Source organism: Cohnella cellulosilytica, from assembly GCF_042431195.1.
GTDB lineage: Bacteria > Bacillota > Bacilli > Paenibacillales > Paenibacillaceae > Cohnella > Cohnella cellulosilytica.
Genome location: NZ_JBHMDN010000024.1, coordinates 1 through 57671, shown reverse-complemented (window position 1 = coordinate 57671; position 57671 = coordinate 1). Strand labels below are relative to the sequence as shown.

The 57671-nt window shown below is 55.9% G+C and carries 44 protein-coding genes, 1 pseudogene and 1 riboswitch (1 of these 46 running past the window's edge); of the genes and pseudogenes, 30 read left to right on the top strand and 15 right to left on the bottom strand.

Annotated features, from left to right (window positions below; all coding sequences use genetic code 11):
* The 3 genes from ACFFT4_RS18495 to ACFFT4_RS18485 form a co-directional block, all read left to right on the top strand.
* Window positions 1-13, top strand: the final stretch of a protein-coding gene (locus tag ACFFT4_RS18495; protein ID WP_378050141.1) for a helix-turn-helix domain-containing protein. 773 nt of this gene lie to the left of the window's left edge; only the last 13 of its 786 coding nucleotides appear in the window; its start codon lies beyond the left edge, outside the window; the stop codon is at window positions 11-13.
* A 128-nt stretch (window positions 14-141) separates the two neighbouring features.
* Window positions 142-693 (top strand): dihydrofolate reductase family protein, encoded by a 552-nt coding sequence (locus tag ACFFT4_RS18490; RefSeq protein WP_378050139.1) that lies wholly within the window; start codon window positions 142-144, stop codon window positions 691-693.
* Window positions 694-968: 275 nt separating this feature from the next.
* Complete coding sequence (locus tag ACFFT4_RS18485; protein WP_378050137.1) at window positions 969-4430, top strand: S-layer homology domain-containing protein; 3462 nt, start codon at window positions 969-971, stop codon at window positions 4428-4430.
* A 332-nt stretch (window positions 4431-4762) separates the two neighbouring features.
* On the opposite strand, the gene ACFFT4_RS18480 is transcribed toward ACFFT4_RS18485, so the two are convergent.
* Both ACFFT4_RS18480 and ACFFT4_RS18475 read right to left on the bottom strand, forming a co-directional pair.
* Window positions 4763-4831 carry a putative holin-like toxin gene (locus tag ACFFT4_RS18480; protein ID WP_246061932.1) on the bottom strand — a complete coding sequence of 23 codons (69 nt, stop codon included), beginning with the start codon at window positions 4829-4831 and terminating at the stop codon, window positions 4763-4765.
* 257 nt (window positions 4832-5088) lie between these two features.
* A complete protein-coding gene (locus ACFFT4_RS18475) occupies window positions 5089-5955 on the bottom strand; it encodes an SDR family NAD(P)-dependent oxidoreductase (protein WP_378050135.1) in 867 nt (288 codons plus the stop codon).
* A gap of 210 nt (window positions 5956-6165) precedes the next feature.
* On the opposite strand from ACFFT4_RS18475, the gene ACFFT4_RS18470 reads away from it, so the two are divergent.
* The 10 genes and pseudogenes from ACFFT4_RS18470 (at window position 6166) to ACFFT4_RS18425 (ending at window position 19044) form a co-directional block, all read left to right on the top strand.
* Window positions 6166-6675 carry a DinB family protein gene (locus ACFFT4_RS18470; protein WP_378050133.1) on the top strand — a complete coding sequence of 170 codons (510 nt, stop codon included), beginning with the start codon at window positions 6166-6168 and terminating at the stop codon, window positions 6673-6675.
* Between the two features lie 52 nt (window positions 6676-6727).
* A riboswitch (ZMP/ZTP riboswitch) is annotated at window positions 6728-6807 on the top strand.
* A 49-nt stretch (window positions 6808-6856) separates the two neighbouring features.
* Window positions 6857-7710 (top strand): annotated as a pseudogene (locus ACFFT4_RS18465) (bifunctional 5,10-methylenetetrahydrofolate dehydrogenase/5,10-methenyltetrahydrofolate cyclohydrolase).
* Between the two features lie 159 nt (window positions 7711-7869).
* Window positions 7870-9171, top strand: a complete 1302-nt coding sequence (locus tag ACFFT4_RS18460) for an ABC transporter substrate-binding protein (protein WP_378050131.1) — start codon at window positions 7870-7872, stop codon at window positions 9169-9171.
* 83 nt (window positions 9172-9254) lie between these two features.
* Window positions 9255-11333 (top strand): alpha-glucuronidase family glycosyl hydrolase, encoded by a 2079-nt coding sequence (locus tag ACFFT4_RS18455; RefSeq protein WP_378050129.1) that lies wholly within the window; start codon window positions 9255-9257, stop codon window positions 11331-11333.
* 126 nt (window positions 11334-11459) lie between these two features.
* Entirely contained in the window at window positions 11460-12422 is a 963-nt protein-coding gene (locus tag ACFFT4_RS18450; protein WP_378050127.1) for a carbohydrate ABC transporter permease, read from the top strand.
* Window positions 12419-13267: a carbohydrate ABC transporter permease gene (locus ACFFT4_RS18445; RefSeq protein WP_378050125.1), complete on the top strand. Its 849-nt coding sequence runs from the start codon at window positions 12419-12421 to the stop codon at window positions 13265-13267. Before ACFFT4_RS18450 ends, ACFFT4_RS18445 begins: the two co-directional genes overlap by 4 nt.
* A gap of 110 nt (window positions 13268-13377) precedes the next feature.
* Window positions 13378-15126 (top strand): cache domain-containing sensor histidine kinase, encoded by a 1749-nt coding sequence (locus ACFFT4_RS18440; protein WP_378050123.1) that lies wholly within the window; start codon window positions 13378-13380, stop codon window positions 15124-15126.
* 5 nt (window positions 15127-15131) lie between these two features.
* The gene (locus ACFFT4_RS18435) at window positions 15132-16760 is read left to right on the top strand and encodes a response regulator transcription factor (RefSeq protein WP_378050121.1); all 1629 of its coding nucleotides are present in this window, start codon (window positions 15132-15134) and stop codon (window positions 16758-16760) included.
* Between the two features lie 22 nt (window positions 16761-16782).
* Window positions 16783-17919 carry a Gfo/Idh/MocA family protein gene (locus tag ACFFT4_RS18430; RefSeq protein ID WP_378050118.1) on the top strand — a complete coding sequence of 379 codons (1137 nt, stop codon included), beginning with the start codon at window positions 16783-16785 and terminating at the stop codon, window positions 17917-17919.
* A 39-nt stretch (window positions 17920-17958) separates the two neighbouring features.
* Window positions 17959-19044 carry a Gfo/Idh/MocA family protein gene (locus ACFFT4_RS18425; protein WP_378050116.1) on the top strand — a complete coding sequence of 362 codons (1086 nt, stop codon included), beginning with the start codon at window positions 17959-17961 and terminating at the stop codon, window positions 19042-19044.
* A 169-nt stretch (window positions 19045-19213) separates the two neighbouring features.
* On the opposite strand, the gene ACFFT4_RS18420 is transcribed toward ACFFT4_RS18425, so the two are convergent.
* The gene (locus ACFFT4_RS18420) at window positions 19214-19309 is read right to left on the bottom strand and encodes a putative holin-like toxin (RefSeq protein WP_311284003.1); all 96 of its coding nucleotides are present in this window, start codon (window positions 19307-19309) and stop codon (window positions 19214-19216) included.
* A 259-nt stretch (window positions 19310-19568) separates the two neighbouring features.
* Between ACFFT4_RS18420 and ACFFT4_RS18415 the strand changes: the two genes are divergently transcribed.
* Window positions 19569-21908, top strand: a complete 2340-nt coding sequence (locus ACFFT4_RS18415; protein ID WP_378050114.1) for a helix-turn-helix domain-containing protein — start codon at window positions 19569-19571, stop codon at window positions 21906-21908.
* Window positions 21909-22046: 138 nt separating this feature from the next.
* Here the strand turns inward: ACFFT4_RS18415 and ACFFT4_RS18410 are convergent, their stop codons facing one another.
* The 4 genes from ACFFT4_RS18410 to ACFFT4_RS18395 form a co-directional block, all read right to left on the bottom strand.
* Window positions 22047-23657 (bottom strand): extracellular solute-binding protein, encoded by a 1611-nt coding sequence (locus tag ACFFT4_RS18410; RefSeq protein ID WP_378050112.1) that lies wholly within the window; start codon window positions 23655-23657, stop codon window positions 22047-22049.
* 173 nt (window positions 23658-23830) lie between these two features.
* Window positions 23831-24742, bottom strand: coding sequence for a carbohydrate ABC transporter permease (locus tag ACFFT4_RS18405; RefSeq protein WP_378050110.1), 912 nt, complete (start codon window positions 24740-24742; stop codon window positions 23831-23833).
* A 13-nt stretch (window positions 24743-24755) separates the two neighbouring features.
* Window positions 24756-25697, bottom strand: coding sequence for an ABC transporter permease (locus tag ACFFT4_RS18400; RefSeq protein ID WP_378050187.1), 942 nt, complete (start codon window positions 25695-25697; stop codon window positions 24756-24758).
* Between the two features lie 479 nt (window positions 25698-26176).
* Complete coding sequence (locus tag ACFFT4_RS18395) at window positions 26177-28258, bottom strand: serine hydrolase domain-containing protein (protein ID WP_378050108.1); 2082 nt, start codon at window positions 28256-28258, stop codon at window positions 26177-26179.
* A 159-nt stretch (window positions 28259-28417) separates the two neighbouring features.
* Between ACFFT4_RS18395 and ACFFT4_RS18390 the strand changes: the two genes are divergently transcribed.
* Genes ACFFT4_RS18390 through ACFFT4_RS18375 form a run of 4 tightly spaced genes read left to right on the top strand, consistent with a single transcriptional unit; the run spans window position 28418 to window position 32773 of the window.
* The gene (locus tag ACFFT4_RS18390; protein ID WP_378050106.1) at window positions 28418-29059 is read left to right on the top strand and encodes an RNA polymerase sigma factor; all 642 of its coding nucleotides are present in this window, start codon (window positions 28418-28420) and stop codon (window positions 29057-29059) included.
* The gene (locus tag ACFFT4_RS18385; protein ID WP_378050104.1) at window positions 28986-29894 is read left to right on the top strand and encodes a hypothetical protein; all 909 of its coding nucleotides are present in this window, start codon (window positions 28986-28988) and stop codon (window positions 29892-29894) included. The genes ACFFT4_RS18390 and ACFFT4_RS18385 overlap by 74 nt, the downstream gene beginning before the upstream one ends.
* 19 nt (window positions 29895-29913) lie before the next feature.
* On the top strand, window positions 29914-31662 hold the full coding sequence (locus tag ACFFT4_RS18380; protein WP_378050102.1) for a sensor histidine kinase: 1749 nt from the start codon (window positions 29914-29916) through the stop codon (window positions 31660-31662).
* Window positions 31637-32773: a response regulator gene (locus ACFFT4_RS18375; RefSeq protein ID WP_378050100.1), complete on the top strand. Its 1137-nt coding sequence runs from the start codon at window positions 31637-31639 to the stop codon at window positions 32771-32773. The genes ACFFT4_RS18380 and ACFFT4_RS18375 overlap by 26 nt, the downstream gene beginning before the upstream one ends.
* A 91-nt stretch (window positions 32774-32864) precedes the next feature.
* Here the strand turns inward: ACFFT4_RS18375 and ACFFT4_RS18370 are convergent, their stop codons facing one another.
* Together ACFFT4_RS18370 and ACFFT4_RS18365 are read right to left on the bottom strand one after the other, a co-directional pair.
* A complete protein-coding gene (locus tag ACFFT4_RS18370; RefSeq protein WP_378050098.1) occupies window positions 32865-33803 on the bottom strand; it encodes an NAD(P)-dependent alcohol dehydrogenase in 939 nt (312 codons plus the stop codon).
* 4 nt (window positions 33804-33807) lie between these two features.
* Window positions 33808-34452: a DUF4386 domain-containing protein gene (locus tag ACFFT4_RS18365; protein WP_378050096.1), complete on the bottom strand. Its 645-nt coding sequence runs from the start codon at window positions 34450-34452 to the stop codon at window positions 33808-33810.
* A gap of 188 nt (window positions 34453-34640) precedes the next feature.
* Between ACFFT4_RS18365 and ACFFT4_RS18360 the strand changes: the two genes are divergently transcribed.
* A complete protein-coding gene (locus ACFFT4_RS18360; protein ID WP_378050094.1) occupies window positions 34641-35270 on the top strand; it encodes a TetR/AcrR family transcriptional regulator in 630 nt (209 codons plus the stop codon).
* A gap of 4 nt (window positions 35271-35274) precedes the next feature.
* Here the strand turns inward: ACFFT4_RS18360 and ACFFT4_RS18355 are convergent, their stop codons facing one another.
* Entirely contained in the window at window positions 35275-35670 is a 396-nt protein-coding gene (locus tag ACFFT4_RS18355) for a MerR family transcriptional regulator (RefSeq protein ID WP_378050092.1), read from the bottom strand.
* A gap of 162 nt (window positions 35671-35832) precedes the next feature.
* On the opposite strand from ACFFT4_RS18355, the gene ACFFT4_RS18350 reads away from it, so the two are divergent.
* Entirely contained in the window at window positions 35833-36081 is a 249-nt protein-coding gene (locus ACFFT4_RS18350) for a hypothetical protein (protein ID WP_378050090.1), read from the top strand.
* Between the two features lie 29 nt (window positions 36082-36110).
* Complete coding sequence (gene yidC / locus ACFFT4_RS18345) at window positions 36111-36926, top strand: membrane protein insertase YidC (RefSeq protein ID WP_378050088.1); 816 nt, start codon at window positions 36111-36113, stop codon at window positions 36924-36926.
* 186 nt (window positions 36927-37112) lie between these two features.
* Here the strand turns inward: yidC and ACFFT4_RS18340 are convergent, their stop codons facing one another.
* Window positions 37113-39266: a glycoside hydrolase family 3 C-terminal domain-containing protein gene (locus ACFFT4_RS18340; protein ID WP_378050086.1), complete on the bottom strand. Its 2154-nt coding sequence runs from the start codon at window positions 39264-39266 to the stop codon at window positions 37113-37115.
* Window positions 39267-39522: 256 nt separating this feature from the next.
* On the opposite strand from ACFFT4_RS18340, the gene ACFFT4_RS18335 reads away from it, so the two are divergent.
* Together ACFFT4_RS18335 and ACFFT4_RS18330 are read left to right on the top strand one after the other, a co-directional pair.
* On the top strand, window positions 39523-40410 hold the full coding sequence (locus ACFFT4_RS18335) for an AraC family transcriptional regulator (RefSeq protein ID WP_378050084.1): 888 nt from the start codon (window positions 39523-39525) through the stop codon (window positions 40408-40410).
* Between the two features lie 24 nt (window positions 40411-40434).
* A complete protein-coding gene (locus ACFFT4_RS18330; protein WP_378050082.1) occupies window positions 40435-43905 on the top strand; it encodes a glycoside hydrolase family 2 TIM barrel-domain containing protein in 3471 nt (1156 codons plus the stop codon).
* Between the two features lie 458 nt (window positions 43906-44363).
* Here ACFFT4_RS18330 and ACFFT4_RS18325 read toward each other — a convergent pair whose 3' ends face one another.
* Together ACFFT4_RS18325 and ACFFT4_RS18320 are read right to left on the bottom strand one after the other, a co-directional pair.
* The gene (locus tag ACFFT4_RS18325) at window positions 44364-45416 is read right to left on the bottom strand and encodes an NAD(P)/FAD-dependent oxidoreductase (RefSeq protein ID WP_378050080.1); all 1053 of its coding nucleotides are present in this window, start codon (window positions 45414-45416) and stop codon (window positions 44364-44366) included.
* A complete protein-coding gene (locus tag ACFFT4_RS18320; protein WP_378050078.1) occupies window positions 45416-46390 on the bottom strand; it encodes an ABC transporter substrate-binding protein in 975 nt (324 codons plus the stop codon). The genes ACFFT4_RS18325 and ACFFT4_RS18320 overlap by 1 nt, the downstream gene beginning before the upstream one ends.
* 348 nt (window positions 46391-46738) lie before the next feature.
* Between ACFFT4_RS18320 and ACFFT4_RS18315 the strand changes: the two genes are divergently transcribed.
* Both ACFFT4_RS18315 and ACFFT4_RS18310 read left to right on the top strand, forming a co-directional pair.
* On the top strand, window positions 46739-47500 hold the full coding sequence (locus ACFFT4_RS18315) for a MerR family transcriptional regulator (protein ID WP_378050076.1): 762 nt from the start codon (window positions 46739-46741) through the stop codon (window positions 47498-47500).
* Complete coding sequence (locus ACFFT4_RS18310; protein WP_378050074.1) at window positions 47497-47997, top strand: hypothetical protein; 501 nt, start codon at window positions 47497-47499, stop codon at window positions 47995-47997. Before ACFFT4_RS18315 ends, ACFFT4_RS18310 begins: the two co-directional genes overlap by 4 nt.
* A 96-nt stretch (window positions 47998-48093) precedes the next feature.
* Here the strand turns inward: ACFFT4_RS18310 and ACFFT4_RS18305 are convergent, their stop codons facing one another.
* The gene (locus ACFFT4_RS18305; RefSeq protein WP_378050072.1) at window positions 48094-49875 is read right to left on the bottom strand and encodes a glycoside hydrolase family 36 protein; all 1782 of its coding nucleotides are present in this window, start codon (window positions 49873-49875) and stop codon (window positions 48094-48096) included.
* A 318-nt stretch (window positions 49876-50193) separates the two neighbouring features.
* On the opposite strand from ACFFT4_RS18305, the gene ACFFT4_RS18300 reads away from it, so the two are divergent.
* The 5 genes from ACFFT4_RS18300 to ACFFT4_RS18280 all read left to right on the top strand — a co-directional run bounded on the left by ACFFT4_RS18300 (window position 50194) and on the right by ACFFT4_RS18280 (window position 56065).
* Complete coding sequence (locus tag ACFFT4_RS18300) at window positions 50194-51258, top strand: LacI family DNA-binding transcriptional regulator (RefSeq protein WP_378050070.1); 1065 nt, start codon at window positions 50194-50196, stop codon at window positions 51256-51258.
* Window positions 51259-51318: 60 nt separating this feature from the next.
* The gene (locus ACFFT4_RS18295) at window positions 51319-52596 is read left to right on the top strand and encodes an ABC transporter substrate-binding protein (RefSeq protein ID WP_378050068.1); all 1278 of its coding nucleotides are present in this window, start codon (window positions 51319-51321) and stop codon (window positions 52594-52596) included.
* Window positions 52597-52608: 12 nt separating this feature from the next.
* The gene (locus ACFFT4_RS18290; protein WP_378050066.1) at window positions 52609-53670 is read left to right on the top strand and encodes a carbohydrate ABC transporter permease; all 1062 of its coding nucleotides are present in this window, start codon (window positions 52609-52611) and stop codon (window positions 53668-53670) included.
* Window positions 53648-54496, top strand: coding sequence for a carbohydrate ABC transporter permease (locus ACFFT4_RS18285; protein ID WP_378050064.1), 849 nt, complete (start codon window positions 53648-53650; stop codon window positions 54494-54496). The genes ACFFT4_RS18290 and ACFFT4_RS18285 overlap by 23 nt, the downstream gene beginning before the upstream one ends.
* A 186-nt stretch (window positions 54497-54682) precedes the next feature.
* Window positions 54683-56065: a glucosidase family protein gene (locus ACFFT4_RS18280; protein WP_378050062.1), complete on the top strand. Its 1383-nt coding sequence runs from the start codon at window positions 54683-54685 to the stop codon at window positions 56063-56065.
* A 190-nt stretch (window positions 56066-56255) separates the two neighbouring features.
* Here the strand turns inward: ACFFT4_RS18280 and ACFFT4_RS18275 are convergent, their stop codons facing one another.
* Entirely contained in the window at window positions 56256-57365 is a 1110-nt protein-coding gene (locus tag ACFFT4_RS18275) for a helix-turn-helix domain-containing protein (protein ID WP_378050060.1), read from the bottom strand.
* Window positions 57366-57671 lie beyond the last annotated feature (306 nt).

Sequence of the window (57671 nt, the reverse complement as noted above, 5' to 3'; positions counted from 1 at the left end):
GGGTCAACCGTAACCGCCAGAAATTTGAGCCGTTAAACTAAAGACGGATTCGGTCAGGCCCGTACTGCGTACATTAGCAATCCATGAGAAACCGGGCATGCGGTTGGATGATAATATGTAAACATAAAGGAGGCTGCAGATATGGGACAAGTAATCCTGCAAATGAATGTGACACTGGACGGCTGCTGCGACCACACGCAGGTGATTGCGGATGAGGAGCTTCACCAGTATTCGGCGGACATGATGGACCGGTCCGACGGTTTGCTTTTTGGACGTGAAATCTATCAGCTGATGGAGAGCGCTTGGCCAGCCATAGCCAGCAGCGGCGACGGACCTCAATTCTTGGTCGACTTCGCGCGCAAGCTCGATCGGAAACCGAAGTATGTCTTCTCGCGGACGCTGGATCACGTGACGTGGCAGAATTCTTTCTTGTTGAAGGGGCCTGTCTCCGAAGAGGTGCAGCAGCTTACGGCTGCAGGGAAAAATCTGCTCGTTAACGGCGGTCCCGGCCTCGGTTCCACTCTGGCACAGCTGGGCTTGGTGGATGAGTACCACTTCCTGGTACAGCCCATCGTTGCCGGACGCGGTCCCCAATTGCTGGGGGGAGTTCGTGATCGATTGAATCTGAAGCTGACCGGGACCCAACCTTTCGGCTCAGGCGTTGTGCTGCTCCGCTACACGCCCGTTCGTTGACGGGTATTGGAACTATTCCAGCTTAAGAACCGGAAAGCCGCGCCGGATGCGGGCTTGAGGGCTGTGACAGGTGATGAGCAAGCGACCTGTTGCGGCCCTTTTTGAGTTTCCCATCAACGGACCAGGTTTAGCCGCTGCCGGATTTCTTTCATTCTTCTTTCATTGAGTTCTCTTATACTCATATAACTTGTGTGAAATCCATCTGCGCATATAGAGAAACGCCATGGAAATCTCACGCGACAATTTCATAAAAAGTAAGGAGTTGGAGGGAACGCATGTCGTATTTTAAATCCGGATTCAGTGCGCTCGCAGCTTTTGTATTCCTATTTACCTCCGTTGGAATAATCGCTCCCGGCACAGCAGGGGCAACGGCGGCGACTTATTATCAGGAGCTTGACTTGACGGGCAATTCCGCGGGATGGAACGGCAACCCTGCGAAGGATATCTCGTTTTCGATCCCTGCCGTAACGGAAAGACCCGGGACAATCGCTCAACTTCTTATTTACGCATACGATATCAGAGCGGAGGACGGAGAGACTGCCCGTGTCTATTGGGGGGAGGATGAATCCGGTTTGTACTTGGGCGATTTGTCCGGCATGGCCAGTCAGTGGTCCGTCTCCGTGTTGGAGGTTCCTCTTGATGCCATTCAGAATACGAATCCTGTCTATATTACGGTAAACGATACGAGCGGCGGCAGCGCTTGGGAGGTAGAGATCGCCTGGGCACAGCTTCTATTCGATGGAGGTCCCGGCATCGATGCCAGAGTCGACGATCCCACAGTGACCTATTTGGGACCATATATTAATGTTTTCTGGTATTTGCAGGGTTTGAACGCGGGAGCCTACGTTTCGCCAGCACAAGTTATCGACGAAAATGGTTATAATCTCCGAGAAATAACGGGTAGTCATAACTTTTCTAGTCCTGACAGAGTAACATCAAGCTTTGCAGCCTTCAACCAAGGAACCGTACATACGACCCATTTTATGATTGGCGATCCCTATGAAGGAAACATGAATCGACTCGGACGAGTCCACCATATCGTTACGATAAAGACTTCTCAAGTCCCGGTGCTGGACCGGTTGGCCTTCAAGGACAACGGACAGAATATCGAGTTGAGTCCATCATTTGCTCCTTTGACAAGGGCGTATTCTTCGACCGTATCCTATTCGACCGCAGAAGTTACGCCAGTGGCGATTCCGTTCGAGGGACATGCGGTAACCGCGCGTATTAATGGAAGCGCGACAGATCCCTTTGCGCCTGTCCCAAGCAGCATCCCGTTGCAGGTAGGCCGCAATACGATCGAATATCTGGTTACAAACGTTGAGGATCCGGCAGGAAAGATCTATACCGTTACGATAGACCGTCTTCCGAAGCTTGATAGTCTAGTCGGCAGTCCGGCCATGACGCTCTCCCCTGTCTTTGACGGCGATATGCCGAATCCGGCCTCAGGGTATCATTCATCGGTGGAGAACCATGTCGACAAGATCGTGCTGACGCCCATACTGCCTGCAGGGGCCGGATTGAATCCGGAGGACGTTGCTGTAAGTATCAATGGCCAACCGTTTGAAGCGCTGGTTGCCGGTACATCGAATACGAGCGAGCTCCCACTGAACGTTGGGCGCAACGCGATTACGGTTCGCGTTACTTCGCCGGACGATCATGTATATACGGACTACCCGTTTACGATGGATCGCGCCCCTGCGCTTGCAGATCTGAGCTTCAGCGCGGGCGATGAGGCATTAACGCCGGGTTTCAGCAGCAATGAGTATGTCTATTCAACGGTTGTCGGACATGCCGAAACCCCGATTGGACTGACGCCGACCGTCAACGATGGAGAAACCGTCGAGCTTCGGGTGAACAGCAATAACGAAGCCGACTTTGCTGCAATCGTACCTAACGTGCAGACTGGCGGTCTCGCTCTGATCGCGGGTATCAATAAAGTCGAAGTGCGCGTGAAGTCCTCCGATTATGACACGGCATTGTCTGCCGTTCCTGGCGCAGAGAAGGCTAATTTGGTCAAAATATATACGTTTAACGTTGCGCGCTTCCCGTTCTTGACGGATCTGGTTGTGAGCGGTGAAAATTTGACGGAGTCGTTCGACGCGGCCAAGCTCGATTATTCGATAAACAGAACCATTCCGTATACCCAACCATTCGTTAAGGTAATGCCCACTTCCTCCGATTCTCCCGTAAAGCTGGAGGTTCGTGTGAACGGCGGCGCTTACGAGACAATTGACAGCGGCACGGAAAGCGAAGAGCTGACGATGCAAAGCGGAGCCAACAAGATCGATATCAAATCAACCTCGGTGAATCCGCTGGATCAGCAGGAGTACTCGACCGTATATTCCGTAGTCGTGAACAAGGGTGCGCCTCCGCAGGGTAGTTCATCCTCATCTCCGACTTCATCGGGCCCCTCTTATCGAGCCTTCGAGCTTGACGCGGGGATAGATAATAAAGGTCAGCGCATGCTGGTGACCGATATGATCGGCAAGGAACTTACGCTGTCGGCTTATCTGGTCAAATCCGATGGTACAAGGCTGGATAGCCCGGCGATCCCGATTGATTCGAACGGGCGGTTTACTTTATCCAACATTCCTTCCGGCACTTACAGTATGGTCATGAATGTGAACGGTCCATCGGGCGAGAAGCTGGCCGGCGGAGTAAGCCGTTTAACCGTGGGAGCGGGTGATAGCGGGAAAGCAAGCGGGAAGCCAATCGACCCGCAGAGCAAAGCAACGGACGCTTCGACAGGTGACGCGTTGCAAGGTGTTAAGATTACCTTGTACTGGGCGGATACGGCGCTGAATCGTTCCAAAGGCCGCACGCCAGGCGAGATCGTGAAGCTGCCTGCGCTTGCTCATTTTGCTCCCCATAAGAATAACGCCGTACAGACCACTCCGGTCGAGGGGACTTTCGGTTGGGTGCCGTTTATTGACGGAGACTATTACTTCATTGCCGTGAAAGACGGCTATGAGAAATACGACAGCCGTGAGGACGACCGCAATAGGCCGCTCGGAGACGACAGCTCTATCAAAGACGGTATTATCCATGTCGCACATTCGGTTTTTACATACGACTTGGCTATGAAACCGGATGGATGGGAAGAGCCGGGCGGGACGCACCGTTCATATATGAAGGGTTATCCGGATGGCAGCTTCAAACCGGAAAGAGGCATTTCGCGGGCGGAACTGGCTGCCGTACTGGTCCGTATCCTTCCGCAGAGGGCATTCGCAACGCAGAACGCGCATAATCTAAGCGATCTTGCCGAGCCGTTCTGGGCCGCTGAATCGATTAACATCGCGCTCGATCAGGGCTGGATGAAAGGTACCGCCGCCGGCGCTTTTCATCCGGACAAGCTGGTTACGCGGGCTGAGCTGGCTCAGGTTGCCTACAATATCAAGGCCGAAGAATGGAACAGTATCAGCTCGCCGGTTTCGACAGCGTTCAACGATGTGAGGGGCCATTGGGGAGCCGATGCGATTACGGCTGCTGCAAGCAACGGGATCGTCGAAGGGTATGCCGACGGCAGCTTCAAACCGAACAACGCGGTTACCCGCGCGGAAGCCGCAACTCTGCTGAACCGGTTGCTTGACCGCACTCCCGGGAAAGTCGGGGAGCAGCCGCTCTGGCCCGACGTTCCGACTTCACATTGGGCTTATAAGAATATTATGGAGGCTTCCGTTACGCATCGGTATAACCGGTCCGCCGCCGGATCTGAGTTATGGTCTGAAAAGTAATAATCTATAGAGTCGCGTCAGACAAGGGCCAGAGGTCTGCAACAAGTTGTCGGGAGGGAGGCCAGGCAGATCCGAAAATCATGGCGGCCTTAACCGTTCTTTGAAGCGTCACTCTGTCTGTCGTCCATGGGCCTTTCGCCCGCAGCGCGCCACCAATAGCCGCTGCTGCATCAAATCACTTGTTTAAGCGATACCGCGTATGTTAAAATCGCAATAGAAAGACCGAGTGCTGAGAACACTCGGCCTATACAATTGGCTTGGATGGGATGTCCCTTCAAGTGCAATGAAGAGCGCAAAAACCCACCTTCGGCCGGAAACCTTGGGGTGGGTTTTTACTTTCTCTTGTAGTTATTCGCGATGTAAGTTAAAAGAGCAATAACAAAGGTTGAAAAAGCGATCATGATGAGGATTGCATCTTTTATTTCCATGGCTTCTCCTCCTTTCCGAAGGGAAACCATGCCCACCCAAGGTTCAATTGTACAATTCCATCTTAGCTTTATTTTCTCATGCGATCAAGTGTTCTTGTTCTCGGTGAGTATCAGCTCTCGTATGACCTCCCGTTCATCACGGCTGACTTCAATTATACGTTCGTCCATGGGCTTTTTGCCCGCAGCGCGCTACCAATAGTCGCTGCTGCATCAAATCACTTGTTTATGTGTTATTGCACCTTAGAGAAGCTGCCAAGGAATTCGTTGCGGTAAATTGCATTAATCCTCTCCAGAACCTTCTGGGATTGATCGCTAAATTTCAATTCCGTAGCTTGACCCTTCAGCAAGAACATGCCGGTCTCGTTGCGGTGTTCTCCGAGAGCCCCCTCATACAAAAGGTTTGCGCCATGAGTAGGCGGAGAGTAGAACAGCTTCATGAGCCATTCAACTACCAGGGGAAGTCCGGAGTCTCTTCCTTTTCTCAGCGTATTATTGCCACCCGGGTCAACGCTGCGGATCTTGATGCCTTCCTTGGCAAGCTGCGGTGCGATAGCCCGAGTCCACAGCGAAAGCGCCAGCTTTGAAGTGGCATAAGGACCAAGCAGCTTGCGGAAGGTTTTGGGACGTTCCAGGATTTCGATATTAAATTCTTTTACAAAGTTTAGCGCTGAAGACGAGGTGTTGATCACCGTTTTTAAGCTGCCGTTTTTTAGGAGCTCCTTTAATTCCATGAGTATGATATACGGAGCGATCGTCAACAGCTCGTAATGCTTCTCGTGCCCTTGTTTCGAATAGCTTAGTTCAGAAAAGGAACCTCCGGCGTTGTTGAACAAAATATCGATCCGCTTCTCTTTGTCTTTGATCTCGTCCAAAGTCTTGCTCAAGCTGGCATAATCGGCAAGATCCGCTGTTTTATAAATGCGAAGCTTTCCGTTCATGACGGCTTTACGGATTTTCATATCGTCCGCCGGGAAGTCGGAACGGTTCAAAGCGATGACCTGCCAGTCCTCCGTCAGCAACTTCCGGGTTAACTCCAGCCCGATCCCGGCGTTTGCGCCCGTGATCAGAGCGATGTTTTCTCGTTGGTTCGTGTTCACTGTACGTCTCCTCCTAAAGTCGGGAAATGTTTCCCTGATAGCGCATATTCTATAACTTGGAGTTAGCACCAAGTCAAGACACGATAACAAGGGTTTATCCCAAGGCCGACAAATCGATCTCATTGGGCCGAAGAGGAGGCAAACCAAGTCATATCGAATTAAACTAGGTACTGCTCTTAGTTGGAGGAAATGCTCATTGGAGGTGAGGAAATGGACGTAGCAACCGAACTGGTCGACAGTATGCTGACGAAATTTAAATCCGAGAGGAAATGGACGCTTCAAGCGATTGCACAGCTGTCGGATGAAGATATAATTTGGTCTCCGAACGCCGACAGCAACAGTATCGCTAATTTAGTGGCTCACATCCGCGGCTGCGTGCACTCGCGAATCGAAACCATCTTTTATAACATTCCCGATACAAGAAACAGGGATGACGAGTTTGAGCGCGGGCTTGCGATGTCCGCAGAGGACGCCTTCAGCGTGACGAAGAAAGCATTTGATATCATCCTTGAATTTCTCGAACACCTCCGCGCAAAACCAGAACTGGTGATGTCTCAACCGTTTCTCAATCGTCCACCCCTTACCTATAGCCAGGTCAATAATGAGACAACGACTCTGAACCTCATGATAGCGATGATTAGAGAAATACATTATCACACGGGGCAAATCATCTATGCGGCAAAAATCAGAAAAGGGCAGCTTGAGTGGCAATACGACTAAAAAGAACGATTGTTGAAATTGTCGAATATTTCTGGCAAAATGCAATTAGATGTACAGTAGGCGTAACTGGCGAAACTTGGAGTACCACGGGGGAGCGCATACTTGATACGGCCGATCGCCTGGGCAGAGGTAGGGAGTAAATCTCCCTGCCTCTTTGTGTTTTTAACAAGAGGAAGGGATGATGGTCGTGAAAGGAAAACCGCTAATTTTGGATGGCAATGAGGTTGCCGCATCTATCAAGTCGCGCATGGCAAATCGATTAGAGCAGCTTAGCTTAAGGGGACGGTTCCTTGTCTGGCAACCATTCTGGTCGGCGACGATCCGGCTTCGGCTACCTACGTACGCATGAAAACGAATGCCTGCAAAAGATTGGGCATTCGATCGGTTCGTATCGATCTGCCCGGAGAGACGACGACAGAACAATTGATTGAAGCTATACAGCAGTTGAACGGGGATTCCGCGGTCCATGGAATTCTGCTGCAGCACCCTGTGCCGGAACAGATTGACGAGCGGGCTGCATTTGATGCGATTGCCATTGAAAAAGATGTAGACGGGGTAACAACCCAGGGATTCGCGCAAAACGCATTTGGCTTTGCCGCATTTCCTTCCTGTACTCCGGCAGCTATAATGGCCATTCTGGATCATTATCGTTTGCCGGTGTCCGGAAAGCATGCGGTGGTCATCGGAAGAAGTCCCATTCTGGGCAAGCCTGTATCCGCTATGCTGCTGAACGAGGACGCGACGGTGACCACGTGCCATTCAAAGACGGTTAATCTGAAGGAGTTTGTGAGATCGGCGGATATCGCTGTCGCTGCGGTCGGGAAGCCCAAGTTCGTTCCAGGGGACTGGATTAAGCCGGGGGCCGTTGTGTTGGATGCCGGATACAACCCGGGGAACATCGGAGATGTGGACTTTGAGGCATGCCTCCCTTATGTATCCGCGATTACTCCGGTTCCCGCTGGAGTAGGTCCGGTGACGATCGCCATGTTGTTGAAGCACACGGTTGATGCAGCTGTGAAAATTCAAGAATACTAATATTCGCGATTATAGGTGCGATCCGCCGCCTATGTCGACGCCTTGCGAACTTCGGATGATTTTATAAGATTTCGTGCATCGCTCGTATATGAACATCGTTACCCGCTTGATAATATGTAAACAGCATCAGATCTGCATGCACAATCAGGAGGGATAAAGATGTTCAAATGGAAGCGTTATCTGACCGTGCTGGCGGCGACCGTCATGATAGGAGCTTTGACGGCATGCGCCAGCGGGGAGAAAAATAGCGAATCCGAGCCCGGCTCGGCAGGCGGGGCGTCCGATCAATCGGTCAAGCTTAGAATTATGTGGTGGGGCGCGCAGGAGCGTCACGAGGCGACACTGGCTGCGCTGGACCTGTACACGCAACAAAACCCTCACGTTACGTTCGAGCCGGAATATTCCGGTATGGACGGTTACCTGGACAAATTGTCGACGCAGGCGGCGGCAGGCAATGCGCCGGACGTGATTCAGCTCGATCCGGGCTGGACGCCGGACTGGGCGGCCCGCGGACAGCTGGCGGTGCTGACGCCGGAAGTCGATTTGAGCCAGATCGATCCCAAGCTGCTGGCCGGGGGACAATCGGGCGGCGAGCAGTACGGCGTTCCGCTCGGCTCCGTCGCTTACGGCATGATCTACGACAAGGCGGCCATGGATAAGCTCGGCATCGACAATCCGCAGAACGGCTGGACATGGGACGATTTTTTCTCCCTGGCGAAGTCGTCCAAGGATAAGCTGCCGGAAGGACAATATTTCTCCAAGGATTATGCCGGCGATTATTTTGCTTATTCCGCATTCCAATACAGCAAAGGCAAAGGCGCGGTGACGACGGAGGAAGGCAAATTCAATATCGACGAAGCGGCGTTCCTGGAATGGACCAAAGCGTTCGAGGAGCTGCGGAACGAAGGGATCGTGCCCCCGGCCGACGTGAACACGTCCGACAAGGAATTCGATCCGCAAATGGATTTAATGGTCGCGGGCAAAGTATTGATGCGTCTTAGCTTCTCTAACAACTACGGCTCCTGGGACAGCTTGAAGCCCGGCGCATATGCGCTGGTGACGATGCCGCGTTCGGAAGAAGCGGGCGGCTGGCTGAAGCCTTCGATGTACCTGACGGTTTCCGCGAATTCCAAGAAAACCGAGGAAGCCAAGAAATTCATCAACTGGTTCGTCAACGATCCGGAAGCGGCCCAGCTGCTGAAAACCTCTCGCGGCTTGCCGGTCAACAAGACAAATGCCGACGCGCTGCAAGCGAGCATGAGCGAAGTCGACAAAGTCGGTCTGGAACTGCTCAGGGCGACCGAAGTGGACGGACAAACCTGGACGGCCGGAGCCGGCGGCTGGACCAACTATATCGACAAAGACTGGCCATATGTGCGCGATCAGCTCAGCTTCGGCAGAATAACGCCCGAGCAAGCTTATGAGGAATTAAAAACGGCGGCCAGGGAATACGAAAAATAAAGAATGGACGAATGCCCGGAACGATGTCTGTTCCGGGCATTCCATTGTCCTAAATAGAGATGGAGTGCGGGAGGCGTTTGGAGATGAATCGGCACAGTCAAAAACAACGAGGCGCCGGGTACGGAGCATGGCTCGAATATCGCGGGTTGAAGGGCGAAGCGGCACAAACAAAGTATTGCCGCGTCATTGCGCCGCAAGAGCGCGACATCGTGATGGAAACGGCCGTTGCGGAGCTGGCGCGGGGTCTTGGCCATTTGTTCGGACAAGGAGAGGCGGCAATCGTCGCGACGACCGGCTCGGCGGGGCTGTCGTCGTCCGTGGCGATCGGCCTGTGGGGAGACGGAACAATCGTCGACGAGCTGTTCCGGGGAACGGCTCTGCCCGAGCCGGGCGGCGAAGGCTACGCGATCAGAACGGATCGCGAGACGGGGGGCATCGCGATTGGCGCCGCTTCGCCGATCGGCGCGCTGTACGGCGTCTTTCATTTGCTCAGGCTGCTCGGTACGGGCCGACCGGTCGAAGCGCTGGAGCTTGTCGAACGTCCGGTCAATCCACTGCGCATGATCAATCAGTGGGACAATATGGACGGAAGCGTGGAGCGCGGCTACGCGGGAAGCTCTATCTTTTACGAAAACAATGCGTTCACTTCCGATACGGAGCGGCTGAGCGATTATGCGAGATTACTTGCGTCCTGCGGCATTAATGCGATATCCATCAATAACGTCAATGTGCATCGGCATGAGACGATGCTGATTACGCCGGCGCTTCTGCCGGAGGTGGCGAAGGTCGCGGCGCTGTTCCGCGCTTACGGGATTCGCCTGTTCTTGAGCGTCAACTACGCAAGCCCGCTGGAGATCGGCGGCCTCGTTACGGCGGACCCGCTGGACGAAGGCGTACGCGAGTGGTGGCGTTCTGCGGCAAACGGCATTTACGCGGCGATTCCCGACTTCGGCGGCTTTGTCGTGAAGGCCGATTCGGAGAGCAGGCCGGGGCCGTTCGACTACGGCCGCGACCATGCGGACGGCTCCAACATGCTTGCCGAAGCGCTTCGGCCGCACGGCGGCATCGTCATCTGGCGCTGCTTCGTCTACGACTGCAAGCAGGACTGGCGCGACCGCTCGACGGATCGGGCGCGTGCGGCTTACGATCACTTCAAGCCGCTGGACGGCCGATTTCTGGACAATGTCATTCTCCAGGTGAAGAACGGTCCGCTCGACTTCCAGGTGCGGGAGCCGGTCTCCCCGTTGCTTGGCGCGATGGAGCGAACGAATCAGATAATCGAATTCCAGATTGCGCAGGAGTATACCGGCCAACAGCGCCATCTCTGCTACCTCGTTCCGCAATGGAAGGAGACGCTCGATTACGACACGCATCTGAAGGGGGAAGGCTCCACAGTTAAGCGGATCGTGGACGGGTCCTTGCACGGCAGCCGATACAGCGGCATCGCGGCGGTGTCCAATATCGGCAGCGACGACAACTGGACGGGCCATCTGTTGGCACAAGCCAATCTGTACGGTTACGGGCGCCTTGTCTGGGACCCGGAGCTGTCGGCGGAGGAAATCGCGGAGGAATGGATTCGGCTGACATTCGGCGGCGACGAGCGGACAGCTGCCGTAATCGGGAAAATGCTGATGACTTCCTGGGAAATCTACGAATCGTATACCGCGCCGCTCGCCGTCGGTTTTATGGTTAATCCGGACCACCATTACGGGCCGAATGTCGACGGTTACGAATACTCCAAATGGGGAACGTATCATTTTGCGGATCGCCAAGGCATCGGAGTAGACAGGACGACGCATACGGGAACGGGCTATACGTCTCAGTACGCCGCGCCGAACCGGGAGCTGTACGAAGCGCTGGAGAGCTGTCCGGACGAGCTGCTGCTTTTCTTCCACCATGTCCCGTATACCCATGTTCTGCACAGCGGAAAATCGGTCATCCAGCATATTTACGATACCCGATTCGAAGGCGCGGCGCGGGCGGAAGAGCTGAAGAAGGCGTGGGACAGCCTGGCCGGCCGCATCGATGCGCGGCTGCACCGGCAAGCGGTAGAACGCCTCGCCGGGCAAGTCGAGTATGCCAAGGAATGGCGCGATGTGATCAATACGTACTTTTACCGCAAGAGCGGCATCGCGGACGAGCTCGGGCGCAAAATCTATTGAGGACATCCTCCATTGCTCGTTGTTTTTTCGTTATATTTTGAAAGAATTCGATTATCCCTCTCATTTAGTCGGCTGTTCCGCTTCATTATACTTAGGGATATACAACAGACGACTTGAGGTGACACCATGGATCGTACTGCAGCGGCAGCAGCTCCCGCAGTCAACAAAGTCAAGCGCTTGCGCGTCAAATCCGGCAGGTGGAACGCGCCGGTTGCCGGCTACTTATTCATATCGCCATGGCTGCTCGGGTTTTTGCTGCTTACGGCGTATCCGCTTCTCATTTCCTTGTATTATTCCTTTACGAACTATACGTTAATGCAGCCGATGGAATGGGTAGGGACGGCCAATTACGAGCAGATTTTCTCATCCGACGCGAAGTTCGTCCAATCCGTGAAGGTGACGTTCTATTATGTGCTCGCTTCCGTGCCGCTCAAGCTTGCGGCCGCGCTTGCGGTGGCGATTATGCTGAACAAGGCGATTCGCGGCATGACGTTCTACCGCACGGCGATTTATTTCCCTTCGCTCATTGGCGGCAGCATCGCCGTATCGCTGCTGTGGCGCAACATTTTCGGCATCGACGGCGTGTTCAACCAGATTATCGGCTTTTTCGGTTTCGAGGGCAAAGGCTGGATTACGAGTCCCGATACGGCGATGAGCACGCTCATTCTGCTGACGGTATGGCAGTTCGGCTCCTCGATGGTTATTTTTCTGGCGGGCCTGAAGCAAATCCCGGGCGATCTGTATGAAGCGTCGTCCGTGGACGGGGCCAATAAGCTTGTGCAGTTTTTCAAAATAACGCTGCCGATGCTTTCGCCGATTTTGTACTTCAACCTGGTCATGGGCGTCATTAACGCTTTCCAGATGTTTACGTCCGCGTTCGTCATTACGAACGGAGGACCGATGAACTCTACGCTGGTCTACGCCTTGTACTTGTACGAACGGGCGTTCAGCCGCTATCAGCTTGGCTATTCCTCGGCGCTGGCCTGGATTATGCTGGTCATGATCGTCGTCGCGACCGTCATTATTGCCGGGACATCGAAATATTGGGTCTTCTATGAGACGGAGTCGGGCAGGGGGAAAGGAAAATGAGAATAAGCAAACCGTGGAGGCCTGTTTCCAGACACCTTGTCCTGATTGTTTTCAGCTTGATTATGGTTTATCCCGTCCTGTGGTGGATCGGGGCTTCGCTTAAGAAGACGAGCGAGCTCAGCTCTCCGAACATCTTTCCTTCCGTGCCGGAATGGAGCAATTTCGTGAAGGGCTGGCATTCCGTGCCGGGCTACTCCTTTACCCATTTCTATCTGAATACGTTTCTGCTGGAGGCGGCGCTGCTCGTGACGACGCTTGTCTCCTGCACGCTTGTCGCCTTCGGCTTCGCCAGGCTGAGCTTCCCGCTCAAAAACTTCTGGTTCGCGCTGCTGATGCTGACTCTGATGATGCCGGGGCAGGTGCTGATCATTCCGCAGTACACCTTGTTTCACGAGCTTGGCTGGGTGAACACCTACCTGCCGTTTATCGTGCCGCATTTGCTGGCCAGCGGCGCCGGCGGAACGTTTTTTGTCTTCCTGCTGATCCAGTTCGTACGGGGGATTCCGAAGGAGCTCGACGAGTCGGCCAAGATCGACGGCTGCTCCTGGTTCGGAATCTACTGGCGGATCGTCATGCCCTTGACGAAGCCGGCGATCGTAACGGTCCTGATTTTCTGCTTCCTGTGGAACTGGGACGATTTTCTCGGGCATCTGCTGTACCTTAACTCGGTCGACAAATATACGGTAGGCCTTGCGCTGCGAATGATCAACGACTCCCAGTCCGCCCAGCAATGGGGTCAGCTGCTTGCCATGTCGCTGGTCTCGATCCTGCCGGCCACGATCGTGTTTATGTTCCTTCAGAAGTATTTTGTCGAGGGGATTGCGACGACGGGTATTAAAGGATAAGATTGACCCCAGTATAAAAGGAATAAAGAGAGAATAACGGTAGAGAGCGAACGGGTTTTCGCGGCTTTACCGTTTCTTTCGGCTTATCCGGATAAGGGATGTGCGGCAGGATGACGAATCCGTTCAAAAAATACCGGGTCGACCGGCTGTTCTTTTTCAGCTTTGCCGTTCTCTTGGTCGTCGTGGTCGCGTTTATCGCCTGGAAAAGCTACGACATTTCGTCCAAAGCGCTGGTTCAGACGACCTCGCATTACCAGCAGCAGCTTCTGGACGAATTGAACAGCGAAATTACGACCCGCCTTGTCATGATCGAGCAAATCTCGCTGTCCACTTCCCGAGACAATGACTTGATTACTTTCCTGAAGGACAGACAGGATGAATTCGACCGCTACCGGGCGTATATCAGCATTGAGCGCGCGCTGGCGAACCTGACGTATTCGATTCCGCTGATCCAGGGCATCGATCTGTACATGGACCGACCGTTCCAGGGCGACGCCAAAAGCTACATCCAGTTTCGGGACATCGCCGCGCTGAGCCAGCAGTCATGGTCGCGCGGCCTCGACAGGAGCGACTTCGCCTGGTCGACCGAGCACCGGATTCCGAGCTTCCAGGGCGATATTCCGGTGCTTAGCTTTGCCCGAAAAATCATGAGCGAAAGCGATTATCTCGGCGTTCTGGTCATTCATGTGAAGGCGGACGTCATTCGCGGGCTGCTCGACGGCGCTTCGACCGGCTCGAACCGGCTGATGACGAACAGCGAAGGACAGCAGGTATTGAAAACCGGCCAAACGCTGGACAAGGAAGAGCTGTCGCAATGGATCGTGACGAAAGGCCGTCAATCGGGTTATCTCCACATCCGGGACCACCCCGAGCTCGGCAATTCGCTGCTCGTATACTCGAAGCTGGACGAGTCCAATTGGACACTGGTAGAGATTACGTCGTGGAACCAGATTATTGCGAGCAGCCTGCAGCTTGCCGAAGTGATCGTCGTGATCGGCATTGCGGCCGTGCTGTTGGTGCTGCTGCTGACCCACTTTCTGAGCAAGCAGTTCGCTAAGCCGCTTCGCAAGCTGATCTCGGCCATGGGCGCTTATTCGGTCGGGGGAGGCCAGGCAACGCTGCCGTCCGACTACACGAATGAATTCGGCTCGATGTTCGCCGGCTATCGCAAGCAGAACGAACGCATCGAACAGCTGTACCTGTCGCTGGAGCATCGCTACGAGCAGCAGCGCAAAGCCGAGATCGAAGCGCTGCAGGCGAATATTAATCCGCATTTCCTGTACAACATGCTGGATCAGCTCAACTGGATGGCGATCGAAGCGGGGCAGGACGAGCTCAGCCGCATCCTGGAGCTGATGGGAAAGATGTTCCGCATCGGTCTGTCGAACGGCGCCAGCTTCATTGGCGTAGAGGAAGAGCTGGAGCATATCGAATGTTATCTGGAAATTCAGCAGCTGCGCTGGGGAAGAGGGCTGGACTGCACGATTGAGGCGGAGGAGAGCATTCGCGACTGTCTGCTGCCGAAGCTGACGCTGCAGCCCTTCGTGGAGAACGCGATCGTGCACGGCTTTAACGCGCGCGACGAGGGCCATATCCATATTCGGCTGACGGGACGGGAAGGCCGATTGCAGATCGTCATCGACGATAACGGCAACGGGCTGAGCAAGGCGGCGGAGCGCCGTCATCATCTGCGGACGGGCGGCTACGGCATACGGAATGTCAGGGAACGGCTGACCGCCTATTTCGGCGAAAATCAAAGCATAATGCTTGACGAGCGGGAGGAAGGCGGCACAAGAGTCTGTATCGCCATGCCGCTGCTGACGGAGGCTCCCAATCGGGAGCATGCGGAGGGAGGGTGAACGCCATGTGGAAAATCGTCATTATCGATGACGAACGGCAAGTGCTGCAGGGGATGAAACGCGTCATTCCATGGGAGGATCTGAACGCGGAGTGGGCAGGCGAGGCGATGAACGGCGAGGATGGGCTGGCGCTCATCCGCGAGGTGCGGCCCGATATCGTCATCACCGATATTTACATGCCGATCATGAACGGGATGGACATGCTGGAGCAGCTGAGAAAGGCGGGTTTTGCCGGCAAGGTCATTATCCTGAGCGGCTACTCGGACTTCGAGCATGCGAGACAGGCGCTGCGGCTGTCCGTGAGCGATTACGTGTCGAAGCCGATCAGCGTGCCGACCCTGGAGACGATTCTGTATAAAGTGATTCAAGAGCTGATGGAAGAGGAGGAGAAGCGGACCAAGCAGGGGGAGCTGGAGCAAAAGCTGATGCTGTACGAGCCGTTTATCGAGAAAGAATGGGTGCGCGCCGCCGTTGTCGGCACTCTCGACCATTCTTATCCGAACGGTGTCCACATGCCGGAGCCTTACCGATATTGGACCGAGAAGCGCCATGCGGCAATCGGCATCGATCTTGTCCGCGACATTCGGGTGAACGAGCTGTCGCTGTCGGACCTTAACCTGTTCCGCTTTGCGATGAGCAACATCGCCTGCGAAATTGCCGGCGAGCTGTTTCCGGCGTTCGAATATGCCGAGCTGCACAGCACAAGATCGGTCCTGATCGTACACCCGGAGCCGGCCGCGATGCCGCAGGACAAGACGCAGCAGAAGCTGGAGGAGCTTGCCGTTCGGCTGATCGAGAGCTTGAAGGGTTATCTGAAAATGACGATTCGCGTCGGCATCGGCTCGGTGAAGGAGCGCTGGACGGATATTCCCGATTCGACGGAGGAAGCGTTCCGCGCGAGCGACAGGAGAGAGTATCGCGCCGTTCCCGATTACGAAGTTTACAGCGGCGGCGGGAAGGAGGACGGGACGAGGCGGACAGGCGCAGCGGTGCAGTTCCCGGTCAAGTTCTCCTACCGGCTGGCCGGCGCGATCAAGGCCGCGCAGGAGGAAGAGGCGCAGCGCCTCGTCGCGGACTACATCGCCGAGCTGAAGACGCAGAAGGGCGTGACGGCCGAATACTTGCAGACGCTCGGCAGCGAGCTGTGGGGCATTATCGCCTATTGCCTGTACGAGGCCGGGTTTGCGCAGGGCGATCTGGTCGCCAACGACCAGGTTGCGAAGGAGCTTGTCGGGCTGACCGATGCGGAGCAGCTGCGGCAGTGGCTGTCGAACAAAATCTCGCTTGTCTGCGACAGCAGGCAGTACAAGGGCAACAGCAAGCACCGGCAGCTGGTCGATTACATGACCGACTATATTCACGAGCATTACGCGGAAGAGCTGACGTTGGCCGAGCTGGCGGACAAGGTGTACGTTTCTCGCAACCATCTGTCGATTATTTTCAAGAACATAACGGGCGAGACCTTCAATAACTATTTGATACGGGTCCGTATCGAGAAAGCGCGCGAGCTGCTGCTCGAACGCAGGATGCTCGTATACGAAGTGGCGGAGCATGTCGGCTACAAGAACGTTCCCTATTTCAGCACCCTGTTCAAGAAGGTGACGGGCATGAATCCGACAGAGCTGATCAAATAAACCGAAGCGGGGGGAATGGAAAATGATACGCGTAGCTATCGTGGGAACGGGCTCGATCTCGACCGCGCATCTGGACGCCTATACGAGGTTTGCCGATCGGTGCCGGGTGGTCGCGCTAGTCAACAATCAGACGGAGACGGCGGAGAGGCTGAAGGAGAAATATCGGCTCGATTGCCGGATCTATCAGGATTACAAGGATTTGCTGGAAGGCGATCAGGTCGATCTCGTGTCGATCTGCACCCCTCCTTTTTTGCATGCGTCCATGTCGGTCGACTTGCTGCGTGCGGGTATCGACGTGCTGGTCGAGAAGCCGATGGCGCTATCCCTGGAGGAATGCGACCGGATGCTGGCGGCGGCGTCCGAATCCGGCAGTCTGCTGTCCGTGGTGGGCCAGAACCGGTTTCTCGACGCAAGCGTGAAGCTGAAGCGAACGATAGAATCCGGTCTGCTCGGCAAAGTGGTTCACGCGCAGGTCGATTCCTTCTGGTGGAGAGGGAGCAATTACTACGACGTATGGTGGCGAGGCACATGGGAAACGGAAGGAGGCGGCTGTACGCTTAACCACGGCGTTCATCATGCCGACATGCTGCAGTGGATGATCGGCATGCCGCAATCGGTCGTGGCCGTCATCGGCAACGCCGCGCATCCGAATTCGGAGGTGGAGGATATTTCGATGGCCATCCTGTCGTACGCGGACGGCAGCCTGGCTCAATTGACCAGCTCCGTCGTTCATCACGGCGAGGAACGGCAGATCGTCATCCAAGGCCTGGATGCGAGGGCTTCTCTGCCTTGGAAGGTGCATGCGTCCAGGCAGTCGGAGCAGGGATTCCCGCTGCCGGAGGGCAACCCGGAGCTGAAACGGGAGATCGAGCAGTTTGCAGCCGGCTTGGCGCCGCTGGCGTATACCGGGCACGAGGGCCAAATCGACGATGTGCTGAGCGCGATCGAGACGGGCTCGCGGAAGGTCGGCGTGGACGGGTATGAGGGTCGCAAGGTGATCGAGCTCGTCACGGCCATCTACGAAGCGTCCTTTACCCGGCGGCAAGTGGAGCTGCCTCTGACGAAGGACAGCTTGTTCTATTCGCGGGAGCAAATTATGAGCCATTCGCCGCGGTTTCACCACAAATCCGACAAATCGGCTACAATAGATTATAAATGAAGGAACGCTATCACCATCCAGGAGGGGGAGAGACTGGACATGCCGATCAAATTCAGCCTAATTGGCGGGGCGGGCTTTCGTGCCCAATATTTTCTTAGAATCGCGGAGGCGCTGCCGGATCGTTTCGAGGTCAGCGGAATGGTCGTGCGCAACGCAAGCAAAGCCGAGGAGATGGAGCGAAGGTGGGGCGCTGCCGTCTACCCGGGGCTGGAAGAGCTGTTGGCGAAGGAGAAGCCGGACTTCGTCGTCGTGTCCGTCAATGGAGCGGCAGGGGCGGAGTATATGCTCAAGCTGGCGCGGGAAGGCATACCGGTGCTAATGGAGACGCCGCCCGCCGCGGACTTGGCCGGACTGCTGGAGCTGAACGAGCAAATCGGCCGTATTGAGGGCGCCAAGGTGCAGGTGGCGGAGCAGTACCAGTACCATCCGATGCAGGAGGCGCGGCTGCGGTTGATTCGTTCGGGCCGCTTGGGCAGGATCACCGAAGCGACGGTCTCGATTTCTCATCTCTACCATGGAGCGAGCCTCATCCGCAAAATGCTCGGCGTCGGCTTCGAGGAGGCGCGGATTCGGGCCATGCGCTTCGAGACCGAATGGGTTAACGGGCCGACGAGAGGCGGTCCGCCCGCCGACGATAAGCTGATCCCGACCGAGCGGGAGCTGGCCTGGATCGATTTTGGCGATCGCCTGGGCATCTACGATTTTACGTCCAACCAGCATCGGTCCTGGATACGCTCGAATCATATCAGCGTTCGCGGACAGCGGGGCGAAATCTTCGACAATCGCGTGCTGATTCAGCAGGACGCCGTCCAGATGCAGCTCGAGCTCAAGCGAGTGAACCGGGGCGAGCTGGAAAACGCGGAAGGCTACTTCCTGCAAGGCATTATCGGCGGCGAGCAGTGGCTGTACACGAATCCATTCGTGCCGGCCAGGCTGTACGACGACGAAATCGCCATTGCGTCCTGCCTGCAGCAGATGAGCGACTATATCAATGGGGGCCCGGAGCTGTACAACCTTGCCGAGGCCTCGCAGGACCAATATCTCGGCTTGCTGATTCAACGGGCGATTCTGACGGGAGAAACCGTTATCGCTTCCCGGCAGGGCTGGGCGATGACGGAAGGTTGAGTTCGAAGCGCAATTGACTTGTTTATACGATATGGCATATGTTAAAATCGCAATAGAAAGACCGAGTGCTGCGAACACTCGGCCTATACAATCGGCTTGGATGGGGTGTCCCTTCAAAGCTCTAGGAACGTGTAAAACCCACCTTCGGCGACAACCTTGGGGTGGGTTTTTACTTTCTCTTGTAGTTATTCGCGATGTAAGTTAAAAGAGCAATGACAAAGGTTGAAAAAGCGATCATGATGAGAATTGCATCTTTTATTTCCATGGTTTCACCTCCTTTCGAAGGGAAACCACGACCCACCCAAGATTCAATTGTACAACTCTATCTTATCGTTTGTTTGGTATACGATCAAGTGTTCTTGTCGCGAAGGTGCAACAGGCTGCGCATACCGATGCGGCAGCCTGTTGTTGTTTTCTCCGGGGGATGGGTCAAGGCAGGCTGGCTTTTAATGAATATAACGTTATAATGTTTAAAAGGGATACATCATTCAACACGTTCAAAGCACGAATTCCGGGAGGTTGCCGTGAGAGCACTCGTTAAGCCAAGCGTCTGGAAATGGGACATCGGTCTGAGCTGGAACCGATTCAAGTCCAAGCTGCTTCTGACTTATACGTTGTCTTATATTCTTATTTTTTTGGTTCCGCTTTCAGGGGTCACTCTGGTTATTTATCATAACGCGACGGCCAATTTGCGCGCCGAGATCGAGCAGTCCAGCGTGAATCAGCTGAATCAGGTCAAGCTCTCCATCGACAATCACATGACCAATCTGCTGGAGACCGCGAGCAAAATCTCTTTCGACGAGCATCTGACCAGATTCATGATCTCCGATCCGTACAACAGCCGGGAAGGCATTGCTTCGCTGGCGCGCTACAAGGCCAACAATACGATGCTGGAGGAGCTGTTTCTGTACTATCACGGCGACGAAGCGATTTACACCAATCTGGGGCGCACCAATCTCGACGTCGTCTTCGGCGACAGATTTCGCTTCGAACGCTGGAAGCCCGAGGAGATCAAGCTCGCGCTGAATGAAGCCCCGTTCGCGACCGTTCGTCCGTCCGAGAAGGTTACCGTGCATTCGCGGCAAGAGCCGATGCTGGCCATGCTCGTCCCGATCAAGACCAACGATCCTTATCCGTACGGAGCCGTGCTCTATCTCATGAAAGAGGAGAAATTGACGGGCGTAATGGACTCCATTCTGAACGATTTCTCGGGGAGCAGCTATATTTTCTCGGGTACGGGAGAGGTGTTAACGGCCAATTACAGAGGCGACGCTCTGCGAGGCCATGATTTAATGGCGTTGTCCGAGCTCGAGTCCGGAATTCATGAAATGAAGCTCGGAGGAGAGAATTACTCGGTCGTGACGGTCAAGTCCAACGTTAACGGCTGGACGTACGCTTCGGCCATTCCTAGCTACCAGTTTTTCGAGCAAATCGGCCAGATCCGCACGATCATTCTGCTTGTCTTTGCCTTCACGGCGCTGACCGGCGTCATAGCGGCGATGCTGCTCGCCAGACGTCAGTACCACCCGATTCGCGATCTGCTGGAATTCGCTTCGCTGCAGGGCGGTGCGCAAGAAACGACGAAAAACCGCAACGAATGGGACTGGATCAAGCAGACCATCCGCGAATACCATGCCCGCATCGACATGCAGGAGCCGTTCGTGCGCAACCAATGCTTGATGCTGCTGTTTAAGCATGGCAAATCGGACGATCCCGAAATCGAGCGCATGATCGTGGAGTCCGGATTGGAGCTTCCGGAGGGAGCGTCCTGCTTCGCCCTTGTTCTAAGTTGGGACAAGCCCGACCGCGAGGCTCAGGTCTCGGAGGAAATGCAGGCGCTGCGCGCCCGGCTCAGCCAGCTGGAGATTCCCGAGCTGCATGCCAGAATCTACGGGGTGGAATTTTCCGTGTCCAATCAATTGGCGCTTATGGTGACCCTGCTGCCGTCGTCTTCGGAGGAGGAGGAAGGGGAGGAAACGAGCCGCGCGGTCCGCGTCGTCGAGGCGCTCAACGAGCGGCTGGAAGATTGGATGCCCAAGAGGCCCAATCTGGGCGTCGGCACCTTATACGGCGATTTGTCCGGACTGAATCAGTCCTTCCTCGAGGCGGCGTCGGCGCTTGAACAGCGAATGCTGACTTCCGGAAGCCGGATCGTTTATTTCGAGGAATTGATCGAGCAATCGGCGTCGACCGCCTCTGGCGAGAGCTACTGGATTCCCAAGAGGTCGCTGCTGAAGCTGGAGCAGAGCTTGAAACAAGGCAACGAAGCCACCGCGCTCCGGCTGATTGGCGGCATCATGGCGAAAATCAAACAGGAGACGCTGTCGGTCGGCCTGCTTCGATGCCTCTGTTTCGACGTGCTGAACTCTTTGCTGCGGACGGCCGCCGAGCTCGGCATAGACGAGATGCGCGGCGAGATTTCGTCGCTGCACGCTTTCGAGACGCTGGAAGGGCTGGAAAGCAGGCTCAGCTCGCTCGCGGTCCGCATCTGCGGCGAAGCGACCCGCCAGACCGAAACGGAGCAGCCCGCGCTCATGGACGAGGTTGTCGGCTACGTCGCGCAAAATTACGCGGACTATACGCTGAGTCTCGAGCATGTCGCGCTCAAGTACGACACGTCGACCTCATATTTGAGCCGGAGCTTTAAAGAGAAGACCGGCTACAATTTTACGCAGTACATCTGGCAGTGCAGGCTGAAGGAGGTCATCCGTCAATTGACCCATACCAACGCGCCGCTTAAGGAAATCGTCGAACGTGTCGGTTATTTGGATGCGCCGAACTTCATCCGCAAATTCAAGAAGGAAACCGGGCACACTCCGGGCCAATACCGCAAGCTGTACAGCGACATGAACGTCGGAGACTAGTTATTCCACACATGCTCCGCCAGCTCGTCCAGGGGAACCGCAGCCAGCCGCGATTGCCGTGTCCGTCGCGCTCCGGGAAAATAAAACCTCTCCGACAGGGGCACTCTCGGAGAGGTTTCGGGAAACGAGGTTCGATATTTAGCTGGCTTTCCAGCGGTCGTAGGCGGCTTGGTAGATTTCGGACATCCGCTCGCCGCCCATTTTCTTGATCGTGCCGATGTAGCCTTCCCAGTTGGACAACGGTTCGGCTCCGGTCACGAATTTGGCTTCCATCTGGCGAACGTACGTGTTGAGGTCGGAGGTCATCGTCGTAACCTCGGCCTGTTCTTCCGGCGTCAGGAACAGCACGGGATACGGGATGCGGGCGCCTCGATCGAGCAGCTTGGTCTTCGTCTCGTTGGCGAGCCAGTCGTCGACTTCGCCGAGCAGCCCTTTTTCGATTTCCGGCAGATTGATCGTCGGGGCGGGGATGCCGTAGTTCGGCGTTATTTTGGACCGGTACGCCTCGCGATCGCCTCCGTCCGGCACAGGCAAGTATTCCTTCACGTTATTTTCCTTGTCCGTATATTTCCATAGAATTCCTTCCGGCCCTTTGTTGAACATGGTGGCGCCTTCCGTGGAGTAGGAATAGTCCACCCAGCGCAGGGAAGCTTCGGGCGACGGATTCGTCTTGGAGATAGCGAACGCGCCGGTATTGATGCCCTTGTTCTTCGCAATAGCCGGGGTTTCCACCGAATCGCTTGTCACCGGGCTGAACATCGGGTCGTCGGTATTGGGTTCCTCGCCCATCATCTGGAACGCGGTCCAGGCCGAGAACAGACCGATCTGGTTGTTGCGCGCCTTGGCTTCGCGCTGCTCGCTCGTCTGCAGGAAGCTCTCGTGATCCAGCAGATCCTCGTTCCATAGACGATTCAAATACGCCAAGTACTCCTTGTAGCCCTCCTCCATCGGGGTGTAGCGCACCTTGCCGTTGTCGTCGACAAAGATTTCTTCTTCGTAGATGCCGAAGGCGCCAAGCAGCCAAGTGCGGATATCGCGCAGGCTGTTCCCCGGAGAAGCGGAGGTTAACGGGATTTCATCGTTTTTGCCGTTCTTGTTCGGGTCCTCTTCCTTGACCCGCTTGAGGTACGTATACAGTTCCTCGGTCGTCTCCGGAAGCTTGTCCATGCCGAGCGCCTCCAGAAATTCCCCGTTGTACCAGAGCGGATTGCGATACCAGGGCTGGTTGAACTCGATGACCGGGAGGGCGTAGATGTGGCCGTCCGGCGCGGTGATCGACTTGCGAATCTCCGGGTTCTCCTCGAGTATTTTCTTTACATTGGGTGCATAGTTCTCGATCAAGTCCTCCAGGGGGAGCAGGATTCCTTGTTCGCCGTAGTTCATTTGCTCTGCCGGAGTCAAGCCGGCCGCATAGAAAATGTCCGGATACGTGCCGCTGGCGAACACGAGGTTTTTCTTCGCCTCGAACCCTTCCTTGGGCGAATTCTGAAATTCCATATGGATGCCCGTCAGCTTCTCCATCTCTTCGAATACCGCCATGTCTCCCCAATTTTGAATGCCGACATCGGGTCCCATCATGGTGAGTGTCAACGGCTCTTTGACGACCGGGAAGCCTTCCTTGCTTACGTTGTCCGCGGCGCTGCTCGCTTCGTTTCCATTCTTTTTCTCCTGCGAGCCGCAGCCGGACAAGGCGCCGACGGCCAGAACCCCGGCCAGCAGCAAACCTAACCCTTTACTTGCCGTTCTCATTCGTACTCCTCCTTCTAAAATGGTTTTTATAATAAACGGAGAGGATGGCGCTCCCTGCAGCCGGACGACCGCTCAAGGGTGCCGGACGAACGCGTCTCCGCGTCTGGAGAACGCCGACTCTCCGGATATTAGCTGTTGCAATCGCTTACCTGCTAGGGGAAGCCATGACCGGATCAGCCTTTCACCGATCCGATCATGACGCCCTGCACAAAGTAGCGTTGCAGGAAGGGATACACGACGATGACGGGCAGCGTAGAGACGATAATGACGGCATATTTGACCAGGGATGCGACCTCGGCTTTGGAGGCGGCCAGCTTGGCCATCTCGCCGCTCAGGGCCACGCCGTTCGTCTCCGCGCCCATCTGTTGGAGCACGAGAATTTGTCTGAGCACCATCTGAAGCGGGAACAGGCTTTCCTTATTCAGATAGATTAGCGCGCTAAAGTAGCTGTTCCAGTGCCCGACTCCATAAAATAACGCCATGACCGCGATAATCGGCGCGGATAACGGCAGCACGATCCGCAGGAACAATCGCATATTGGTGCAGCCGTCGATATGCGCCGCCTCCTGCAGTTCTCTCGGGATTGTGGACTGGAAGAACGTCCTCGCCACGATAATATTCCACACGGATGCCGAGACCGGAAGGATCAACGCCCACATCGAGTCGACCATGCCGAGATTTTTCACGACCAGATACGTAGGCACCAGTCCTCCGTTGAAAAACATCGTGATCAGAATCAGGATCATAAACAGCCGCCTGCCGTAAAAGTCGCTGCGGCTGAGCGCATAAGCGGCCGGCAGGGTCACCGCGAGGTTGATCAGCGTGCCAATGACGGTGTAGACGATCGTATTGCGATAACCCGACCAGATTTTCGGGTTCTCGAAGACCAGCTTGTACCCCTCCAGAGTCAGGCCCTTTGGCAGCAGCCACATTTCGCCCGAGTTCACGTATTTCGGCGTACTGATCGATGCGCTGATCATGTAGATGAGCGGGTAGAGCACGGCGATCAGCGCCGCCGTCAGGAAGAGATAGACAAGAAGAAGAAAGAGCCTGTCTCCTTTGGTTTCCTTGATTGCCGTCGTCATGAAGCAGCCTCCTTTACCACAGACTGTTATCGCTGGTTTTTCTGGCGATCCGATTGACGGTCACGAGCAGAATCGCGTTGATCGCCGAGTTGAACAAGCCGACCGCCGTAGAGAAGCTGAGCTGGTTGTTCAGCAGGCCGGATCTGTAGACGAAGGTCGAGATGACATCGGATGCTTCGATGTTCAGCGAGTTTTGCAGCAGCAGAATTTTCTCGTAACCGACGCCAAGGATGTTGCCTACGTTCAAAATCAACAGAATCGATATGGTCGGGACAATCGCAGGAAGATTAATGCGAAGCGCCCGCTTGAAGCGGCTCGCTCCGTCTACGATAGCCGCTTCGTGCAGCTGCGGATCGACGCCCGAGAGAGCGGCGAGGTAGATAATCGTACCCCAGCCCGCGCTTTGCCACACGCCGGAGAAAACATAGACCGTCTTGAACCAGCGGGGGTCCTCCAGGAAGGACGGCGGCTGCAGGCCGATCCACTCGATCGCCCGAATGAGAATGCCCGAGGACGGGCTCAGAAACGTGATAATCATTCCGGCCATAACGACGATGGAGATAAAGTGGGGCGCGTAAGTAACCGTTTGCACGCCTTTCTTGAAAAAACCGTTCTTGATCTCGTTGAACGCCAACGCCAGAATAATCGGCAGCGGGAAGCCTACCGCCAATTCGTACAGACTGATGCCGAGCGTATTCCAAAGCAGGTCCCAGAAGTAATAGGAGTCGAAAAAACGTGCAAAGTGGTCGAAGCCGATCCACTGGCTGCCCAGGATTCCTTTGGAGGGCACGAAGTTTTTGAAGGCGATTTGGACCCCGTACATGGGAACGTAGTGGAAAATAATAAAATACAACAGGCACGGCGCAATAAACAAATACAGCTCCCAATTCCGCGTAATTCTTTGTCGCCCGAAGCTCTTGCGGACCCCGGTCGAAACAGGCGTTTGCGATGTCAGCTCCCGGCTTGCTCTCAACTCGTACCGTCTTCCTTTCTGCGGATCGGCCTTAGCGCTGCGAACTTTAAAGAAGGCCTCCGTTTCTATTGATGCCACATGATGCTACATGATGCCACATTGACGCATGAACGAGCGGGTGGTCGAAGCGCCCGGTTCATACGTCAAATTCTATGGATCGCGCGGTTTTCCGTAAATATGTCGAATATGCATTGTCTTAAGTCAAGCGCGGGATGCCCGTTATACGGGGGCTGCGGGGATCCGCCCGCGGTTCTCGAGGCGTTCCGGCGGCGGGGGGAATGTGTCGGGTTTTACCTGGGGTCGCTGCTCAAATGCTACATATTGCGTTGAATCGAGAAGAGCGACAGGGCTGCAAACGATGCCCGGCGGTTAGTGAATATCCAAAAGGGCGTCTACCTCCCGCTGCCGCTGGAGATAGACGCCCTTATTTTTTTACCGCCGCTCTTGCCTGTCAGAGTTCTTTATTCTAATGTAATCTTGAACTGCGTACCGGCTTCGCCGGCGAATACGACGGTGCCGTTGTCGGGCAGGAGGGTCGTATGCGCCGGATTGACGACGCCGAAATCCACGCAAGTGCCGTTCTCGTCGTATACGGCGTAGGAGCCGTTGGAGGACGGGGTCACCGTCATCGTCTTGCCGGCGGCGCGCTCGGGGATCGTGAACCACTTGGCATATCCGTTATCCGGAATCGTGAGCGAGGAGCTGCCGCCCGAATAGATCGGCTTCAAGGCTTCTTCGCCAACGAACAGATTGCCTCCGAGCTTCAAATATTCGATGCCGCTTTCCTCGTAGAAGTTGAATTCGTCGGCATCTCTTCCGCCTACAGTCGGCAGCTGCAGATCGGCCGCCGCCGTATTCGGTCCCGTCATTTTTTTATCCAGCATGTATCCCGGAGCCTCTTCGACCAGCTGAATCTGCGCGGACGAGGCCAGCAAATACGAGAGGGACGTATACTTCTCGTTGATCGGATAATAACGTTTGCCGTCGCGCTTCTCCCATGCCGCCAAGGTTTCTTGGGAGACGGAGTTGGGCTCGAGCTTCTCGGCGGAATATTGCGACAAGGCCATCTGGCCGAGTCCGGGAAGAGAAAGATACTGACGGGTCCAGAGATAGGTGCGACCGTTGCGCTCTTCCACCAGATTGATTTTCACGCTTCCGTCCTCGCTTCTGAACGAACCGTCCGCCGCATAGACGTATCTCTCGGCCGGGTACATCGGCACATAGGGAAGGGTGATCAGCATTTCTCCGTCCTCGGTGATGTCCACCCGGATCAATTGATTGGTAGAGCCATAGATTCCCGACAGCGCCATCGCTTCCTGCGGCATATCGGTTTTGATCGGTCTGCCGTACGACTTATCCGCCTTGAACTCGTCGATCTCACCTTTTTCCTTCAAGGCGTCCAGCAAAATCTGGCTCGCCAGGAGTTGGTTCGTCGTGCTGGAGCCTCCGGACGAGAGCACAGCCGCCGCCATGTTTTTCCCGGGCAGAACGACCAGCTCGGCGTGATAGAGAATGGTGTCTCCGCCCTTGGCCAGCGCCTGAATGCCATAGTCTCCGAACGGGAACAGATCCACGCTGTCCCAACCCAGTCCGTAGTTGATCGAGGTGTCGGCCTCCTCGGGCCAGAGTCCTTTTTTATACTCGGCTTGCGCCATCTTCTCCGCCGCTTCGGCCGACAGAATGCCTTCGGTCTGCCCGGTGAAAATCTGCGAGAATCGAACCATATCCTCCGCCGTGGAGTAGATTCCTCCCGTTCCGATTACGTTCACCGTCTCGTTGGGCAGCGGGTTTCCGAAGCCGGGGAAATAAATGTCCGCCAACCCGGACGTTTCCGGACGATCCGCGGGCGTCTTCGTATTCGCCATGTTCAGCGGTTCGGTAAAATTGCGATGGATATAGGACGTGAAATCCGTACCGCTGACCTTCTCTACCAGAATTTCCGCTAGAGTAAAGCAATCGTTGCAGTAGACCGAATAAGCGCCCGGATCGGCCTTCAATTTCTGTTCGGCCAGCTGCTCCAGCAGCGTATCGTGCGCGTAGGTATCGTTATCCTCAAGCAAAAAAGCGTTCGTCAGCGACGAGCCGTTAAATCCGGCGGAATGGTTCAGCAGCATGCGCGGGGTAATCCGCTCGTACCGCTCGTCTGCCATTTTGAATTCCGGAACGTACTGCGCGACGGGCGTATCCAGATCGACCTTGCCCTCGTCCGCCAGCTTCATTACGGCCGCCGAAGTGAACATTTTGCTCACCGAGCCGATGCCGTACATCGTATCGGCGGAGAGCGGCTGCTCGCCTTCCGGGTCGTTCAGGCCCGATTGTCCGGAGACGACGATTCGGCCTTGATCGATCAGTGCGTACTGCAAGCTTGTCGTGCCGTATTGTCCCGTCAGGAGATCCGCTTTCTCGGATGCGGCTTTCTGCGTAGCCTCGTAAGCCGTCGGGGTCTCCCCGCCGTCTGAAGCGGCTGCCATTGCGCCCGCCGGGGCCAGCATCGTCATGATCAAGGTCAGGGATAGGAACCGAAACGATTTTCTGCTTCTCATAATTACCTCCTTGGATAAAGCTAATATAAGGTAGTACGAATAATAGACTGAAAGGTTCCGTACCGCCATTAAGAAAAGGCCGCTTGAGTTTTGTGAAAATGAACGGTCACAAAAAGCCGATCGGGGTGTTATATAGACGAGACGGAAGGAGGGAGAGCGATGAATCAGGAGCGAACGTGCGAGGCTTCCGACGAAAGTTTGATTCGCGTCGTCAGAGACGGGCAGGTGGAGTTGTACGCGCAGCTGATCGAAAGATATCAGCAGCGACTGTACGTCTACTGCTACCATCTGCTTATGCAGCGGGAGGAAGCGGAGGATGCGGTGCAGGACGTGCTGATCAAAGCTTACGAGAAGCTGGCGCTGTACGCATACAGTCAATCTTTTTCGGCATGGCTGTATAAGATGGCCTATCATCATTGCCTGAACCTGCTCCGGAAGCGAAAAAGATCGGCATTGTTGGCCAGGCTGCTCAAGCCGCTCGGTCAGGATCACGCGGATGAAGGGTATGCGGCGGCGAGGCGGAAGGAAGTGCTGGCGCAAAGCGAGCGGGCGCTCATGCGGCTAACGGTCGCCGAACGATCGCTGATTGTGCTCCGTGTGATGGAAGGAAAGTCCTATGAGGAGATTGGGCAGACGTTTCCCCAATCGCCCGCGGCCCTGCGCAAAAGAATGGAGCGAGCGTTGTTCAAGCTGAAAAAAATTTGGGGGAAGATGGAGGATGGAGAAGATGAGGAAGAGCCGGCCTATAGATTGGCACGCGAATCTGACGTTGCTGAAGGAGCGACTGCCCCGAATCGATAGAACGGAACGGATTATGGTTGAAATTCGCGGCAAAAGCCAGGCCGGGCAGCCGCAACCGGCCGTTCAATCGGTCAGGAGGCCCGGGAAAGCAAGAGCGGTGCGCGTTTCCTTGATCGTGGCGGCGGTCCTCTTTGCCTGCGGCTTCGGCTATGCGGCAGGGTCCTGGAAGCTGTTTGCTCCGGACGGGTCGATCGCTTTGGAATATAGAAGCTTCATGCCGGGCGACGAGCCGAATATAGAAGTCGATACGGCGGCGCTGCGGAACAGGCTGGCCGAAGGGGAAGCGGCCGTGTTCTACTTGAAAGCTCAGAATCGTTATATCGGCCTCGCGAACGAACGGGAGTATACGGATTATTCGCAATTTGCCGCAGAGGTCGGCCGCCGCGCGCCTCTGAATGAAGTCGGGTACGGCTTTGTTTTTCAATCGGGATCGCTCGTGCATGATCTGAAATGGGGAGTGGCGGACGATACCGCTTGGCCGGACCCGAAAACCGCGGAGGAGATCAGCTACCGGACGATACCGCTCGGCGATACGGTCGGGTATACGGCGAGCTACGAGAATGGCCGCGGGAACAAAGTATCGTTGACCGTATGGTTTAATGTGCCGGATCGGGCCATCTATACGACGGCAATGAACGAGGCGGACGTGGAAAAGGTCAAAATCGGCTCGACGGAAGCCTTCTACTTAAAGGAGCGGGACAGCGACGCGCAGCGCGTGGCTTGGGGCGAAGGCAGCGGGGAGCGGTACGCCTATTATAGTCTGGAGGATCTTTCCGCCGACCAACTGCCGCGGGAGCGTCTGGTGGAAATTGCCTCGATGTTGGGCGGGAAATAAATAATGGTATACTGAAAGCATGAATGCCACAATCGAGCTGATTCTGATGTCCGCTTCCGTAATCATGACGGGCATCGTTTTATTTTTCATATACGGGTATCGCAGAGAGCGCGGAGTTCGTTATCTCCTCGGCGTGATTGTCTGCCGGATGGTCTACTCCATCAGTATCATTCTGGAGAAGAGCAGCTTCCTATTAACGGACAAGCTGCTCTTTCGGCATCTTCAAAGCACGGCGCTGAATTTAATGGTGCCTTTCGTACTTCTCTTCGTCTATCAGTTGATCGGCCGGGAGAAGCCGGTCAAGCCGATGTGGAGGATTCTGCTGTTTGCCCCGTTCGCGCTCTGGTCCCTGATGTCGTGGTTCGACTTCGAGCTTCATCTGGTCTATCATTCCGTCGCGCTTGTTAACGGCGATCTGGTCACGGTGCGAACCGTCTATTCCCGCGTCTTCAGTCTGGCCTGCTATAGCATTATCGTAGCGTGCGCCTATTTTCTGTTCCAATATATTCGGAATATCCGCAGCGATTTTCGCAAGCCGGGGATGTGGGTTCTGTTTCTCAGCCTGTTCCCGTTCGCTCTCGATGTCGCCAGGCTGATACAGCCCAAATGGTCGCCCTGGCTGCTCCCGATGTCCGTCTATTGCGGAGTTACGGGCATGTTGATGCTGGTCATTATGCTGCGGATCAAGTTTTTCGCGGTGCTTCCTTTTGCCAGAACAATCGTGCTCGACACGCTTCAGGAAAGCATCGTCATCACCAATGCTTCGGGAAAAATCATCGATAGCAATAAACAGGCTTCGCGGTGGTTTGCGGATATGGGACACGCGGAGATTTCCGGTCGGGACGTGAAGGAACTGCTGGAACCTTGGCCGGAATGGCGGCGATTGTGCGAGTCCATGCAGGAGGGACGGGTCACGATCGAGGCCAGGCTGGACGGGGAGAGAAAAATCTACAACGTCAACGTATACCCTGTGCATCGTCTGCGCGCGCAGGGCAGCGTCTCTCTTATCGTGGATGTCACGGAGAAAGAGAAGCATCTGGAGCAGATTGCGCGGTTGAACCGCATGAAAGACCAACTGTTTACGATCGTATCGCACGATATTCGCAGCCCGCTGGCGTCGCAGTATCAGCTTGTGGCGATGCTGGAGGAGGATAAAGACCGGTTCGACGAGGAGCATCGGGAAATCGTCGGAATGCTGGGCGAGCAGATCCGCCAGACGCTGGGCATGACGAACAATCTGCTGGAGTGGTTTCGCAGCCAGCGGGAGGATATGACGCTTCGTCCGCGATGGCTGGAGCTGCGTGAAGTCGTCGAGGATTGCCGCGATGCGCTGCGGGCGCAGAGCGAAGCAAAGCGGATTCATGTGGAAAACGCGGTTCCGGTCGGGGCGCTCGTATATGCTGACCGTGAGGCGCTCGGTTTGATTCTTCGCAACTTGTTGTCCAATGCCGTTAAATTCACGGGAACGGAGGGCTCCATTCGCGTGGATGCCCGGGTGTCCGGGGAGGAGGCGACCGTCTCCGTCCGCGATAACGGATTGGGGATGACGGAGGAGCAAGTCCGGCAATTGTTCGAAGAGAAGGCATTAAACTCGTCGCCGGGGACCATGGGGGAACGAGGGACCGGACTCGGCTTGCTCGTCAGCCGGCAGTTCGCAGAGCGGAGCGGCGGGAGGCTGTGGGCGGAAAGCCAGGAAGGGCAAGGGAGCGCATTTCATTTTACCGTGAGGGGCGGGAAGGAAGATGAGAGTTCTCGTAGTCGACGATGAGCCGGCTATGCTGCTCGCCATGAAGCGGCTGCTGTCGAAGGCGGATGGCGTAGAGCTGGCCGGGAGCTTCCGGAACGCGGCGGAGGCTCTGGCGTTCGTCAAGGCCAATCCGGTGGACCTTGCCTTCTTGGACATTCAGATCGGCGAGGAAGACGGACTGGAGCTGGCCCGCAGCCTGCGCGAGTTATGTGCCGAGGCGGACATCGTGTTTACGACCTCGCACGCCGAATATGCGATGCCCGCCTACGACGTGTATCCGCTGGATTATATGGTTAAGCCGATTTCCGGCACACGTCTGGCGCAGACGATCGCCAGAGCGCTCGGCAGACGCAGCGCCTCTTTGAGGGAGGTCGGGAGCGGCACGTCCCGGCATCTGACCGTCCGCGGACTGGGCAGCTTCGAGGTTGTCGGCCGGCAAGCGGAAGAGGTGAAGTGGATATCCCGAAGAAGTGCGGAGCTGTTCGCCTATTTGCTCGTTCATCGCGGTCGATACGTCGCAAGAGCCCGCATTCTGGAGGACATGTTCCCGGACATGCCGCTGAGAAATGCGGAAATCTATCTCAATACGGCGGCCTACCAATTGAGAAAAGCATTGTCGCAGCACGGATACAGAGAGTCGATTCTATCCACGCCGGAACAGTATCGCGTTGACTTGAGCGAGATGGATGTGGATTTTATTCGCTTCGAGCAGAGGGTAGAGGAGCTGTCCTCAATCGAGAAGAGGGATGAAGAGACGGCTCTTGCGTTGGAGAAAAGGTTTACGGGCGAGTTGTTCGGGGACAAGTCCTATGTATGGGCGGCCGCCGAGCGCGCGCGACTGGCGCTCGTATACGAGGCTTTCGCCAAGCTTCTTGTAAACCGGCTGTTAGCCCGAGGGCGGTACCGGGAGGCCGCTCCCATTGCCAGAAGACTGGTCTCGCGCAACGAATTCGACGAAGAATCCAACCTGCTGCTGCTGAAGATCCTCGAAGCCGCGGGAGATCGCCAATCCTTTCATGCCTCCTATGAGCGATACTCGCAATTGCTGCTTCAGGAGCTTGGCGTCTCCCCTTCGGAAAAAATGCGCCGAGCCTACGAGCAATATTCGCAACCGGACAACGGCCGTGCTTGACCGCAACGGAGGGATCGATGGCAGGTGGGTCTGAGCGGGGAGTTGATGAAGCGAGCAAGCGGCAAGCCGTCAGCGGCGCCAAGTATGCTGTTTATGTGGAATGCGGGATGGAGATTGCTACCCCGCCTCTTTTGCGCCCCTGGTCCACATATTCGTGCGCCTCCGCGATTTGGTCCATGGGATACGTTCTGTCGACGATCGGTTTAATATGGCCCGCCTCAATAAGCGCTTTAATCTTCGCAAGACGCTCCGATTTCAATTCCAATTTTCCGTCATCGATCGAGACATAGGCTGCCTGCGGGTTTAACTTTTGGCACATTTCTTTGAAGTGTGAGGTTTTGGCCTTTCCCGCCGCGTCCAGCATAAAGTCATAACGTTCGATGAGGGATGCGGAAGCTTCTTGGGCGTAATCGATCACTTTGTCCGCCCCCAAAGACTGTACAAACTCCAGGTTCCGGGCGCCGCATACGCCGGTAACCTCGGCGCCGTAATATTTTGCCAGCTGCACGGCGATCGTCCCGGAAGTTCCCGAAGCTCCGTATATAAGCGCCTTGTGACCGCGCTGGATGCGGCCCTCCTCCATCCGCTGCAGCGCCAATAGCCCGCCGTATGCGGCGGCTGTCGCCTCCTCGTAACTGATATTCGCGGGTTTATGCGCCAGGCATCCGTACATGGAGTCGGTTTCTTTCATGCATTTGTACTGCGCATAAGCGCCAAGGCCAAGACCGGTAACGCCATACACCTGATCGCCTGCTCGAAATCGCTTGATGTCTCTGCCTACGGATTCAATCTCTCCTGCCAATACCATGCCGATGATGGATTTTCTCGGTTTTGTAAAGCCCAGAAACAGCCGCATCGGCAGCCAGAACCGGAGCGGCAATTGCGAGCCTCGGATGTAGACATCGCTTGCCGTTACGGCCGTAGCGCGAATTTTAACGCATACTTCGTCGGACTTGGGGGACGGCTTCTCGACTTCTTTAAGCTGCAGCACTTCAGGCGGACCGTACTTGGTGCATACAATCGCTTTCATGAGATCAGCTCCTCCTCTGACAAAAAATATAAATGCCGGCCACGAACTCAAAAGGAACATAGAATACGGAGAGCGCGAGGAAAACGGGAGGGATATAAAAGCCGGAGGTTATCCACAACGCGCCGATCAGCACGAAGGGAACGGTCGTCAGCCCCCACAGCGATAGCCACTTCGGCACGATACGGGATTTGTACAGCAGGTAGTAGAAGATCGCAGCGCCAAGACCAAAGGGGATAATATGGACTCTGTAGATGAAATCCGCGGTCTCCAGGGCGAGGCTGCCCAAGGCTTCCCAGGTCGGAGCTCCGGCGGCCGCGTATTGTTGACTGATATTCAAGAGGACAAAAACAACGAACTTACTAACGACAAGTATTCCGGCCTCGAAAATATAGAGCCCCAGCGCGACAAGCGCCATCGCTTTGTTCTGTCTCCCGACCGCCGCAAACAGGGTGGCCGCCAGAAAAATAATGCCTAAAGCCGTAAGGATATCCCCGACAATGCCCGCACGTACGAAAGCCGCATGGTTTGCGAGATTAAGCATCGTATTGCGGATATCCCCGGGATCTACGAACGGGTTAAATAACCATGCCCCGCTCGCCAGCGAGGTAACGGCTTGCAGAAAAAAAGCCAATCCTAAAGGTCGCGACAAGCTTTTTCCAGGATTTCCCGCAATCATGCACCCCTTATCCGATCGCTGTAAGGTCGCTGTAAGGCATTGGCATTGAATTTTATCGGTTCGTTAATTATACTGTACAGTGTAAATAGTCGGCGGTCAATAGTTAATTACACTTGACGGTGCAATTAATGCAATATCATCCGAGGGGATTGTAATGAACAATGAACGTCATGCCCGCAGTCCAAAAAAGGGATAAAAGCCGAAAGCGTGAAGCCATACTTAACGGGGCTATGCAGGTGTTTACGGAGATCGGTTACGACAATGCCAACATGGATCGAATCGCGGAGATCGCAGGCGTCTCCAAACGCACGATCTACAATCACTTTTTGAACAAAGAGCATCTTTTTCAAGAGGTGCTGACCCAGTTCCTCAGTGAACAACAAACGCTGAAGCAAATCGATTATGATCCTGCCGAATCTTTGGAAGCCCAATTGACGGCATTCGCCAATGCCGAGCTGTTCTTGATTAACAGCCCTTCCAGACTCGGATTGTCGCGGGTGCTGACTTCCGTATTTATTAGAGACATCGATTACGCGAGAAGGATCCGGTCGAAATACGTGTCGCCCCATGAACCGCTCATCCAATGGCTTACGGCCGCGCACGAAGACAACCGGCTGCGGATAGACGACGCCCCGCTGGCCGCAAGGGTGTTTTACGCCATGATCGAAGGGGCGCTCACTTGGCCGGCATTATTCCAGCAAGCTATCGATATGGAAGCCGCCCAGCCTCTGATGGACGAGCTTATCTTCACTTTCATCACCAGGTATCGCTCGACAGCCAATCGGCAATGAGGGCTTAGGGCGCCGAATGAAGGGGGTCCTTGAGGAGACTTTTCTTGTTCGCAATTTTGTAATCGAGCACGCTTAGCACCTTCTGCAGCTGATCCACCTGACTCTGCAGCTTCTGCCTGTATTCCAGAACCTTCTCGTACACTTCGGGGACGGAGACGATATCCTCCGCGTAGGAAAGCGCCGCAAACTCTTTGATATCCTTGAGCGGAACCCCCATTTTCTTCAGGCAAATAATGAGCTCCATCAGCTGCATATCTTCCTCGCAATAGGTCCGTCGGCCGTTCTCCCGTCGCTTGGCGCGGGGAAGCAGCCCGATCTTCTCGTAATAGCGGAGAGCATCCTCTGTCAACCCGGTCATCCTTGAAATTTCCTTAATGGAAAAAGTGGCGGCGTCGCTCATCGCAAGACCCTCCCATATTCATTAATTATGTCACCAAGGAATAGCGCGCACACAGTCCATATTACAACTTGGTGCGAACACCAAGTCAAGCGGCGAAGCGGAGCGAATCATGGTATAATCGGACTATCGATCTCAACACGACGCGGATGGAGGCGAACCCGAATGGAGCATATTTTTGATTTTGTGCAATTGGTGCTCTCGATCGGCCTCATCTCGTCGGTGCTCATTCTTCCATTCGACTCTCTGTCTATTCGGGCGGTTCGCTGGAGCGATGGGGCCGTTGCCGCAGGCTTGATGTCGTTCATATCCGTTCGGCAGCTCCAATTCAACCGGATTCAGCGATGGATCGCGCGTATTGCCCGGCGCAAGGAAGCGCCGGATGAAGATGCGATCGGTCTTTCTCCTCATTGATCTTCAGCATTCAATAAGGGAGGAAGACTGTGAATATCTTTTCGATGCTTTCCACACGGGCCAAGCCCGTTCTCGTTGCGCTGGTTGCGATCATTCCCGCGTTTCTGCTCGGCGGATGCTCGCCAGCCGCTCTGTCGGCCCCGATTGCTGCCGACTCTCCGGGTTTTTTTAACCATTACTTTATTTATCCGTTCTCGGTCATGATCAAGTATTTCGCGGATACGTTTCATGGGGATTACGGTTTATCGATCATCCTCGTTACCTTCATTATCCGGCTGGCCATCATGCCGCTGATGATGAATCAAACGAAGAAACAGATGGCCATGAGGGAGAAGATGGCCGTCCTTCAGCCGGAGTTGGAGGCGCTGAAGGAGAAATACAAGAACGACGCCAGCATGGAAGCGAAAAAGCAGCAGCAAGCCGAGATGATGCAGCTCTATCAGAAGCACCAGTTCAACCCGTTAAACATAGGGTGCTTGCCAATGCTTCTGCAATGGCCGATTACTCTTGCTTTTTATTACGCGATCCGTCGCACCCCGGAGATTGCCGCCCACGATTTTCTGTGGTTCAGCCTGGGGCAGACGGATGTGATCCTGCCGTTTATTGCCGCCGCGGTTTATTACGTTCAATTCCGCGTGTCGCAAGCCGCATCGGCTCAGTATCAGCAAAATCAAAATAACCAAATGGCTTTTATCGGATGGTTGTCCCCGATCATGATGGGCGTTTTCTCTTTTGCGATGCCGGCCGCGCTGCCGTTATATTGGTCCGTCGGCGGGATATTCATTATCGCGCAGACGGTAATCCTTCATAAAATGTATGCCAACAGAACGTTAAAGACAGCTTAGAGCAGATGCCCGGGTTCGGCCCGGCTCAGGCAGGAACGCCTCCTCCGTCCACAGGGCGGAGAAGGCGTTTTTGATTTAACGATACAGAATTTATAAGTTTCACCCTTATTCTTGTCTGTATCGTCTCCGACAAAAACGCGTTCGCCGTCCCATGGACGCCGCAGGCGTTTTTGCTTGCCCGACGTCCTACACTTCTTGTTCCGTCGGACAGACCAGAGGGAGCGCAGCCGGGGATTTGCCGGTGAGCGCGCGGCTTCTGCTGTCCGGCTGGGATGCGCCTACATAGACGGTATAGTTCCCGGAATAGAGTTTCCTCTTGCCTGCCTCGTCGTATAGACCGAAAGCGTCCGCAGGTAGGTGAAGCGAGATTTCCCGTTCTTCCTGCGGCTGGAGATGAATTTTGCGGAAGGCCTTTAGCTGCGGATTCGGGGCGTTCTCGCGTTCCGCCTTGACGTAAACCTGGAGCGTTTCCCCGCCCGCCACCTCGCCGTTGTTCCTGACGGTTGCGGTAATCCGCACGCCCTCTTCCGTCACGCGGTCCAGATCGACCTTCACGTTGTCGACGGCGAAGTCGGCGTAGGACAGACCGTAGCCGAACGGATACAACGCTTCCTGCTTCATATACCGATAGGTTCGGTCCTTCATCGCGTAGTCCTCGAACGGCGGCAGCTCCTCGATCGTGCGATAGAACGTAACCGGCAGCTTGCCTTCCGGCGAGAACGCTCCGAAGATGGCTTCCGCGATCACCCGTCCGCCCTGGGCTCCCGGATACCAGCCCTGCACGATGGCCGAGACGTGATCGTGCGCCCAGCCGAGCCCCAGCGCGCTGCCCGACAGCACGACGAGAACGACCGGCTTGCCGCTCTCGACGGCGGTTCGCAACACCTGCTCCTGAAGGCCGGGGAACGTCAGATCGCGTTTGTCTCCGCTGCCGTACTGGTTCCCGGTATCGCCTTCCTCGCCCTCCAGGCTGGCGTCAAGCCCGAGGCAGACGACCACGACGTCGCTTTCCTTGCATACGCCCTTCACTTCCGCGATCCGGTCGTTGCTTGCGCCCAGATTGCTTATCCTGTCCTTGTACAGATGACAGCCCTCCGAATAAAACACGCGCACGTCCGGTCCGACGAAGTCTTGAATGCCTTCCTTGACGGTAATATAGCGGGAGGCCGTTCCTTCGTAATTGCCCACCAGAGCCCGTCTGTTGTCGGCGTTGGGTCCGATAACCCCGATCGTGGCGATCCTGGATTTGTCGAGCGGAAGCAGCCCGTCGTTCTTGAGGAGCACCAGGCTTTCCTGCGCCGCCTTCCGGTTAAGCGCCTGCATCGCGGGCGAATCGACCTCCGCATAGCCGATTGAGGAGAACGGAACCTGCTGCGGAGCGTCGAACAACCCCAGCTTCATTCGCGTCGTGTACAGCCGGACAACCGCCTGGTCGATCGTCGCTTCGGCGACGAGCCCTTCCTTTACCGCGTCCAGCAAAAACAGGAAGAGGCTGCCGCAATTCAGATCGCAGCCTTGATTAACGGCCAGGGCCACCGATTCGACCGCGCTCGACGTCACCTTATGATGCTCGTGGAAATCCCGGATCGCCCAGCAATCCGATACGACGTGGCCGTCGAACCGCCAATCGCCCCGCAGAATCCGCTTGAGCAGCAGCTCGCTGCCGCAGCAAGGCTCGCCGTTGGTTCTGTTGTACGCCCCCATCACCGCTTCGACCTTCGCCTCCTCCACGCAAGCGCGGAAGGCGGGCAGGTAGGTCTCGTACAGGTCCTGTACGGACACGACCGCGTCGAAGCTGTGGCGCAGGTCCTCCGGTCCGGAATGGACGGCGAAATGCTTGGCGCAAGCCGCACCCTTCAAATAGTTTTCGTCGTGTCCCTGCAGGCCTTCAATGAACCGCACGCCCAATCTGGCCGACAGATGCGGGTCTTCGCCGTACGTCTCGTGTCCCCGTCCCCAACGGGGATCGCGGAAGATGTTGACGTTGGGCGACCAGAACGTCAGCCCTTTGTAAATGTCCGTGTCGCCGAATTCCTGCTGCATGTTGAATTTGGCTCTTCCTTCCGTCGCGATCGCGTCCGCGACCTCCTCGAGCAAGTCCTCGTCGAACGTCGCCGCAAGTCCGATCGCCTGGGGGAATATCGTCGCCACGCCCGCCCGCGCCACTCCGTGCAGCGCCTCGTTCCACCAGTTGTAAGCCTTCACGCCCAGGCGCTCGATCGCCGGGGCGGCGTGCACCATCTGATGCACCTTTTCCTCCAGCGTCATCCGGCCGACCAAATCTTTTGCACGTTCTTTATATTGATCAATTTTTACTTTGTTTTCCATCAATTTTGCCATTGCATTGTGCACCGACTTTCCTTTTTGATTTCATTGTTCGCCCGAAGGAGATACCCGTTGACAGGACTGCGTTTTGGCGCTTTAATACAGAGGTAATGAAAGACGTTGAGAAAATAAGGAATGATGAATACGGTTTCATTGGTAATATTATAGTTGTTTAAGGCGGAATATTCTGCGTAAATTTTGCTTTATACTTCTCAAATATTGCGGTTTTTGAAGGTGCGGAAGGCCCTGCCGCAGAGAGGATTGGATAACCGTGATTAAAGTTCTGAACGGCACGAAAGAGACCGTATCGTACGACGAGCATTTCGGTATCCGGCTGTACCTCAATCATGAAGTCGAAAATTACCCGGTGCATTGGCATACCGCCGCGGAAATCATTATGCCGCTGGAGAATATTTATACGGTCATTGTAAGCGATGTGAAGTTCGTGCTGAGCCCCGGGGATATTCTGGTGATCCCTCCGGGAGAGCTGCATGAAATCCACGCGCCGGACGCGGGGGAACGGATGATTTTGCAATTCGATTATTCCTTGCTGTACAACCTTAAGGGCTTCGATTCGACCTTCCATCTGATGCGTCCTTGCTGCATGATTCCGGCCGAGCGGAACGAGCTGCTCGGGCAGACGCTGCGCAAGCCGCTGATGGATCTGACGAACGAATACCACGGCAATGCCCTGCTGAAGGAGGCCGCGGCATACGCTCTGCTCATCCAGTTCTTCGTGCTTGTCGGCCGGAACGTGATGCATGGCGAGCATCGCGCCGGGCCATCGAAGAGCCAGAAATACCGCAAGAACATCGACACCTTCCTGAAGGTTTGCAACTACATGAACGAGCACTGCACCGAAGACGTCCAAGTCGACGAGCTGGCGGAGATCGCCGGCTTCAGCAAGTTTCATTTTACCCGCCTGTTCAAGCAGTTCATCGGGATGTCCTATTACGACTATCTCAATCAGCATCGCATCATGTTCGCGGAGAAGCTGCTGATCGACCCGAATCTGTCGGTGACGGAAGTCGCCATGCGGTCGGGCTTCGGAAGTCTCGCGACCTTCAACCGGGCGTTCAAATCCTACAAGAAGTGCACGCCGACCCAGTACAAGCGTCTGCACGACAGCCGTTCGCACAGCAAGGAAGCCTCCCAATAGCGAAAATAAGGAGTTTGGGCCGATATGAGTCGAAAAACGAGCTTTAACGACGATTGGTATTTCTCCAAGCAGCCGCTTGGTACCGAGCTGGCCGCGGCAGCGGCCGGCGGCTTCGAATGGACGCCCGTCACGGTGCCTCACGATTGGCTGATCGAAGATTCGCATAACTTGTACGAGAGCGGAGAAGGCTGGTATCGCAAAACGTTCGTCCTGACCGGGCTTTCGCCGAATCTCCGGTGGGCGCTGCGTTTCGAGGGCGTCTATATGAACAGCGCGCTCTACGTCAACGGCCGGGAGGCGGGAACCTGGAAATACGGATATTCGACCTTCGAATTCGACATTACGCCGTACCTGCAGGAAGGCAGCAACGAAATCCTCGTTCAAGTCGTTTATGAAGCTCCGAATTCTCGCTGGTATTCTGGCGCCGGGATTTATCGGAACGTATGGCTGAAATCGTACCCGGATACGCATATCGTTGCGGATGGCGTCTACATCGCCGCGACGAACGTCGGAGGCGACGACTGGACCGTTGAGGTGGAAACGGAGGTTGTCATGGGGAGCGGGAGGAGCGCCGCCGACATGGGGCCGATCCTGCGTCACAGCGTGCTGGACGCCGCCGGCAAACGGATCGCCGAAGCCGAAAGCGCCGTTCCCGGTTCGGCGGAGCCCGGCGAGATCGTGCGGGTCGCCAGCCGCATCGACGTGCGGAATCCGGAGCTTTGGGATATTGACCGGCCGTACGGCTGCACGCTGAAGACCGAGCTGATCGAAGGCGGCGAGATCGCCGAGGAAGAGACTTCCGCGTTCGGCTTCCGCACAGCGGTCTTCGACAGCCGGACCGGCTTCTTCCTGAATGGACGGCGCGTCAAGCTTCGCGGCGTCTGTCAGCACCACGACCTCGGCTGCCTTGGAGCCGCCGTCAATAAAGCGGCGCTGCGAAGACAGATCGCCCTGCTGCAGGAGATGGGGGTGAACGCGATCCGTACCGCCCACAACATGCCCGCCGTCGAATTGATGGAGCTGGCGGACGAGATGGGCGTGCTGATCGTGTCGGAGGCGTTCGATATGTGGGAGCGGAAAAAAACGACCTACGATTACGCCCGATTTTTCCCGGAGTGGTGGCGGAAGGACGTGGCGAGCTGGGTGCGTCGGGACCGGAATCGTCCGAGCCTACTGATGTGGAGCATCGGCAATGAAATCTACGATACTCACGCCGACGATCGCGGGCAGGAATTGACGCGGATGCTGCGGGACGAGGTCCGTCTGCACGACCCCAAATCCAATGCGCAGGTGACGATCGGCTCCAATTACATGCCTTGGGAGAACGCGCAGAAGTGCGCCGATCTGGTGAAGCTGGCCGGCTACAACTACGCCGAGAAATATTACGATTTGCACCATGAGCGGTATCCGGACTGGATCATCTACGGCAGCGAGACGGCCTCGACGGTCCAAAGCCGGGGCGTCTACCACTTCCCGCTGGCGCAATCGGTGCTTGCGGACGACGACGAGCAGTGCTCCTCCCTGGGCAACAGCTCGACGAGCTGGGGAGCGAAGAGCACGGAGAGCTGCATCATCGCCGACCGGGACGCCGTCTATTCGCCCGGCCAATTTCTGTGGACCGGGTTCGATTACATCGGAGAACCGACGCCTTACCATACGAAAAACTCCTACTTCGGGCAGCTCGACACGGCCGGCTTCAAGAAGGATTCCTACTACATCTACCAGGCGGAATGGACCGATTATCGGGTCAAGCCGATGGTGCATATTTTTCCGTATTGGGATTTCTCCGAAGGGCAGATGATCGACGTGCGGGTCTGCTCCAACGCGCCCAAGATTGAGCTGATCTTTAACGACGTATCGATGGGTGTCGTCGACATCGACCATGCGCACGGGCAGAAGCTGCTCGGAGAGTGGAAAATTCCGTATACGCCGGGCGTATTGCGGGCGGTCGCGTATGACGAGAAGGGCGCGGCGATTGCGACGGATGTCCGTTCCTCGTTCGGCGATGCGGCGGCGATCGTGCTGACTCCCGACAAGCGCGAGTTGGAGGCGGACGGCTCCGACCTGATCTTCGTCGAGATTTCCGCCGTCGACCGGGAAGGGCGCCCGGTCGATAACGCCAACAACCGCGTCCATGTGACCGTGGAAGGCGAAGGGCGGCTGGTCGGGCTGGACAACGGAGACAGCACCGACTATGACTCGTACAAAGGCGTCAGCCGCAGAATGTTCAGCGGCAAGCTGCTGGCGGTTGTCGCCGCCACCTTGAACGCCGGCGATATCGTTGTGCGCGTCTCGTCCGAGGGACTGCAGTCGGGCGAGCTTGTTTTGACGTCCGTCCCTGCGAAGCGCCTCGTCTCGTCGTCGCTTTACGATTACCGATTGACGCCAAAGACGTCGGCCGGAAGCGGCCCGGAAGGGGAAATCCCCGTACGCAAGCTGGAGATCGTCTGCCCGCAAGGCAACCGGTTCGATCCCGACAACCGCTCCTTGCCGGTGCAGGTCAAGCTTCACCCGGACAATGCGACTTACCGGGAGGTGCAGTGGCTGGTGACCAACGCCGCCGGCATCGACTCCAACATCGCCGCCCTTGAAGTCAACGGGCAGGAGGCTGTCGTTACGGCTCTGGGAGACGGAGAGATCTACATTCGCTGCGCCGCGACGAACGGTGCCGAGCGTGTTCGGCTGTATTCGCTGATGGAATTTCATACCGAAGGATTGGGACAGGCTTATCTGAATCCGTATGAGTTCGTATCCGCCGGTTATCACAGCGGGGCCAGCGAGAATCTGACGAACGGCAACGAGCGCGGCGTGGCCACGGCGAGGGACGGGGAAAGCCGAATTTGCTTCGAGAACATCGACTTCGGAAGCTACGGCTCGGACGAATTGACGCTTCCGATCTTTGCTCTGGACGGCGAGGAATTCCCGATTGAAATCTGGGAGGGGATCCCTGGCGGGGCGAAGTCTTCGCTCTTGACCCGGGTTTCTTACCGGAAGCCGTCGCGCTGGAACGTCTATCAGGAGGAGACTTACCGGCTGCCCCGGCGCCTGCGCGGCGTAACCTCGTTGAGCTTTGTCCTGCGGCGCAAAATTCACTTGAAGGGCTTCGCGTTCGCCAAGCCCAACAAGGCCTATGAGCGTCTTGGGGCGCTCGATAACGACCAGATCTACGGCGATTCCTTCGTCCCGACCGAAGACGCCATCGAGCAGATCGGCAACAACGTATCGCTGGTCTACCGGGAGATGGATTTCGGGGACGAGGGAAGCGCGAAGCTGGTTCTATGCGGGCATTCTCCGCTGGACAACAATACTCTCCATATTCTGTTCGCCGGGCCGGAGGGGGAGTCCAGGCAGATCATCGAGTTCCCGCGCTCCGACGGCTACTGCGAACGCGAATTCGAGCTGGCCCGCGTCGTCGGCCCGCAGACGGTCACCTTCGTGTTCCTGCCGGGCAGCCAGTTCGATTTCAAGTGGTTCCAGTTTGCGAGTGATCGTTAACGGCGATAAATAGCAAAAGAGGCTGTCCTATAAGTCATTAGCGGGCAACAACAAAAATGATCGATTTATTACCATGGGGATATATCTCCTTCCGCTACAATGTACCCCAGAAAGTGACGAGAAGCTTCGCAGCTTATTCCGATTACTTTCCGGGGACCCCGAAGCGCGGTCATGAAATTTGGATTAGATTAACCCATAGCAGGGTAATTTCATGACCGTATGAGGCAGGCGCTTCGCTCTACAGGAGATATATCCCCATTCTTTTTGCGATCATTTTAGTTGCCCTGGCTTATGGGACAGCCTCTTCTGCTGCGGCTATATCGAACGGTTCTTCAGGTATTCGGCCAATTGATCGTACGTTCCGGCAAAGCCGTTCCGAACTATGACCCGGGCCGGGATGCTCGGGCGCCGATCGAAGATTTCATTCTGCGCCCGTCCGCCGCTTGCCATCCGTGCTCCTAGTTCTGCTGCCGCTGTTTCTCTTCCTCGATCACCGCTTTGTTCTTCTCGAAAAAACGTTCGTTGTGGGAGGAGACGCCCGCCATATCCGTCGCCGAGGGCTCCAGGAACATTTTGGCGCTGTTGACGGCCAGCACGGCATCGTTGAACGCTCCGGCGATCAGACGAACCTTGCTGCCGTAAGTGATGAAGTCGCCCGCGCCGAAGATGCCCGGCAGGTTCGTTCGCATTTTCGCATCGACGGACACTCCGTAATCCTCGCGCTCCAGCCCCCAATTCACGAGATTCCCGAAATCGCGATCGTATCCATGGCTGACGATCACTTCGTCCGCCTCGACTTCCTCCGGCTCCCCGGTCTCCGTATGAGTCAGCGCGACTCGCGCGATTCGATCGGCGGAGCCGTACAGGCCGGAGATGCGGTAGGGGGTCAGAACTTTGGCGAACGTCCGCATCTGCGCCACCGGCCGCTCGTGGGCGGTAAATTCCGATCGTCTATGAACGACGATTACCTCCTTCGCCAGCTTCTCCAGCTCGTTGGCCCAATCCACGGCAGAGTCCCCGCCGCCCGATATCAGAACGCGCTTGCCCGCAAATCTCGACAAGTCCGTGATCGTGTAGTGCAGATTGGCGAGCTCGTAGCGGTTGGCTCCGTGAATATCCAACTTCTGGACCTGAGTCATGCCTCTTCCCGCGCATAAAATCACTGTCCGCGTATAATGCCGCTCTCCCGTCGTCGAGGTCAGCTCGAAAACCCCGTCCTCGCGTCGATTCATCCCGGCTACCGCCTGACCGAAGACGATCGCGGGATCGAACGTTCTCGCCTGCTTTTCCAGAATCTCAATTAGCCGCTCGCACCGGACCGGGCCTACGCCTCCGACGTCCCAGACGATTTTCTCCGGGTAAGTACGCATGAAGCCGCCCAACTCCCGTTTGGCTTCGATGATTTTGGTGCGCATCGCCCTCATTCCGCTGTAGAAAGCCGCATACATCCCCGCCGGTCCGCCGCCGACAATGGTCACGTCATAGATGTCCCAATCTTGCTGCGTATCCATCAAGGCGCCAGCTTCTCCGCGATGTAATCCATCAGCCGAACCGACCCCACCGGACCGACGCCCACTGTGAAATCGTTGGTTTTCAGAGGGAAGACGCGGTCGTTCTTCACGGCTTCGAGACCGTTCCATACCTTGCTTTCCTTTAACTCCTTCATGGATTTCGTCGTATCGTAGCCTACAAGCACCCGATCCTCGAGGAAAATGAAATCCGGATTGATTTCCGGCAAGATTTCCAACGAAAACTGATTAAACCAGTCGGTGGAATCCTTAATGGCTTCCGGGCTGTTCAATCCCAGCGTCTGATAGAAGAACGCACTGCTGTCGCTCGACTTGGCTCCCATATACCGGTACCGGTTATGCTCTACGCGCAGTACCATCACGGTCTTGTCGCCGATGGCCGCCGCAATTTTCTCCCGAGTCTGCCCGGCTTTCTCCCGGTATTCCGCGAGCACCTTCGAGCCCTCTTCCTTTTTGTCGAAAATGTCGGCCAGCTTGGGGATCGCATCCTCAATCTCGCTATTGGAATCCAACGCCACAGTCGGCGCGATTTTCGTAAGATCGTCGTACGCGTCCTTCTCCAGCCCCGCTCCTCTCAGCAGAATCATGTCCGGAGCCAATTGAAGCAGCTGTTCATAGTTATATTGATACTGCTCCGCCGCAATCATCTTGACGCCGTGGTCGTTGAAATACGGCTCGCGATATTCCGGCTCGATCTCCGGTACGAAGGAGACCAGCTGCGGCGTGACGCCCATTTCGATCAAGCACTCGGCATAGATGGAATCCAGCACCAGCATATTTTTCGGCTGAACTGGGACGGTCACCTCGCCGAATTGGTCGCGAACAACCTTCGTTGCGACGCTGCCCGTCTTTTCGGCCGCCGTTTCCTCCTGTTTGCCGGATGTGCCGGAGCAGGCGGACAACGCCATCCCCAGTGCCAGCATCAGTACCCCGAATCTCATCAGCTTTCCGTACATCTCTTGCTCGCCCCTCGCAGTTGATAATGATTATTATTTTCAAAGATTATCAAATTGGAAGAAGGCTTTCTATGGCGAATCGTGCTTAATCGGTTGGATAATTGTGCGCGCAGTCGGAGAGAACGGCAGGCGCGGAGGAGATTAGGTTGTTATCACTGTTGGTATCCGGTTTGCGGCAGTTGATTACAGGGACAAAATGAAGGACATTCTACTAATAGGCCGACCTCTTCTGATTTTGAAGAAGAATAGACATACATTATTAACGAAAATAATAAAACATTAAGTGAATGATATTGAATAATAATTAACTCTGCATTAGAATGGAGGTAAGAGGAAGGGATGAGCATAATGAGCTTGGCGATTTATGAAGCAACGAAAAATCAGATCCAATACGGATTCGACAACAAAGCTGAGCCGATTATCGAGAAGGAAACGCATTTCATTTTTGATAAATTAATTATGGTTTTGATTACGATGTCCGCGGACAAAGTTAAATCCATCAACATGGATCGCGACGTCCTGTCCATGGTTAAGCCTGCCTATTTGTTTACTTCGGAACATTATAGCAACCTGATGAATTGGCTTGAACGATTGGCTCATATCGAATACCCCATATCGGACCTGGATTTCGGAAAACTCAAAATTGACTTTGAGCACTGGTACTACGAGCTTGGCGGTACGAGTATCCAATTTGACTACCATAGCTCTTACTTGCTTACTCCGCAAGAGATGGCGGATTCTCTTGGCGTTTCGAAGGTGACGATAAGCAAATATGCCAAGCAAGGCATGGAATTGGTGGAGAATGGAACACAGCGTAAATATCCGAAATATCTGATTGAAATCATGAGCGACCCGACTTATTCTTTCTTGATGCGTATGAATTTTCAAAGCAAAAAAATGCGCAACCAGTCTCCGCAAGAGCGTCTCTTGGAAATTAATAACGAAATTAGTGCGTATCAGATAAAGTATGGGAAGAAAACGTGTGCGGACCAATTTGGAGAGTATGATGGGGACAGCATGGACGACCCGGCAGATTTTCTTCGTTGGAAGGACCTCGAAGAGGAACAGGCTGAACTGTTCAAGTTGATGGGGGGGACGCGAGCTCAGTGAGCAAACAACGCATCCTTCCCACTCGTCTCTATCCTGCGGATCTGGGAAGTATCATGAGAAAATACGGAAAATGGATTCAGCCATATAAAAATTATAATGAAAAGAACTCGGTGTACGGCGATTATGACCGGTCGGTTAAACGGATGGAAGTCATCTTTCCGTTGGTTGAACATCCGTTTCATGGAATTACAGGTTTGCATGCGATTGAAAAATACGGAGAAGACGGCTGCGTCAGAGAGTATCAATACATGTGGAAAATCATCATCCCCAAGCAAGGCGTGCAATTCAATCATATCTCCTCTTGGGGAAATGATCCGCATAATCGGCCCGGGACACCGGAAAAGTTCAAGATGGATACAGAACCGCATCACCACCATCATGTTCCGGGAAATCGAAGCTTTCGTACCGATAACTGGGATGTACATACTTTGGAGCAAGCCTTTGAATTTGTTATTCATTATCTTGAAACAGGCACCCCCTACACTGCCTCCCCGTGAAAATGATTGCCTAAAAGCACAAAAGACAAAAGCCGACCACTCCCCAAAGACGGGAGAAGGTCGGCTTTCATCGTGTTAAAGCGGGTTGGCGGGGAATCAGAGCGAATCGGTTCGGAGCAAGGCGACCAGCCCCGCCTTCGGAACGGCGATTTCGATCAGATTTTGTCCCAGCTCCAGCGTTTGCGTGCTCACGATCCGGCCGCGGCAGTCTTTGATCTGCGCTTGGTAGCGTGCGGGAGCGATAGAGGGGCGGAGCACGAGACGCTCGTTGTACGTTCCGTTCACAAGGAACAGCTCGGCGACAGGCCGTTCGACGGGCACGACGATGTCGGCGTAGACGGCGACCACCCGCTTGTCGTCCTTGCTTGCGGATACAAGCGGGTAGAGCAGCTCCGGCTGCCGCGGAGACAGGTCGCCGCGGAGAAGCACGTCGCGCTGCTCCCGGCAGAAGGCTAGCCAGAAGCGCAGCATGTCCAGGTGATCATCGCCGAGCTCGTTCAGCCGCATGGAAATTTGCGGAACGGAGAACAGGATGTTGATCATTTGCATCGCCGCGCTTTCCGTCGGCTCGTGCGGGTTAAACATGATCATATCGGAATGCACCGCCGTCCGTCCCGATAGCAGGCGAAGATCGAGGGTGCGAATCCGGTTCTGGATCGAATCGTTCGGACAGTCGGTAGCCCGGAAAATGTTGCCGTACTTGCGCATGAGCGGCCCGATGTACGTTTGCCGAAATTCGATCATAATATCGGGCTTGATCGCCCGCAGCCGCTCCATCACGTCGGACAACAGCCGGTCTACCGCTTCCGGCACGGATAAGCAGTCCCGGCCCGGAGCCGTTCCTGCCGGTTGATCGGGATCTTCGCTGAAGCTGTCTACGAAATCCAGCTTTAATCCGTCGATCCCCCACTCGGCGACGGCCCGCTCGTAGGTGCGAATCAAATATTCGCGCACGTCGGGGTAGCGCGGGTCCAGCACGCCGGCGTTCAGGCTGCTGTCGACGCGCAGAAGCTTATTCTCGAAGCGGCTCCATACGCGGCTGCGCGTGCCGACGAACGGGACGGAGTACCAGAGGAGATACTTCAAGCCGAGCCGATGGATGCTGTCGACATGCTCCTTCATATCCGGGATCTTGCCGCGGTACACTTCCCAATCCCCGGTGTAGGCGTACCCCCGGCTGTTGTCGTCCGTCTGCCAGCCGTCGTCGACGATAATGCTGTCGCAGCCCATCGCTTGGGCAAGCGAGGCTTGCCGCTCCAGCTCGTCCGACGCCAGCTGCTGATGATAGGAATACCAGGTCGAATACATCGGCAGCAGGGCGGCCGAAGGGACGGGGGAAGGTTGAAGGCCGGGCAGCGTCTCCCACCAGGCCGCGACGTCGCCGATGGCTTGATCGTACCGGATATCCCTGAGATCGATCCGCAGCACAGCCTCGTAGCGGGTTGTCGGAGGCAGGGCCTCCCCGGACAGCGTCACCGAGCAGAGGAACGTGGAATCCTCTTCGTGAATGCCGGCTTTTAGCGTGACTTCATTCAAGGCGTCGGAAAACGCGAACGTCAAGCGATTGCGTCCGTCCAGGTTATAGAGGCTGGCTATCGGCGCGAGCGAGGTGCTCTTGGACTGAAAGCCGCTGCCCCAATCGACCTGGAACGCTTTGCTGCGTTCGCTGCCCGGATGCCACATGGCGTGAACGTCCGCCGCGGGAACGGACCATTCGATCCGGCATCCCGACAGCTTTTCCTGGCGCGGAGCCTGCAGCGCAACCGAGACGAGGAATAGACGATCCTCGATCGCGTCGATGCGAACGGCACTTTCGAATAGGGGGTTGTCGCTGGCGACAACGACGGTCGGGCAGTCGATTTTCGTAAATGTTGTCATAAAGCCTCCTGATAGCTTATCAAATGTTCTCTTCCTAACGATTCTCCCCAAGTATACATTTTACGAAATGTTTAGTAAACAATAGAATGAAACTTTGCCTTGAATAAGGGGGACAGGGTCAAAGTAATGTCGAAAAGAGGGTGTAAGCGGAATCAAAAAAGAGGTTGCCAAACGTTTGGGGATTTGTTATAGTGAGTCCACAACATTATTTAGTAATGTTTAGTAATCTAAAATGTTTTGGTTGGCAGGGATTAAGGGGAATACTAAAATGGATGGGAGGGATGTTTCCCGATCATGAAGTGAAAAGGTGATTAAGTCGTGGCTACCATTCGTGATATCGCAAGCTTGGTCGGCCTGTCTCCGTCTACGGTGTCCCGGGTACTGAGCGGAGATTCGTCGTTGTCGGTCCAGGAGGAAACGAGAAGGAAAATATATGCCGCGGCAGACCGTCTTCAATACAAGGCGAGTCCGCGGCGTGCGAATCGGCAGACGGAAGCGCAGCAGTTGAAGGATTACAAGATCGGCCTCGTTACGTTCTGCTCGGAGCAGTTCGAGTACGAGGACCCGTATTACCTGTCCATCCGGCTGCGGATCGAGAAGGAATTCAATCAGCTGGGGCTGCATATTACCCGGACGATTCGTTGGGCGAATCAGGCCTCCTACGAGAGCCTCTCGGGGCTCGACGGCCTGATTGTCATCGGCAAATTTGAATTCGACCCGTACAACCTGTATTTCAGTCGAATCCGGAACGTCGTGTTCGTCGACTACTCGCCGGACGAGAGCCGCTTCGACTCCGTCGTCGTCGATTTCGACAAAGTCACTCGAATCGCGCTCGACTACTTGACGGGACTCGGCTATACCCGCATCGGCCTGCTGAGCTCGCGGGATTTCATTATCCGCTTCGGCTCCGATTCCGGCACCGATTCGCTCGATCAGCGGCAGAGCAGCTTCGAATCTTACATGAAGCAGCGCAATTTGTACCTGCGCGAGCACGTTCATATCGGCAGAGACTTCTCCATGTCCGTCGGTTATCAGATGATGAAGGAAGCGATTGAGAAAGGCGACTTGCCGGAAGCGTTCCTGATCGGTTCGGACCCGCTGGCGATCGCCGCGGGCAGAGCGCTGAAGGAAGCCGGCTTGAGGGTGCCGCAGGATATCGCCATCGTCGGCATCGACGACATCGAGATGGCCGCCTATACCGATCCGCCGTTAACGACGGTGAAAATTTTCACGGAACAAATGGGTCAGAGCGCGGTTAAGCTGCTGCTCGAACGCATCGGCGGCAGAGAAGTGCCGCTCAAGATCGTACTCCCGCCCAAGCTGATCGTCAGAGACAGCTGCGGCGCGCAAATTCGGACGACCGCCCGAACAGAGGACAGCTAGAGGCCTCCGTGGCGGTCGTCGGGAAGACAGACTGTCCACCAATTTCCGGAGGTATTTACTATGAAAAAATGGTCTTTTATCGCGATATCTCTGCTGCTTCTGGCGTCGATCGTATCCGCCTGCGGCGGCAAGAGCAATAATAATGAAGCGCAAAGCAGCAGCCCGCAAGCGTCCGGAGAGACCGGCGCGGCAGCGCCCAAAGGAAAAATCACATTCGCCTATTGGGGCGCGCAGACCGAGGCCGACGCCATCAAGCAAGCGATCGACAGCTTCCAGAGCGCGACGCCCGGCATCGAGGTCGAAAGCCAATGGATTCAGAAGGACTATCTGACGAAGCTGCAGACGATGATCGCCGGCGGAACGGCTCCCGACGTGATTCTGATCTCCGGGGGCGACTTGCCGGGCTTTGCAAGCGCCTTCCAGCCGCTGCAGGTCGACGGATCGCTGTTCAGCTCGCCGACGCTGCTGGACTCGATGAGCCTGGACGGCCAGGTCTATGCGGCTCCTTTCGTAATCAAGCCTAAAGTGATGGCGATCAACGTCGATCTGTTCGAGAAGAATAACATTCCGCTTCCGAGCAAGACCGAGCCGATGACACCTGAGCAGTTCTACGACATCTCCAAGCAGATCACTTCCGGCGAAGGCGCGGACAAGATTTTCGGCTCGGAGCCGCTGTGGCTGGGCAACTGGATTTACGCGTTCGGCGGCCAGTATTACAGCGACGATCTGAGCAAATCCACGCTGGGCGATGCGGAAGCGGTCGCGGCGGGAGAGTTTATCGTCAAGACCAAGCTGGAAGGGCTCGTGCCGAACGACACCGAGAGGAAAGGCCAGAACATGACGAACTGGTTCCTGGGAGGCCGCATCGGCATGTACTCCGATTTCGGTCCGTGGAGCTTGCCGCAGATGGCCGACGTGCAAGGCTTCAACTGGGATCTCGTGCCGTTCCCCGGCAACGGCGGCTCCAAGGAAGTCAACGGTCTGGCGATGAGCAAGGACAGCAAAAACGCGGAAGCGGCCCAAGCGTTCATCACTTATATGACGCAGAACGAAGAAGCGCAGAAGGTGATCGGCGGCAACAAGAGCGCATACGGCATTCCGGTGCTGGCCGGCGCGACAAGCTCGTTCGAATCGATCTTCCCGGACAAAAACTTGAACGCCTTCGTGTTTGCCGCGGAAAATCAGCACGTCCAGGAAGCGCAAAAACGCACCAACGAGATCAATAACGAGATGAAGGCGATCGACGACATGACGCCGATCGGCATCGGCGATCACGACGTCAAGGAAGTGTTCCCGAGAGTGGCCGAGAAAATCGACAAAATTCTGCAGCAGGATTAACGGGAGCGGCCTATGAACGGATTGATCAAAGCTTTGTACGAGGGGTATGAAGGGATGGGGATGCCGGCAGCTTTGCTGCCGCTTCTCCCTTTTCTGACCCTTATTGTCGCAGTATACGCCTTGCTCTTCGTCTTAACCCGCATCCTGGTCAGGAAAAAAATTCTGCGCGTCAAGACGGCAAGCTTCTATATGTTCGTGTCGGTCTGGATCATCGGATTTCTGCTGTTCACGATCGGGCCGATGATTTTCTCCGTCTACATCAGCTTTACGAAGTGGGAAGTCGTTACCGCGGCGCAGTGGACCGGTCTCGACAACTATAACATGCTGTTCAAGGATACGATGTTTTACAAAGCGCTCACGGTCACGTTTTACTACACGATCGTCAGCGTGCCGCTGCAGGTCGTTCTGTCGTTCGCGATCGCGCTGCTGATGAATTTGAAGCTGCGGGGCATCTACGTCTTCCGCACGATTTATTACCTGCCGACGCTCGTGCAGGGCGTTGCGCAGATGGTGCTGTTCATCTGGATTTTCAACCCGAACGTCGGGCTTGTCAATACGCTTCTGCGTTTTGTCGGCATCGAAGGTCCGGGCTGGTTTTCCAGCCCGCATTGGTCCATGCCCGCGGTCATTCTCATGAGCCTGTGGACGGTCGGCGGCAACATGATCATCTATTTGGCCGGTCTGTCCGACATTCCGCGCAGCCTGTACGAAGCCGCCGAGATCGACGGAGCGACGACCGCGAGGAAAGTATGGCACGTGACGCTGCCGCAAATCTCGCCGATTCTGTTCTTCAATACGGTGACGAGCATGATCGGCGCGTTCCAGACGTTCACGCAAGGGTTCATGATCGACGGCGGCCCCAACAACTCGCTGCTGTTCTACGCCTATTATCTGTACCAGAACGCCTTCATGTGGTTCAAGATGGGCTACGGCTCCGCGCTGGCCTGGGTGCTGTTCGTCATTATTTTGATATTCACCGCGCTCGTCTTCCGCAGCAGCGCGCTGTGGGTATACTACGAGTCCGAACAAGACGGAGGGAGGAAGAAACGCCGTGTCCGCCTCAAAAAAACGTAAAGCAACCGGCAGCGTGCACTGGCTGGCCTATCCTCTGCTGCTGATCGGAGCCGCGATATTCCTGTATCCGTTCGTGTGGATGTTCTCCACCTCGCTGCGCAGCCTGGAGGAGGTCGCCCGTTCGGGAATGAACCTGTGGCCCGAGCATTGGCGCTGGAGCAACTATGTCGATGCGCTGACGGCGATGCCGTTCGGCCGATATCTGGTCAACTCGGTGCTGACGACGGCCTTCCCGATCATCGGGACGGTACTCTCTTGTTCGCTGGTCGGCTACGCGTTCGCCCGGCTGAAGGTCAGAGGCAGCGGGTTCCTGTTCGTGCTGGTGCTCTCGACGATGCTGCTGCCCGGCGAAGTGACGATGATTCCGCAATTCATTTTGTTCAAAAACCTGGGCATGCTCGATACGCTGTATCCGATGATCGTACCTGCGTTTTTCGGATCGGCCTTCTATATTTTCCTGCTGCGCCAGTTCTATGCCCGTCTTCCGGTCGGACTGGAGGAGGCGGCGCTGATCGACGGTTGCAGCTATTTCAAGATTTGGCTGAAAATATTTCTGCCGCTGTCCAAGCCGGCGCTGATGGCCGTCGGCGTCATGGTATTCATGGGCTCGTGGAACAACTTCATGGGACCGCTGATTTACGTGAACAGCGACAAGTGGAAGACGCTGACGCTCGGTCTGGCCGGCTTCCAGGGAACGTATTCGACGGATACGAATCTGCTGATGGCGGCGGCGATCGTTATTACGCTGCCCTGCATCGCTTTGTTCTTCCTGGCGCAGCGCGCCTTTATGGAAGGGTTGACCTTCTCGGGTTCCAAGGAAAGCTAGGGCGTGTATGCAAACCCGCTCAGGGACATCTTTCACCGCCTTTTCGCCCCCTGCTTCGACCCTTTGACGTACCCCCGGTACGCCTTCACAAAAGTTCCTTGCATGGAACGAAAATTCGGCATAATCTGCTGTCCTCGGAGTATGCAGACACGCCCTAGCAGCAATGCAAGACGGGAGAGACGAGATATGACTTTGAATCAAGCTGTAAAAGCAAGCGCGGGCGCGATTGTGTTCGCTTCCGCGGATCGGGCGTTAAACGAAGGGTTCGAATGGGCCAAATCCCAGGCGCTGGCGTATGCCCATTTCGGCGAGGATGCGGTCGGCCTGTGGTACGAAGCGGCCCTGCCGGAGCGCGAGGCGTTCTGCATCCGCGACGTGATGCATCACAGTATCGGCGCGGCCGCGCTGGGGCTGCGCCTGCACACGAAAAACATGATGGACCGTTTTGCCGAAAACATCGCGGAGTCGCGGGACTGGTGCACCTACTGGGAAATTACGAAAGACAATCTGCCCGCCCCGGTCGACTACGAGAGCGACGCCGATTTCTGGTACAACCTCCCGGCCAACTTCGATATCATCGACGCCTGCTGGCGCCAGTATTTGTGGACGGGCGACGATTATTACGTGAACGACGACAAGCTGCGGACGTTTTTCCGCCTGACGTTAAAAGAATATTTGCAGACGTGGGACAAGGACGGCGACGGCATTCCGGAGTATTACCCGGCATACGGCCGTCGGGGGCTGGCGACGTTTAACGAAGCGGGCGTTCATCCGCTGATCGGCGGCGACCTGATCGCCGCGCAAATCGCCGGTTACCGGGCCTACGCCCGGTTGGCCGGGCTTGGGGGCGACGACGAAGGGACGAAGCGCTTCGAGGCGAAGGCCCATGAGCTTGCGCGGTATTACGAGAAGGAGTGGTGGGATGCCGAACGGAACCGGTTCTTCGGCGCGATGCTGCAGGATCGCACGTTCGAAGCGTCCTATATGGCGGAGGGCAATTTCCTCCCGCTCTATTACGGGGCGATCGACGATTCCGAGAAAAGGCGCAGGACGCTGGAGGACGTCAAAGTCCATCGCGTCTCCAACGTCGAGGGCAAAACCTATTTGCCCGATATTTTCTATAAGTACGGCGAGCGCGAGGAAGCGTACGCCGAGCTGAAGGAATTGGTCGACCCGACGCTGCATCGCCGGGAATACCCGGAGGTGTCCTACTGCGTGGTCGGCTCCATCGCCGCCGGTCTGATGGGTCTTGCCGGCAACGGCGCGTCCGGGATCCGCACGCTGCCGCAACTGCCGGATTCGCTCGAATGGGCCGAGCTCGGACAGGTTCCGATTCTGGGCCGGGACGTTGCCGTTCGGCATACGGGCAACCGCGAGAGCGCGATGACGCTGCAGTCCGGCGAGCCGATCCTCTGGAAGGCGGCATTCTCCGGCGAGCACGATACGCTTCTTCGCAACGGCGAGGCCGTGAAGGCCGAGCGGGAAACCGGCGAGCACGGCGAAACGTTCAGTTACATTGTCGTAGAAGTTGCGCAAGGAGAGACGCACCGGGTATCGGAGCCGCGGTAGTCCTCTCGAATACAGGGAATCCCCGGCGATCGGGCGAACCTTGCCGCTGCTCCGTTGGCAGTGGCATACCGTCCGATCGCCGATAAATGGCGTCACCCCGTCGCCTTCGATTGTTCGCCGCGGCCCTCGAGCCTACGCTGCGACTCCGCGCCCCCTCGACATCGCGAATCGCGCCGGATGGCGCGCCCGATCAGACCGAGGCGGTAAGCGCAGCGACAATTTGGTCCAGCAGCATTTTCTGCCCGTCCGCTCCGTACCCCTCCACCCATTGGCGCGTATCCACGTAAAACACCCGATTCAGCCTCACCGCTTTTAACCGCTGCCATCCGGGACTTTGTTTTAATTCGTTCATTTTAGCCTCCGCGTCGAAATGCTCCATGACCCGTTTTTCCACAAATAGATAGTCCGGGTTCGCCTGCGTCAGCAGTTCAAGGGAACACGGATTAAACCAGGCTTCCCCCGCTTTCAGAGGCTCCGGCAGAGACAATCCGAGATTCCGGTACAGCAGCTCGGAAATTCCCTTGGCGTATCCGCCCAGATAACGATAACCGAACGGCTCCACACGGAGCGCCATGACGGTGGCGCGGGATTGGAGGAGGGGCGACAGCTTGCTGCGCGCGGCTTCCCGTTCGCGCTGCATCTGCGCAAGCAGGCTTCGGCCTTCCGCTTCTTTGTCGAACAAGGCCGCCAATTGTTGGATAAGAAGCTCCGCGTCGGAGTGGTCAACGGAAATGATGGGGGCGATGGCGCGCAATCTCATCCGGACTTCTTCCGTAATGAACGCGCCGATGATCAAGTCCGGCTGCGTCCGGGCGATAAGCTCCGTGTCGAGATGGAACTGGGGAGACGGGAGCAGCTTGATGCGATGCTCTTCCAACTGCCGAAGCTGACGCTCGGTCAGAAGCAGGGGAGTGGCCGCCACGGCGTGCGGGATCGTTCCGAACCGGATGAGCATGTCGGCGCAGAGCGGAGTCAGCGCAACGATTCTGCGGCTTGTCGGATGCAGGCCGCAGTTTCTGGGAGATACGCCCGTCAGTTGCTTGAAACGACGGCTAAAGTAATGGACGTCCTCGAAGCCAACCTGCCAGGCAATGTGCTGCATCGTCGCGGACGTCAGCAGCAGCAGCTCCTGAGCGCGGTACATCCGGTAACGCGCCAGAAATTCCAACGGCGGCATGCCGCGATATTCGTTGAATTTGCGCGAATAGTGCCACGGGCTGAGCCCGGCAATCTGAGCCAGCTGCTTGCGCGTCAGAGCTTCGTTGTAATGCTCCTGCATATATGCGATTGTGCGCTGCAATCTCTCTTCGACAGTCGGTTCGCCGCTCGGAGATTCCTCATAGATATGCCTTAATAACTCGTATAGAAAAAGCTGGCCGTCGATCCGAAGCCCACTCGGCTATCCAATCCTCGTGGTTTTCCATGTCATCCTCCCGTTTTCTCCGCTCCAGGCCGTGATTCGATAGTTTCATTGTACCAAGGACGGGCCTTTTTTGACGATTGCGCGCCTAGCCAAGTTAGGCACAACTAGCCGGTGTAAGTCCGGTCGAGGTAAGAGCCAAGTCGCCTCGTAGCTGGCGGGCAACTGGTGGAGAAACCCTAAGGT

Bases quoted from the DNA above. Each gene is read 5' to 3' on its own strand.
- ACFFT4_RS18350 (WP_378050090.1), top strand. From the start codon at position 35,833: ATGGAGCATATTTTTGATTTTGTGCAATTGGTGCTCTCGATCGGCCTC.
- ACFFT4_RS18330 (WP_378050082.1), top strand. From the start codon at position 40,435: ATGAGTCGAAAAACGAGCTTTAACGACGATTGGTATTTCTCCAAGCAG.
- ACFFT4_RS18280 (WP_378050062.1), top strand. From the start codon at position 54,683: ATGACTTTGAATCAAGCTGTAAAAGCAAGCGCGGGCGCGATTGTGTTC.
- ACFFT4_RS18490 (WP_378050139.1), top strand. From the start codon at position 142: ATGGGACAAGTAATCCTGCAAATGAATGTGACACTGGACGGCTGCTGC.
- ACFFT4_RS18320 (WP_378050078.1), bottom strand. From the start codon at position 46,390: ATGTACGGAAAGCTGATGAGATTCGGGGTACTGATGCTGGCACTGGGG.
- ACFFT4_RS18380 (WP_378050102.1), top strand. From the start codon at position 29,914: ATGAATGCCACAATCGAGCTGATTCTGATGTCCGCTTCCGTAATCATG.
- ACFFT4_RS18440 (WP_378050123.1), top strand. From the start codon at position 13,378: ATGACGAATCCGTTCAAAAAATACCGGGTCGACCGGCTGTTCTTTTTC.
- ACFFT4_RS18455 (WP_378050129.1), top strand. From the start codon at position 9,255: ATGAATCGGCACAGTCAAAAACAACGAGGCGCCGGGTACGGAGCATGG.
- ACFFT4_RS18375 (WP_378050100.1), top strand. From the start codon at position 31,637: ATGAGAGTTCTCGTAGTCGACGATGAGCCGGCTATGCTGCTCGCCATG.
- ACFFT4_RS18360 (WP_378050094.1), top strand. From the start codon at position 34,641: ATGAACGTCATGCCCGCAGTCCAAAAAAGGGATAAAAGCCGAAAGCGT.
- ACFFT4_RS18445 (WP_378050125.1), top strand. From the start codon at position 12,419: ATGAGAATAAGCAAACCGTGGAGGCCTGTTTCCAGACACCTTGTCCTG.
- ACFFT4_RS18425 (WP_378050116.1), top strand. From the start codon at position 17,959: ATGCCGATCAAATTCAGCCTAATTGGCGGGGCGGGCTTTCGTGCCCAA.
- ACFFT4_RS18290 (WP_378050066.1), top strand. From the start codon at position 52,609: ATGAACGGATTGATCAAAGCTTTGTACGAGGGGTATGAAGGGATGGGG.
- ACFFT4_RS18340 (WP_378050086.1), bottom strand. From the start codon at position 39,266: ATGGCAAAATTGATGGAAAACAAAGTAAAAATTGATCAATATAAAGAA.
- ACFFT4_RS18430 (WP_378050118.1), top strand. From the start codon at position 16,783: ATGATACGCGTAGCTATCGTGGGAACGGGCTCGATCTCGACCGCGCAT.
- ACFFT4_RS18410 (WP_378050112.1), bottom strand. From the start codon at position 23,657: ATGAGAACGGCAAGTAAAGGGTTAGGTTTGCTGCTGGCCGGGGTTCTG.
- ACFFT4_RS18435 (WP_378050121.1), top strand. From the start codon at position 15,132: ATGTGGAAAATCGTCATTATCGATGACGAACGGCAAGTGCTGCAGGGG.
- ACFFT4_RS18470 (WP_378050133.1), top strand. From the start codon at position 6,166: ATGGACGTAGCAACCGAACTGGTCGACAGTATGCTGACGAAATTTAAA.
- ACFFT4_RS18355 (WP_378050092.1), bottom strand. From the start codon at position 35,670: ATGAGCGACGCCGCCACTTTTTCCATTAAGGAAATTTCAAGGATGACC.
- ACFFT4_RS18295 (WP_378050068.1), top strand. From the start codon at position 51,319: ATGAAAAAATGGTCTTTTATCGCGATATCTCTGCTGCTTCTGGCGTCG.
- ACFFT4_RS18390 (WP_378050106.1), top strand. From the start codon at position 28,418: ATGAATCAGGAGCGAACGTGCGAGGCTTCCGACGAAAGTTTGATTCGC.
- ACFFT4_RS18450 (WP_378050127.1), top strand. From the start codon at position 11,460: ATGGATCGTACTGCAGCGGCAGCAGCTCCCGCAGTCAACAAAGTCAAG.
- ACFFT4_RS18485 (WP_378050137.1), top strand. From the start codon at position 969: ATGTCGTATTTTAAATCCGGATTCAGTGCGCTCGCAGCTTTTGTATTC.
- ACFFT4_RS18460 (WP_378050131.1), top strand. From the start codon at position 7,870: ATGTTCAAATGGAAGCGTTATCTGACCGTGCTGGCGGCGACCGTCATG.
- ACFFT4_RS18370 (WP_378050098.1), bottom strand. From the start codon at position 33,803: ATGAAAGCGATTGTATGCACCAAGTACGGTCCGCCTGAAGTGCTGCAG.
- ACFFT4_RS18395 (WP_378050108.1), bottom strand. From the start codon at position 28,258: ATGAGAAGCAGAAAATCGTTTCGGTTCCTATCCCTGACCTTGATCATG.
- ACFFT4_RS18385 (WP_378050104.1), top strand. From the start codon at position 28,986: ATGAGGAAGAGCCGGCCTATAGATTGGCACGCGAATCTGACGTTGCTG.
- ACFFT4_RS18405 (WP_378050110.1), bottom strand. From the start codon at position 24,742: ATGACGACGGCAATCAAGGAAACCAAAGGAGACAGGCTCTTTCTTCTT.
- ACFFT4_RS18325 (WP_378050080.1), bottom strand. From the start codon at position 45,416: ATGGATACGCAGCAAGATTGGGACATCTATGACGTGACCATTGTCGGC.
- ACFFT4_RS18420 (WP_311284003.1), bottom strand. From the start codon at position 19,309: ATGGAAATAAAAGATGCAATTCTCATCATGATCGCTTTTTCAACCTTT.
- ACFFT4_RS18315 (WP_378050076.1), top strand. From the start codon at position 46,739: ATGAGCTTGGCGATTTATGAAGCAACGAAAAATCAGATCCAATACGGA.
- ACFFT4_RS18305 (WP_378050072.1), bottom strand. From the start codon at position 49,875: ATGACAACATTTACGAAAATCGACTGCCCGACCGTCGTTGTCGCCAGC.